The 46,381-nt window shown below is 37.8% G+C and carries 34 protein-coding genes and 4 riboswitches; of the genes, 29 read left to right on the top strand and 5 right to left on the bottom strand.

Translation table 11 applies throughout. The features are described 5' to 3' along the window. Window positions 1-670 precede the first annotated feature (670 nt). Window positions 671-1,603: an AEC family transporter gene (locus OWO01_RS13550; protein ID WP_336284272.1), complete on the top strand. Its 933-nt coding sequence runs from the start codon at window positions 671-673 to the stop codon at window positions 1,601-1,603. A 120-nt stretch (window positions 1,604-1,723) separates the two neighbouring features. Here OWO01_RS13550 and pduL read toward each other — a convergent pair whose 3' ends face one another. Further along, window positions 1,724-2,311 carry a phosphate propanoyltransferase gene (gene pduL / locus OWO01_RS13545; RefSeq protein WP_268781000.1) on the bottom strand — a complete coding sequence of 196 codons (588 nt, stop codon included), beginning with the start codon at window positions 2,309-2,311 and terminating at the stop codon, window positions 1,724-1,726. A 230-nt stretch (window positions 2,312-2,541) separates the two neighbouring features. On the opposite strand from pduL, the gene OWO01_RS13540 reads away from it, so the two are divergent. Together OWO01_RS13540 and OWO01_RS13535 are read left to right on the top strand one after the other, a co-directional pair. Beyond that, window positions 2,542-3,738, top strand: coding sequence for a class I SAM-dependent rRNA methyltransferase (locus OWO01_RS13540; RefSeq protein ID WP_268780999.1), 1,197 nt, complete (start codon window positions 2,542-2,544; stop codon window positions 3,736-3,738). 265 nt (window positions 3,739-4,003) lie between these two features. Then, a complete protein-coding gene (locus OWO01_RS13535) occupies window positions 4,004-5,491 on the top strand; it encodes an amidase (RefSeq protein ID WP_268780998.1) in 1,488 nt (495 codons plus the stop codon). A 1,015-nt stretch (window positions 5,492-6,506) separates the two neighbouring features. On the opposite strand, the gene OWO01_RS13530 is transcribed toward OWO01_RS13535, so the two are convergent. Next, window positions 6,507-7,217, bottom strand: coding sequence for a hypothetical protein (locus OWO01_RS13530; RefSeq protein ID WP_268780997.1), 711 nt, complete (start codon window positions 7,215-7,217; stop codon window positions 6,507-6,509). 464 nt (window positions 7,218-7,681) lie between these two features. Here OWO01_RS13530 and OWO01_RS13525 point away from each other — a divergent pair, with 464 nt between their 5' ends. The 22 genes from OWO01_RS13525 (at window position 7,682) to OWO01_RS13425 (ending at window position 38,013) form a co-directional block, all read left to right on the top strand. Beyond that, on the top strand, window positions 7,682-9,370 hold the full coding sequence (locus OWO01_RS13525; protein ID WP_268780996.1) for a PucR family transcriptional regulator: 1,689 nt from the start codon (window positions 7,682-7,684) through the stop codon (window positions 9,368-9,370). 365 nt (window positions 9,371-9,735) lie between these two features. Further along, window positions 9,736-10,746, top strand: a complete 1,011-nt coding sequence (locus tag OWO01_RS13520; RefSeq protein ID WP_268780995.1) for a serine hydrolase domain-containing protein — start codon at window positions 9,736-9,738, stop codon at window positions 10,744-10,746. Between the two features lie 336 nt (window positions 10,747-11,082). Then, entirely contained in the window at window positions 11,083-12,291 is a 1,209-nt protein-coding gene (locus OWO01_RS13515; protein WP_268780994.1) for a M24 family metallopeptidase, read from the top strand. Window positions 12,292-12,322: 31 nt separating this feature from the next. Then, a complete protein-coding gene (locus OWO01_RS13510; RefSeq protein WP_268780993.1) occupies window positions 12,323-13,522 on the top strand; it encodes a cystathionine gamma-synthase family protein in 1,200 nt (399 codons plus the stop codon). Window positions 13,523-13,540: 18 nt separating this feature from the next. Next, entirely contained in the window at window positions 13,541-14,749 is a 1,209-nt protein-coding gene (locus OWO01_RS13505) for a M20 metallopeptidase family protein (protein WP_268780992.1), read from the top strand. 652 nt (window positions 14,750-15,401) lie between these two features. Next, window positions 15,402-15,815: a hypothetical protein gene (locus OWO01_RS13500; RefSeq protein WP_268780991.1), complete on the top strand. Its 414-nt coding sequence runs from the start codon at window positions 15,402-15,404 to the stop codon at window positions 15,813-15,815. 11 nt (window positions 15,816-15,826) lie between these two features. Further along, the gene (locus OWO01_RS13495; protein WP_268780990.1) at window positions 15,827-16,435 is read left to right on the top strand and encodes a S8 family peptidase; all 609 of its coding nucleotides are present in this window, start codon (window positions 15,827-15,829) and stop codon (window positions 16,433-16,435) included. Further along, window positions 16,423-16,620, top strand: a complete 198-nt coding sequence (locus OWO01_RS13490; protein ID WP_268780989.1) for a DUF2129 domain-containing protein — start codon at window positions 16,423-16,425, stop codon at window positions 16,618-16,620. The genes OWO01_RS13495 and OWO01_RS13490 overlap by 13 nt, the downstream gene beginning before the upstream one ends. Window positions 16,621-16,913: 293 nt before the next feature. Beyond that, entirely contained in the window at window positions 16,914-17,177 is a 264-nt protein-coding gene (locus OWO01_RS13485; RefSeq protein WP_268780988.1) for a transcriptional regulator SplA domain-containing protein, read from the top strand. Next, entirely contained in the window at window positions 17,170-18,198 is a 1,029-nt protein-coding gene (gene splB / locus OWO01_RS13480) for a spore photoproduct lyase (RefSeq protein WP_268780987.1), read from the top strand. The genes OWO01_RS13485 and splB overlap by 8 nt, the downstream gene beginning before the upstream one ends. 282 nt (window positions 18,199-18,480) lie before the next feature. Further along, a riboswitch (SAM riboswitch) is annotated at window positions 18,481-18,585 on the top strand. 130 nt (window positions 18,586-18,715) lie between these two features. After that, window positions 18,716-18,819, top strand: a riboswitch (SAM riboswitch). An 83-nt stretch (window positions 18,820-18,902) separates the two neighbouring features. Continuing rightward, window positions 18,903-19,005, top strand: a riboswitch (SAM riboswitch). Between the two features lie 69 nt (window positions 19,006-19,074). Next, entirely contained in the window at window positions 19,075-20,871 is a 1,797-nt protein-coding gene (locus OWO01_RS13475) for a PLP-dependent aspartate aminotransferase family protein (protein ID WP_268780986.1), read from the top strand. 45 nt (window positions 20,872-20,916) lie between these two features. Continuing rightward, the gene (locus OWO01_RS13470) at window positions 20,917-21,915 is read left to right on the top strand and encodes an aliphatic sulfonate ABC transporter substrate-binding protein (protein WP_268780985.1); all 999 of its coding nucleotides are present in this window, start codon (window positions 20,917-20,919) and stop codon (window positions 21,913-21,915) included. Window positions 21,916-21,931: 16 nt separating this feature from the next. After that, on the top strand, window positions 21,932-22,777 hold the full coding sequence (locus OWO01_RS13465; protein ID WP_268780984.1) for an ABC transporter permease: 846 nt from the start codon (window positions 21,932-21,934) through the stop codon (window positions 22,775-22,777). A gap of 15 nt (window positions 22,778-22,792) precedes the next feature. Beyond that, entirely contained in the window at window positions 22,793-23,533 is a 741-nt protein-coding gene (locus tag OWO01_RS13460) for an ABC transporter ATP-binding protein (RefSeq protein WP_268780983.1), read from the top strand. A 13-nt stretch (window positions 23,534-23,546) separates the two neighbouring features. Further along, the gene (acsA, locus tag OWO01_RS13455; RefSeq protein ID WP_268780982.1) at window positions 23,547-25,211 is read left to right on the top strand and encodes an acetate--CoA ligase; all 1,665 of its coding nucleotides are present in this window, start codon (window positions 23,547-23,549) and stop codon (window positions 25,209-25,211) included. Window positions 25,212-25,446: 235 nt separating this feature from the next. Continuing rightward, the gene (locus OWO01_RS16170) at window positions 25,447-25,761 is read left to right on the top strand and encodes a TIGR04104 family putative zinc finger protein (protein ID WP_418936224.1); all 315 of its coding nucleotides are present in this window, start codon (window positions 25,447-25,449) and stop codon (window positions 25,759-25,761) included. A gap of 276 nt (window positions 25,762-26,037) precedes the next feature. After that, window positions 26,038-28,416, top strand: coding sequence for an ABC transporter ATP-binding protein/permease (locus OWO01_RS13450; RefSeq protein WP_268780981.1), 2,379 nt, complete (start codon window positions 26,038-26,040; stop codon window positions 28,414-28,416). A 171-nt stretch (window positions 28,417-28,587) separates the two neighbouring features. Then, window positions 28,588-29,271, top strand: a complete 684-nt coding sequence (locus tag OWO01_RS13445; RefSeq protein WP_268780980.1) for a TraR/DksA C4-type zinc finger protein — start codon at window positions 28,588-28,590, stop codon at window positions 29,269-29,271. 974 nt (window positions 29,272-30,245) lie between these two features. Beyond that, window positions 30,246-30,563, top strand: coding sequence for an antibiotic biosynthesis monooxygenase (locus tag OWO01_RS13440; RefSeq protein WP_268780979.1), 318 nt, complete (start codon window positions 30,246-30,248; stop codon window positions 30,561-30,563). Between the two features lie 142 nt (window positions 30,564-30,705). Beyond that, window positions 30,706-31,917, top strand: a complete 1,212-nt coding sequence (locus OWO01_RS16070; protein ID WP_268780978.1) for a murein hydrolase activator EnvC family protein — start codon at window positions 30,706-30,708, stop codon at window positions 31,915-31,917. Window positions 31,918-32,110: 193 nt separating this feature from the next. Beyond that, window positions 32,111-35,722 (top strand): MMPL family transporter, encoded by a 3,612-nt coding sequence (locus OWO01_RS13430; protein WP_268780977.1) that lies wholly within the window; start codon window positions 32,111-32,113, stop codon window positions 35,720-35,722. 230 nt (window positions 35,723-35,952) lie between these two features. Next, entirely contained in the window at window positions 35,953-38,013 is a 2,061-nt protein-coding gene (locus tag OWO01_RS13425) for a methyl-accepting chemotaxis protein (protein WP_268780976.1), read from the top strand. A 127-nt stretch (window positions 38,014-38,140) separates the two neighbouring features. Here OWO01_RS13425 and OWO01_RS13420 read toward each other — a convergent pair whose 3' ends face one another. After that, window positions 38,141-38,308 carry a hypothetical protein gene (locus OWO01_RS13420; RefSeq protein WP_268780975.1) on the bottom strand — a complete coding sequence of 56 codons (168 nt, stop codon included), beginning with the start codon at window positions 38,306-38,308 and terminating at the stop codon, window positions 38,141-38,143. A gap of 139 nt (window positions 38,309-38,447) precedes the next feature. Between OWO01_RS13420 and OWO01_RS13415 the strand changes: the two genes are divergently transcribed. The 4 genes from OWO01_RS13415 to guaA all read left to right on the top strand — a co-directional run bounded on the left by OWO01_RS13415 (window position 38,448) and on the right by guaA (window position 44,658). Beyond that, window positions 38,448-39,413 carry an AAA family ATPase gene (locus OWO01_RS13415; RefSeq protein ID WP_268780974.1) on the top strand — a complete coding sequence of 322 codons (966 nt, stop codon included), beginning with the start codon at window positions 38,448-38,450 and terminating at the stop codon, window positions 39,411-39,413. Beyond that, window positions 39,410-40,672: a DUF58 domain-containing protein gene (locus tag OWO01_RS13410; protein ID WP_268780973.1), complete on the top strand. Its 1,263-nt coding sequence runs from the start codon at window positions 39,410-39,412 to the stop codon at window positions 40,670-40,672. Before OWO01_RS13415 ends, OWO01_RS13410 begins: the two co-directional genes overlap by 4 nt. Then, window positions 40,669-42,882, top strand: coding sequence for a DUF4129 domain-containing transglutaminase family protein (locus OWO01_RS13405; RefSeq protein ID WP_268780972.1), 2,214 nt, complete (start codon window positions 40,669-40,671; stop codon window positions 42,880-42,882). Before OWO01_RS13410 ends, OWO01_RS13405 begins: the two co-directional genes overlap by 4 nt. A gap of 35 nt (window positions 42,883-42,917) precedes the next feature. After that, window positions 42,918-43,019, top strand: a riboswitch (purine riboswitch). Window positions 43,020-43,119: 100 nt separating this feature from the next. After that, on the top strand, window positions 43,120-44,658 hold the full coding sequence (gene guaA / locus OWO01_RS13400) for a glutamine-hydrolyzing GMP synthase (RefSeq protein WP_268780971.1): 1,539 nt from the start codon (window positions 43,120-43,122) through the stop codon (window positions 44,656-44,658). A gap of 102 nt (window positions 44,659-44,760) precedes the next feature. On the opposite strand, the gene OWO01_RS13395 is transcribed toward guaA, so the two are convergent. Continuing rightward, on the bottom strand, window positions 44,761-45,108 hold the full coding sequence (locus OWO01_RS13395; protein WP_268780970.1) for a hypothetical protein: 348 nt from the start codon (window positions 45,106-45,108) through the stop codon (window positions 44,761-44,763). A 5-nt stretch (window positions 45,109-45,113) separates the two neighbouring features. Next, window positions 45,114-46,337, bottom strand: coding sequence for a tyrosine-type recombinase/integrase (locus OWO01_RS13390; protein ID WP_268780969.1), 1,224 nt, complete (start codon window positions 46,335-46,337; stop codon window positions 45,114-45,116). Window positions 46,338-46,381 lie beyond the last annotated feature (44 nt).

Here is a 46,381-nt window from a genome sequence, read left to right as displayed (position 1 = left end):
ATTAACAGCACCTATTAGCAAGGCAAGTGTTAAAATTAATAACACTATTATTTTTTTTCTAATCATTTAACCACCTCCTTAATATTAACAGTATAATCCTTTTTTTTGAAAAAGCAATAAAAATATTTCCTTTTTTTAGTGGGGATAAGTAGATTGATTAAACATACATTTGAAGAGTGTATTATTAAACCTTGGAGTTAAGGGGCACCTGATTTCGGACACTTATCTGTAGGAGGAGTGGACTCATTTTCAAGAGTAGGTAAAAAGAGCTTTTAACGGTATTTACAGGAAGAATTTAAAGATAAGAAATAGTTTTTATCCCGGAGCAACCGTCCGTAAGACTCCCACTTCAAAACAACGAGAATATCAAGTTGTTTAAGTAGGAGTAACGGACGCTAGCACCCCGAATGGTTCAAGGGCCTTTAGGTCATCCTTTAGGGCTAACAATCAGTGGGGGAATACCTAAAAATCCCCACTGATTGAAGTTTCACTTTATCTGAATAAAGATGCATTATAGAATTTATTTTGTGATGATCTTGTCATCGATTTTTTTCTGAAGATGGGGAAGGGAAGCACTGAGAAAATAATCCTTTTGTTACTATGAATTAATCTTTTGTTCACGTTGAACAGTTCACCTATTGTGAAATTTGTATTAAACTGTATAGGAGGGGTGAGCAGTTTGTCGGAGCTTTTTGTTATATTAACAGATATTATTTTACCGATTTTCGTTTTAATTGCGATTGGTTATACCATGCAGAAGAAATTCAGAATGGATTTAACTACATTGGCTAGATTGAATATTTATTTTATCGTACCAGGATTCATGTTCGTTACACTTTATACAACAGAGTTTTCAGGCATGTTGTTTGCAAGGGTGGTATTTTTCTTTATTGTGTTTGTGTTCATCTTATATTTTATTTCCTTATTCATAGCGAGATTCTTGAAGATGGATAAAGACAAGCGAACAATATTTTCTAACAGTGTCATGTTTTTTAACTCCGGTAATTATGGTGTACCTGTTAACGAGCTAGTCTTTCACGGTGATCCATATGCGATGTCGATTCAAGTAATTGTGATGGCATTTCAAAATATTTTCTTATTTTCTTATGGTGTTTTTTCGTTAAGATCAGCGAAAAGCGGAAGAATGGTAGCAGCATTAAGCTACTTTAGAATGCCAGTTTTGTATGCATTACTTGGAGGGGTAATTCTAAATGCGTTTCAAGTTCCATTACCGGAATTTATCTGGGTGCCAGCAAATTATATTAGGGACTCAATGATATCTATCGCACTATTAACCTTAGGTGCGCAAGTTGCCCAGATCAAAATCATTTCTGGTTTATCGTCGATTTATTATAGTTTATTGATTCGATTGATTGGCGGGCCGTTAGTGGCATTGGGAATGATTTATGTATTGGGGTTGGATGGTATTACCGCGAAAGCATTATTTGTCGCATCTTCCATGCCAACTTCAGTAAACAGTGCGGTAATTGCACAAGAGTATAGTGATTATCCACATTATGCTGCGCAAATTGTGTTATTTTCAACGTTAACTAGTGCAATTACGGTTACGTTTGTTATTTTTCTTGCAAGAGTATTATTTTAATCGTACTGAAAAAGATCACACCATACTTGGCGTGATCTTTTTTGGGGGTTTCAGACCTAATGGGTTTCGTACTCCCTGTGTATCGCTTACATTTAACGTAATGAAAATAATTTTTCTCCATTAATCTTTCAAAATATAACCGATATCCTCTTTTCCTGTTAATAGAAAAGCATTTGCATCGTCTACATCCAGGTGCATTTCTTTTTTATAAGAATCTTTGATTTTGCAGTGAACGTTGTATAAGATACCGCCCTTTTCTCCTGGAATCTCAACCTTTACGATGTCTTCATTGATTAGATGTAATTCTTCCGCTTCTTTTGGAGAAAGGTGGATATGGCGATTTGCCAAGATACAACCTTGTTCTAATTCGACGGTTCCGGCTGGACCTACTAGTGTTATTGGTGCGGATCCATCTAAATCACCGGAATTTCTTACCGGTGGTGCTATCTTTAATCCCCTGGAATCTGTTTTTGAAATTTCCACTTGTGTTTCTGGTCGGTATGGTCCAAGAACACGAACGTTATCAATCTTTCCATGCGCTGTCTGAATAGTAACTTTCTCTGCACATGCGTATTCTCCTGGTTGATACAAATCTTTGAAGTTTGTCAGTAGATAGTTTTCTTGACCGAAAAGTATGTCAGCATGTTCTTGTTTTAGATGAACATGACGAGCGGATATTCCAATTCTAACTGTTGTAGTAGCATGCATAGCAAATATCTCCCTTGAAAAATTGTGTATTCTTTCTTTATTATATCGTTTATTGGCAAAAAATATAGTCTATGGTAAGAATTTGTTGAGTTTTTCCCCGGATTTTTCGGATGAATTATACTATAAAAAAATCCAAAGATCAATCTGACCATGTGTGAAGTGGTTTTTTTGTCTGGAATAGATAAAGTAGGCTATAATGAAGGGAGACTCTGATAGTAAGGATGAATAAGATGCAGAAGGAAATCCAAGTGAAAATTAAAAATAAATTCAAGAAAAAATACCAAGCAGGTTATCCGCATTTATTTCAAGAAGCACTTGTCAACAGTAAACAATTAACTAGAGAAGGTGCTTTGTTGAACCTAACGGATGAGCAAGGTCACTTTCTTGGTCGTGGTTATTATGGGAAGCAAAATAAAGGGTTAGGTTGGGTGTTAACCCGTGATGAAAACGAAAAGATTGATCAGGATTTTTTTGATCAAAAAATACGTGATGCGATAAATCACCGTCATTCTTTGTATCAAAATAAGGAGACAACTGCTTTTCGCGTTTTTAATGGAGAAGGAGATGGAATCGGCGGGTTAACGATTGATGTTTATGCTGGTTATTACTTGATAACATGGTATAGCTTAGGGATCTATCAATTTAAAGATCTCATTCTTCAAGCACTCAAGCACGCTGTCGATTTTGAGGGTGTTTATGAGAAAAAAAGATTCGACACCGGTGGAAAATATGTCGAGGATGATGATTTTGTAGCTGGAGAGCGGGCGGAATTTCCATTGATAATAAAAGAGAATGGCGTAAATTTTGCTGTGTATTTAAATGATGGACCAATGACAGGGATTTTTCTTGATCAGCGTGAAGTAAGAAAAACGATCAGAGATCTCTATGCAAAAGGGAAAACAGTTCTGAATACTTTCTCTTATACCGGAGCTTTTTCTGTTTATGCAGCTTTGGGTGGTGCGAGCAAAACGACGAGTGTCGATTTAGCTAATCGGAGCTTACCAAAGACGGTCGAACAGTTTCAAGTGAATGATTTAGATGATAAAGCTCATGAGATTAGAGTAATGGATGTATTTAATTACTTTAACTACGCAGTGAAGAAAAATTTGACGTTTGATATGGTCATTTTAGACCCTCCTAGTTTTGCAAGATCAAAGAAGCATACGTTTAGTGCGGCAAAAGATTATGTCGGATTGTTGAAAGACGCGATTTCGATTACCTCAAAAGACGGGGTTATTGTCGCATCGACAAACTTTAGTGGATTTGGGATGGATAAATTCAAACGGTTTATTGACAAAGCTTTTGAAGAAAGTGGCTCCACATACAGCGTGGTAGAAACCTTTTCTTTACCAGAAGATTTTAAAACGAATAGGCAGTACAAAGAAAGTGATTATCTAAAGGTAGTCTTTATTAACAAAAACCAATAAATTCCAGATAGACCTTTCGTACAGTTAATGACTGGATGAAGGGTCTTTTGGCAATTTAGCAGATAGAGGTATTTGACGAAAGCGATTTTTTGTTAACAAGTTATGCGGGATAAAGAAAAAAGTTGATAAATAAGTCGAAATATTTCCCAGGCAATAAAATTTCGACAGTTCCTTCCAATTTCGCTTAGCGAAAAGCATCTGTTTTTCTGTTAGAGAGAATTTTGGTTATACTTAGAGATATAACGATAGTTAGGGGGATGATGAAATGGACAAGCAAACCTATCTAAATTATGATGCGATTGGCTTGGCTAATTTGGTGAGATCAAAACAAGTTTCACCAACAGAATTGTTAGATACTGCATTTGATCGACTTGAAGAAGTGAATCCAGAAATACATGCGGTCATAAGAACACGAAAAGACAAAGTATATCAAGAAGTCAAAGAGCGGATCGGAAGTGCGCTACCTTTTTATGGTGTACCGATATTGCTAAAGGATATTTCACAAGCGGTAAAAGGGGATGTGCTTAGTTCAGGCTCCAAGCTATTGCAAAAAAATATTGCAAAAGTGGATTCGAATTTTGTGGCGAAATTACGCGAAGCGGGGTTTCTTTTTCTTGGGCATACCAATACACCAGAGTTTGGATTGAAGAATATAACGGAACCAGAGGGTTATGGAGCAACAAGAAATCCATGGAATCTTTCACATTCTCCTGGTGGTTCGAGTGGTGGGTCAGCAGCAGCGGTTGCTGCGGGGATTGTACCAGTTGCTGGAGCAAGTGATGGCGGAGGTTCCATTCGAATTCCCGCGTCTTTTACCGGTTTATTTGGTTTAAAACCCACTCGAGGGAGAACGCCGGTTGGACCAGGTGTAGGGAGGCAGTGGCAAGGGGCTGCGATTGATTTTGTACTGAGTCGATCGGTTCGTGATAGTGCTGCTTTGCTTGATGTGCTACAGACCGTGCAACCGGAAGCGGCTTTTCAGACTCCAATGTATGATGGAAGCTATTTAGATCTTTGTGGGAAAAGCAATAAGAAAAAATATCGAGTCGGATTTTCTACAGCATCCCCTGTGGGAACGCCGGTTAGTGAGGATGCAAAAGCAGCTGTTCATCAAGTGGTGCATTGGTTAGAAGAGCAAGGGCACATGGTTGAAGAAGTGGAAAACCCTGTTGATGGGGTTGATTTAATGAAGCAGTATTATTTAATGAACAGTGGAGAAATGAATGCTGTCATGCTTAATTTAGAGAAAATGTTAGCAAGGAGCATAACGCGAAAGGATATCGAGATTTTCACATGGGCATTACATAAAGCAGGAGAGAAAATATCGGCAGCAGCGTATAGCCAGAGTCTGGCGAGTTGGGATGTTGCAGCGGAACGAATGGTCAAATTTCATCAGCAGTATGATTTTTATGTAACACCAGCGAACGCTCATCCTGCACCAAAGATTGGCGAGTTGCTGCCTAGTCTAGAGGAAGTAGAGAAATTAACGCAGATCGAGCGATTTTCCGCATCCGATCAACAAGATGCAATCTATGACATGTTTTTGCCTAGCTTGACTTATACCCCGCATACGCAATTAGCGAATCTCACAGGCCAGCCTGCGATGAGTGTACCTACTTATGTCACAAAGCAAGGGTTGCCGATGGGCGTTCAATTTGTTGCACCAAAAGGAAGAGAAGATCAGTTAATCTGTTTAGCAAGTGAATTGGAACGATCGGATTTGTGGATACAAAGAGAGTTTATCCCGGAGTAGACATGCGTAAGACTCCCACTTCTAAACAACAGTTGTTTAAGTGGGAGTGACGGACGCTGCACAAGATAATTAATTGGCGGTGAAACAAAATGTAGTGCAAAAATCTCCTTGCATAATTAATTATGATTGCGCTTTCGATATTTTTTATATAACTTATCAATTAAAGTAATAATCAAATATACAATAATTATGTCTAGAAATAGCGCTGCAATATTTAAATTGAAAAACGTCGAAAAATCATTGCTCCAATTCCTTATATAAATCGTTAAAAATGGAAGGGGAAATCCTACTGTAGCACTACCATCTTCAAGAAAATTAAAAGGAATAATGTAAGAAATAATAATAACAAGCCAAGCTGAAAGATTCATTTGAAACCAGTTAATTCGCTTAGATAAACTTTTCATTTCCTCACCCTTTCTTTATTATTTTACAATAGCTTTCAGAAAATATTTTATTCCATAACGGAATGAAAAAGAAAATTATATGTCAGACTAAAGGATCAGTAACCAGAAAGCTATATAATTTAATAAATACGATAAAATTCTTAGAGGAAAACAAATAAACCTCTACTCAACCACAAAATAATAACGCTGTCTATACTAGATAATTTAAACGAATTTGTGTAAACGAGATTGTTTTTAGTGTGGTAATAGAAAAAGGAAGCTCTTTTTGTAGATTAGAGTTACCAAACGACATTCACAGAAAAGAGTCTTCCTACAAACAATCATACGTCTTACTGAAGAATTAGTTAAAGTTCTGGTCTAAAACAAGATATTCAAGAAGTATTTCAAGAAACAATTTAGAAAAAGCAAGAAATCAGTTGCTTCGAAATAGTTAACTTGTTTTCTAGATTATAAATTCTATAATACTAAGATATTTGCATGCAGTAAATAAGGAACGATTCTTTCATAATTGCTCAACATGCTACTTTTAAACAGTAAATAGTGATCTCGTATTGTATAGGTTTCTGAATGGCTTGGAAATATATAAGCGGATTATCAAAAAATAATGAGAATTAATCTGGCCAGTCTGTATAGCTAGCACGTATGAAGCTACCTCCGTCAGCTTTCATAGTGGACAACCATGTTCCTGTAAGATTAAGATATGAACTTTCAACAACGTAATTTATTGTGCCTTTCATATGAATTTGAACATATCTGTTGTTTCTAGAGATATTGTACCAAGAACGGATAGGTGTCCAATGAGAGAGACCAAAACCAGATGAAAAATATGAATCACCTAGCAAGTTAACACTATTGACATAACCATATCCTACATTAGACTCAAAATCTTGTTGTATATATCCCGTTCTTAAAGCAGGAACAATAGCTTCTACTCTTGCAGTCCAATAGCCATCACCTTTCTTGACACTATTCGTAGAAAGAAATCCTTTTTTTTCCTCTACGTCTCCTTTAATATTTACTTCTTTTAAATCATCTTTAATCATGTTTACTAGATTATTTACTTCTTGATCTAATTGTGCTTCAGTTTGAATCTTCTGTGTATTAATTTCATAATTTGCATCCTCAAATGAGACAGGAATTTCATTTTCTAATGCAAAGTCATTTAATTCATTTTTAATTTCTCTATTAATGCTTTCTAATTTTTTTTCAATGATAATAAATTCATTTAGACTTGTGTCGTTAGCAAGAACTAAGGATCCTCCCGTGGCAAAAAAACTGCTTAATAGGAACATACAGCACACAGTAACGAAATATTTTTTCAAATTGCTCATCCTTTCTAAGTATAGTGTTATAAATTTGCTACAAAATAACAGTATCATAAAAAAAGGTAATGTAAACCCTTATAATGAAATAAATCCCATTTAAGTGATCTATCTTTATTTTATTGAACGGTATTCACTTTAAAAGAAGACAGCAAGATATTATTAAGAGAAAATAGGTGAGATTTAGTTAGAGATGAAAAACAAAATGCCAATAATCTCGTTTAAATTAGAACTGTTAAAACCAACACAGGGAAAAGCTAAAAGTGTACACGAAAATGACGAATATAGATACAAAACATATAAATTCGTTGCTTATCAGATAATGTGAGTAGTTAAAAATTTTCGCTAACGTATATAAAAATATCAGAATAGTATTACTACTTAAATATTATATGTATAATAAAGAAAACAAGAACAAAAGGAATAGAATCTGTTCGACAAAAACCGGGGGGTGACAGGCACCGATGGGTTTAGTTGTGAGAGAGGTATTGGAGTTGCCGATTTTTAATACTTCGACGGTGAAGGCGGGAGAAGTGTGTGTTGATGAGAGTAAGATAGAATGGGTTTCGGTAATGGAGGCACCGGTTGAGAATTTCGTTCGAAAAAATGAATTTGTCTTAACGACCGGAATTGGATGCAAAAATGATCCAGAAGCATTAACAACGTTTGTTCAGGATGTGGTTCAATCTGGTGCATCTGTTCTGGCATTTGCTACTGGACGGTATATTTATGATTTACCAGAATCAATTCTTACTATAGCAAGTGAAGCAAAATTAATTATCCTTGATATTCCTTGGGAAGTGCGCTTTGGTGATATTGTAGCAATGATCATGGGGAAAATTACTGCAGATAAGCAAGATGAACGGGAACAGGCAGAGATTGTTCGGCAACAATTGGTCAATTGTGTACTTAGTGATAAAGGGCTTCAGGACATTGCACAAGTACTGTATAAACATGTTCAACTTTCCGTTTGTCTCACGGATCAATATTTATTCATTCGTGGTAGTCAATTTTTCTCTGAGCAATGGCTTGAACCGTTTCAATCAGGTTTAGAAGGTCAAAGAATCATTGATCAAGATGATCAATTAGTTGTTGCTCATCCTGTTTATTATTTGTTAGAAGCGTATCACATAGAAAATCAAATCATCTATCGATTGCCGATCATTAATAATCATAAAACACAAGGCTATCTATTTGTTCACGCAACGACGACTAGTCAATTATCTTGGTTTGTGATGAACGTGCTAGAACATGCATTGACTGCATGTGCATTGTATTTTGTCAAAGAAAATGCGATTGAATTAACCGAGGTTCGTTTAAAGGATAATTTTATTCTGCAATTAGCGAAACAAAAGAAGACGTTAGACAGCAAGTTAATTGCAAAAGCAGATCTACTAGGCTATGATTTGATGCGCGATTATGTTTGTCTTGTTGGAGATATTCATTATCAAGGTTCGATCAAACAATACGAGAATGATCGACCAGAGAATTCATCGTTACAAAGTCAAAATTATGCGATTCAAAAAGAAATCACGTATGCGGGAAAACTGTTTGAAGTGAAGACCATGACGACGTTTGATGATGGAAATGTGATTACCTTTTTAGAAGCGCCAGCAGATCATTACATGGAGATAGCAAACCAATTTTTAGATAAAGTGGAGCGTCGCTTAAGTGCATTATTAAAAGGGATTGTAATGTCTTGGGGGATCGCTGCGCCTAGCCAGGAAAAAACGCCATTTTATTCGTCTTATCAAAAAGCCAAGATTGCGCTTGATATTGGGATTGAACGTGAGGGGCATGGAACACGAACATTATATGAAGATACCAAGGTGGATCGTCTGTTGATGACGTTCGCACAACAACCCGATGTGTATCGAGTTGTCCAACAAACATTAAATGATTTATTGGTCTATGATCAAAAAAGACAAACGGATCTTGTGCATACGTTTGAAGTGTATAGTCAATTTAAAGGGAATGTTAGTCAAACTGCTCGAGCACTTAACTTACATCGCCAGTCTTTGTTGCACCGATTAAAAAATATTGAAACGTTAACCAATCTATCCTTAGACAATGCAGACGATTCCTTTTTGTTAGAATTAAGTGTGCGACTGTGGAAGCTAAAGCAATTAAATACGAGAGAAAGAGATCAATGATGCTGCACTGTAATCGTGCGGCATTTTTTAATCCCTGAGCAACCGTTCGTAAGTCGCCGACGTCATAAGAACGAATCAGAGGAGTAAGTGGGGATAACGGAAATTAGCCTTCCCCGAAGGTTCAATCGTCATTAGATCATCTTTTTGGGCTAACAATTAGTGACGAGTATCTAAAAAACCTCCACTGATTGAAGTTTCACTGTATCTGATCATTAAATTTTGATTTACACCAAGTCGCATTCCTGAAAATGTGTTATTATTTGAAATATAAGGGAGGGTAATGCCATGTATTCTATACTTAAAATCTGAACTTGGTAATATCTAAATGTTTTTATCGAATCTAAAAAACATTTAGGAGGATTACAATGATAAGGGAAGCGCAGTTAGAAGCAATCGAAAAAGTCCAACAAGATATTGATTTTTCAGGTACTTGCTATGTAAAAACACGAGCGGGTATATGGACGAATAGTTATGGTTTTGCCAATCGTGCAGAAAAAATAAAAAATAAAAGAAACACTCGTTACGGTATTGCATCTGGAAGTAAATTTTTCACTTCCATTGCTATTTGTCAGTTGGTAGAGCAAGGAAAACTGTCTTTTGATACAAAGTTGATCGATTGTTTAGACGTAGAATTTCCTAATTTTGATGATCAGATTACGGTTCATCATTTGCTAACACATACTTCGGGTATTGCAGATTATTTTGATGAAGACGAAATGGATGATTACGAGGAAATTTGGGTAGATCAACCAATGTATCATATGAGAAGATTACACAATTTCTTACCTCTTTTTCAACAGAAGAAAAGGAAAGCTCAAGCAGGTGTTTCCTTCCACTATAATAATGCTGGCTACATTGTTTTAGGGCTCATTGTCGAAAAGGTAAGCGGGCTTATGTTTAGTAATTATGTGGAAAGAAATATTTTTGCTAAAACAGGGATGGAAGACTCCGGTTACTTTGAAATGGACGCACTTCCAGAAAGAACTGCACTCGGTTATATTGAAACAGCGGATGGTGGATATCGAACAAATATCTTTTCCGTACCAGTTAGAGGTGGATCAGACGGAGGAGTATATATAACGGTTGATGATATGGCCAACTTATTCGATGCCATGCATGATCAGCTTGTTAGAAAAGAAACATTGCTCAAGCCACAAGTGAAGGTTGAGGATGATATCTATTATGGTTACGGTGGTTATATGCAAATCAGTGAGTCTGGTAAGGTAATGAAACATATCTTAATGGGATATGACCCAGGTGTGAATTTTAGAGCGGTTCACTATCCTGATCAATTGATAACCATTGTCGTCTGTTCAAATCAATCAGCAGGAGCATACGAGATGATTCAAGAGATTGAAGATAATATGATCAAATAGTAAATAGCCGATACCGATTTGGTATCGGCTATTTACATTGTTGTTGAGGATTTATGGTTCGATTCAGGTTCACTGAAGATAATTATTACTTTTAGGTTGTAGTGTTAAAGTGCTGGACAGAAAAAGAACTAGGTAGCTTATCATGTCATACATTGAATCCTTGTTTCCACTCTTAACTAAGCTCTTGTGCATTTCCCTATTCAATCTGTAAGAAAGAAAAATCAAGACTTCATACAATTTGAACATTACATAAAAGGAGCGAAGTCTTTACAATAGTAAGAAATATATAAATATTCAAATAATTTAATCTTGAAAAATAAAGAAGGGAGAATGCACATGCTAGCCTTTGATCGGATTGAGTACCAAAATCGAATGAAAAAAACAAAAGAAAAGATGGCTGAACGTGGAATCGAGGTATTGTTAGTTACCGATCCAGCGAATATGTACTATTTAACGGGTTATGATGCATGGTCCTTTTATGTGCATCAAATGTTAATTATCATTATTGATCAGGATCAACCAATCTGGATTGGGCGTTATATGGATGCGAATGGTGTGAAGGCAACGACTTGGTTGCATGATCAGAATGTGATTGCATATCCCGATCATTATGTTCAAACGGATCAGTGTCATCCAATGGATTTTATTGCAGAGTTTTTAACAGAGATTAAGCAAGGGAGCCGACATATTGGTGTGGAGATGGACCATTATTATTTTTCCGCAAAAGCCTATCAATGTTTGGTTCGTGGTTTACCTAATGCAACCTTAAAAGATGGGGACTTACTTGTAAATACTGTACGAATGATCAAATCCAATCAGGAAATTGATTATATGAAACGCGCAGCAAAAATAGCAGAACAGGCCATGTTTCGAGGAACAGAAATGATTCGTACTGGTGTTAGAGAATGTGATGCAGCGGCTACGATGTACTATAACATGATCAGTGGAACAAAAGAACATGGCGGTGATTATCCGTCGATTGTACCGTTAATGCCGTCTGGTGAGAACACTGGAAACCCTCATTTAACATGGTCAGAGCGCAAATACAAAGAGGGAGAAGCGGTAATCGTAGAATTGGCAGGTTGTTATAAACGGTATCATGCACCATTAGCAAGAACCGTTTCGATAGGGAAGCCATCTCGTCAGTTACAAGATTTAGAGCCGATCGTACTGGAAGGGATGGGTCGTGTGCTAGGAACGATGAAGCCTGGAATGACTTGTGGGGAAGTCGAAGAAGTATGGCGCAAATCCATTGCAAAATATGGTTTTCATAAAGAAGCTCGAATTGGATATTCGGTTGGTTTGAATTATCCACCAGATTGGGGCGAACATACAGCTAGCCTAAGAAAAGGAGATCAAACGATTTTACAACCCAACATGACGTTTCATTTTATTCCAGCATTGTGGTTTGACCAGCACGGCATTGAGATAAGTGAGTCAGTTCGAGTAACTGAAGATGGTTGTGAAACGTTAGCAAATTATCCGAGAGAATTGATTGTTCAAGATCCATTTCCGAGAACACAAAAAACCGGGATTACTAGTTAATTGAAAAAAACATTTTTGAGGAGGAATTATTATGAAAGAAGCGAAGATCGGAACACGTGCAATATGGGCAGGAGAGCAAGATCAACTAGCGTTTGGTGCGACACAAGTACCAGTTGTACACAGTGTTTCCTTTGGTTATGACGATATGGACGAATGGTATGATGTGGCGATTGGTAAAAAAGCGGGCCATATTTATGGGCGGAATACGAACCCAACGGTGCAAGCATTTGAAGCAAAGATCAAAGATTTAGAAGTTGCCGAAGCGGCGACTAGTTTCTCCACTGGGATGGCAGCCATTAGTAATACACTCGGTACGTTCCTAGTCCCAGGTGATCGGATCGTATCGATTAAAGACACGTATGGAGGAACGAATAAAATTTTCACTGAATTTTTGCCTAGACAACAGATCGATGTTGTCCTATGTGACACGGGCGATCATGCCACAATTGAAAAAGAAGTTGCCAAAGGTTGTAAAGTACTATATCTAGAGACCCCGACCAATCCAACGGTAAAAATTACGGATATCAAGCGGATGGCACATGCAGGTAAGGAGGCAGGTGCGCTTGTCATTGTCGACAACACATTTGCCACCCCAATTAATCAAAATCCGTTAGCATTAGGAGCAGATCTTGTTATTCATAGCGCGACAAAATATTTAGGTGGTCATGCCGACGCATTAGGTGGAGCGGTCTGTGGGTCAGCAGAATTAGTTGAAGAGATCTATCATTATCGGGAAATTAATGGAGCGACAATGGATCCGATGGCAGCGTACTTGTTGCTGCGCGGAATGAAAACCTTGAAATTACGAGTAGATAAACAATGTGAAAATGCGATGGCCATCGCAAAGTATTTGCAAACCGTCGATGTCGTAGATTCAGTCTATTATCCGGGCTTAGAAGATCACCCAGGGAATGAGATCGCTGCTGAACAGATGAAGCAATATGGAGGAATGTTAAGTTTTGCGGTGAAAGGCGGGGTAGATACCGTTCGACACCTCTTGCCAAAATTAAACTATGCGAATCGGGCAGCAAATTTAGGATCTGTGGAAACAATTGTTGGTCCATCACGAACGACAAGTCATGTCGAATGTACGCCTGAAGAACGAGCGGCAATGGGTATTCCAGAAGGTTTGATACGTTATTCTGCAGGAATTGAGGATATTGAAGATTTAGTAGAAGACTTAGAACAGGCCTTTCAATCATTGCCAACCAGTCAATTTGTAACGGCATAAAGAGTAGTAAGAGAGGAAGTGATCAGAATCGAAACATTAGTGGAAAAATCACCACGATTATTAATTGACGAACAGGTAGTGAACTGGAGACGTCATTTTCATCAACATCCAGAACTTAGTTTTCAAGAAGAACAAACAAGTGCATACATTGTGGAAGTGTTGGAATCGTTTGAGGTATTTACGATTGAGACGGGAATCGCCAAACATGGAGTAATTGCTACACTTGCAGCCGGGAGTGGTCCTGCAATAGGTGTTCGTGCAGATATGGATGCATTACCAATCATAGAACAGAATGATTTTTCTTATACTTCAAAAAATCCAGGAGTGATGCATTCTTGTGGTCATGATGCACACATGGCGATTTTATTAGGTGTAGCAGCTATTCTGGCTGACCACTATCAGCGCGGTGATTTTACTGGAACGGTAAAACTAATTTTTCAACCAGCCGAAGAAGATACAGATGAATATGGTAAAACGGGGGCTCCTTACTTTATTGAAGCTGGGGTTGCAGATGAATTGGATTCGATTCTTGCATTGCACATGTGTCCGTGGCTTGAAACGGGAGCGATTCAGCTGCATCAAGGACCGAGTATGGCAAACATTGATAACTTTCATTTAATAATCATCGGAAAAGGAGGGCATGGTGGATATCCACATGAAAGTAAAGATCCTATTTGGATGTTAAGTTTTATTTTGCAAGGATTGTATGGGCTGATTAGTAGAAAAATGAATCCATTAGAAGTAGGAACAATTAGTATAGGGAAAGTGACTGGTGGTGAAACGCCTAATGTGATCCCAGATGAGGTGCAGATTACAGGAACGATTCGTTCATACACCGGTGCGGTTCGACAGCAACTTATCAAGGAGATTGAACAAGTGGCGAAACTCGTCCATTCTTTTGATGGCAACTATCAATTAGAAATAGAAAGAGGGGAACCAGCTTTAGATAATGATCCAGCCTTAATTGAACAGATCAAAACAACGGCCAAAAGACAAGATCCAAGTATGAAAATAGTGGAAGAACCTTACGGGATGGGGGGAGAAGACTTCAGTCATTTTACGAAAAAACTTCCTGGGGCGATGTTTTTCCTCGGTTGTGCGAAACCTGGTGAAATACAAAAGGCCCTACACGCATCTGATTTCACAATCGACGAAAAAGCACTGCCAATAGGAGTTGATATTTTAGTGGGAACGATATTGGATTTGCTTCGGAGCAACCGTCCGTAAGAATCCTGCTTCACAACAAGATAATCAACATTTTTTAAGTGGGAGAAACGGACGCTAGCACCCGAATGGTTCAAGGTCCTTTAGGTCATCCATTAGGGATAACAATCATTGGGGAAATCCCTCATTAATTCAACTTTATTAGAAACAGAAGAGCATTCGTGTCCATGAAGGCTCTGTCTTGTGAAATATTCGCTGATAGCCTTTAGTGTGTGTGGGTATTTAAGTAATGTGATAAAGAAATGAAAATACCTATTTCATTATAAAGAAGGCCGTATTAAGAGTATTATGCGTGAATTTTAGGAATAAAAAAGGTTACAAACAAAAAGAAGGAAGAAAGTACACGTTTATCACTAACGTAAAAATTTTCCAAAAAATGCACAAAGGATGATCCAAAGCCATAAAAAACAGCAAAAGAAATACCCAAACCTATTAGAATGGATTCGAACATCGCTACTACAGATGAGAATATAAAAGACTAGGCAAAACCAATACAAATTAGTTTATCTAGATAAATGAAACGTAGGAAAAGTGAATTTACTCTTCAGAGCTGGATTTTTTATCTATCTATTGCAGGATATTGTTTTTTTGTGTAGAATATAATACTTACATCAAGAATTACTTCTATTTTAAAATACAAACTAGGAGAATTTTTATGATAAAGTATAATGTTCGGTTAATTGAGCAATATAATGATGATATAGAATATATTTTAAAAAGTAAAGATATTAGAATAAGACATATAGACAAAGTGTTAAGTGATTTTATTATTGTGGAAGTAAATGATAAATATACATTATCACAATTAAAATTTATTAAGTCTATAAAAGAAACAAGGACAGGAAGGTTATTAGACGTTCCTAGGAATAAGCAGCCATATAAAATGAAAGCAACTACAGCACCTGATATTGATTTAGATTTATTAAAAAATATAGGTCTTTATGGAATAGGTAGTAAGATAGCAGTTATAGATTCTGGCCATGATATTGAAAAGTGTGGAGAAGTTGAAAAGGCAATGAACTTTACACAACATCCAAACTATTATGATACCTGTGGTCACGTTTCTTAGTAATTACACTTTTGAGAAATATAGTACCGGCAGCTACTATTTATTCTGCAAAAGTATGTATCGATGATGATATTGATGAGGAAGATGTATTTAGAGCATTAGATTGGGTAATTACATTGCCTGAAGTAAAATGTATAAATTTATCGCTTGGAATAGATGCTAAATGTCTAGGAGATTGTGATTTGGCCAATAAAATTAATGCCATGACTAAAATGGGTTATATTATAGTTGCTGCAATGGGGAACCAAGACAGCTTAACACACTGTCCTGCATGTGCAGAAGGTGCAATATCAGTTGGGTCACTTGATGAAAAAGGAAAAAAAGTAGCATCATTTAGTTCCCAGGGACATATTAATTCTAATAAACCAGATTTAGTTGCTCCAGGTAATGGAACACAATTAATTTTAGGTATCCCTTCACCATTTCACGGTACCTCGTTTGCTGCACCCATAGTAACAGGAGTATTGGGTGCTACATATAATATGTTTGAACAAGGTAAAAATGTGAAAGAATATATAGTAAGTAGTTGTGAGCCGCTTTTAGATGTACCGAGAACCAAACAGGGTTATGGAAAATTAAACCTGAAAAAATACTTGGAGGAGATAACATGCAGAAGGTAAAGATAAAAGTAGATGATCCAGGTAAGGTGTACCTATTAGAAGAGTATGGACAAATTACTTATATAGATAAAATGATTAACCTAGTTTTTATGACCATAAGTGATAAAGATATCGATAAGATAAAACAGTTAACATTTGTAACTAAAGTTAGTGGAAGTAGAAAAGGAACATTACAAGTGGTATAATTACCCTCCCTTGATTTTAAAGGGAAGGTTTTTTTATTTCTCTGTAAGATTCAAATAAAGTCCACACTGGTCATGAGGGCCTTCAGTAACAGTTAATCACAAAGTAACAAAGATAGAAAAGAAAGATGAGAAATAAATAAATCAATAGTTGACCAGTTCCACAGTTTTCCATCCGAACAGGGTTGCACCTTTACTAAGCATGAATATATCCCCGCCAAATATATAGCGCAATGATAAATAATTTCCCCGCGTTTAACTCACACTAACTGCAAACAGTAAAGAGGTGAGAAAAGATGGAAATGAATGATTTGATCTATCAACCTGGGGATATAGTTTATGTTATTATTCGCAATCCTCACGTGCAAGGAGCAGCGAATGTTCAAGAAGCAGCAGTGGTGCAGAACCCAGATCGTCCTGGTGAGCTGGCACTGTTTATTTATGAAACGTATTATCCATTGACGGATGAAGTGGCTGTTTACACATCTGAATCTGAAGCAGAAATGGCGTTTGAACAAGCATTTGGAACAGCCGAGGATGGAGAAACGTATTATGGTTAAACCATTTGTACCTCAACTTGTTTATTTTGAGCCAAAAGCGATGGGTTATCCATTAGGAAAAACGTTATATGATAAGTTCTCAAAAATGGATGTAGAAATTAGGGAGACAACGTCACACAATCAAGTCCGCAATTTACCAGGCGACAATGACTTCCAAAAATATCGTGTGGCCAAGTCAACTTTGGTAGTGGGATTAAGAAAAACCTTGAAATTTGATACATCAAAACCTTCTGCTGAATATGCGATTCCATTTGCGACTGGTTGTATGGGGCATTGTCATTATTGTTATTTACAAACTACGATGGGAAGTAAGCCGTATATCCGTACATATGTGAATACGGAAGAAATTTTTGATGCAGCAGAAGCATACATGGCGGAACGCGCGCCTGAAATCACACGTTTTGAAGCCTCATGTACCTCTGATATTGTAGGGATTGATCATCTTACGCATACGTTAAAAGATGCCATTGAATATTTTGGTCGATCGGAACACGGATTGCTACGTTTCGTTACAAAATTCGCGCACATTGATCATCTTCTTGATGCTGATCACCAAGGCAGGACTAGGTTTCGCTTTAGCATTAACGCGGATTACGTGATTAAATATTTTGAACCAGGAACCTCACGTCTTAAAGAACGATTGGAAGCTGCAGCGAAAATTGCAGAAGCGGATTACCCGCTCGGTTTTATTATTGCGCCAATTTATCTGCACGAAGGTTGGCGAGAGGGCTATCTCACGATGTTAGAACACGTAGCTCAGGTGTTGCCACCCAAGGCAAAAGAAAATCTAACTTTTGAACTGATTCAACATCGGTTTACCAAACCAGCAAAAAAGGTTATTCAAAAAAATTATCCGATGTCCAAATTAGAGTTAGATGAATCGAAGCGAAAAACAAAGTGGGGACGCTATGGCATATGGAAATATGTTTACACAGATCAAGAACAAGAGGAAATGAAGGAACTTTTTTTAACGACAATTCCTAAGTTATTTCCGAAAGCCGAAGTGGAATACTTCACTTAAGAAGAAGGTTACTAAAGCCCGCTTGCCTGTTTCTAGATCATCACTCAAGAAAAAAATGAATTATGAAAAAATTCAAAAAAATTGCTAGACAGGAAAACAATCTGTTGCTATAATCAACACAATAAAAAAATATTTATCCTGGAGCAACCGTCCGTAAGACTCCCACTTCAAACTATTGAGAAAATCAAAGTTCTATAAGTGGGAGTAACGGACGCTAGCACCCCGAATGGTTCAACTAACAATCAGTGGGGAATACCCAAAATCCCCACTGATTGAAGTTTTACTTTATAAAGAGTGGACGAAAGAACTGGCTTAACGACTCCACGGCAACCTACACTAAGTAAGGTGCCCCTACCAGCAAAGCATATTTGCTTTGAATGATGAATGAATACCGGTTAATTAACCCTTCTTTCATCTTTCGATGGAAGAAGGGTTTTTCAAATGAAATGAATTTTGAAAAAAATAAAAAACATACTAGACAGATAGGAATAATGTGTTATAATCAGTACAACAATTAAATTTATAAAGAGTGGACGAAAGAACTGGCTTAATGACTCCACGGCAACCTACAACAAGTAAGGTGCCCCTACCAGCAAAGCTAATCGCTTTGAATGATGAATGAATACCGGTTAATTCAACCCCTTCTTTCATCTTCAGGTGAAGGAGGGGTTTTTGTTTTCAGCTAATCACTAAAAACTAAATATTTCTTATCAAGAGAGGTAGAGGGACTGGCCCGATGATACCCAGCAACCTTAAGTTTTACTTAAAAGGTGCTAATTCCAGCAGATTTATTCTGAAAGATAAGAAGAGAAGTTATACATAACATCCTCTTCTTAAACGAAGAGGATTTTTTTCACTAAAAAGGAGGAATTTATAATGAGTAACGAACGAAACACAACCTATGATATCGAAACAGTGGCACTACACGGTGGGCAATCACCAGATCCAACAACAGGTTCACGGGCAGTACCAATCTATCAAACAACTTCTTACGTATTTCACGATACAGAACATGCAGAGCGATTATTTGCTTTAGATGAACCAGGTAATATTTATTCAAGAATTGGCAATCCAACGGTAGATGTTTTTGAAAAAAGAATTGCTTTACTTGAAGACGGTGTTGCTGCTGTTGCGACATCATCAGGGATGTCTGCGATTACCTTATCTATTCTAAATGTGGCTAGTGCAGGCGATGAAATAGTTGCAGGGATTAATCTTTACGGTGGGACATATAACTTGTTCGCGACAACATTACCACGGTATGGAATTAACGTAAAATTTGTTGATCCAACAGACCCAGAAAATTTCAAAGAAGCAATCACGGAGAAAACGAAAGCCGTTTTTGGAGAAATTATCGGAAATCCTAATTTACACGTTTTTGATGTAGAGCGTGTGTCAGATATTGCGCATCAAGCTGGTGTTCCTTTAATCATCGATAATACGTTTGCTACACCATATGTTTGTAAACCAATTGAGCTAGGTGCTGACATTGTCGTGCATTCTGCTACAAAGTGGATTGGTGGTCATGGGACAACGATTGGTGGTGTGATTGTTGATGGTGGAAGATTTAATTGGAATTCTGAGAAGTTCCCAACCTTCACTACACCAGATCCAAGTTACAACGGCATTCGTTATGCGTTAGATTTTGGAACGTTAGCATTTAGTACGAAGGTTCGCGTGCAACTATTGCGAGACTTCGGTGCTGCGTTAAGTCCATATAACGCCTTTCAATTAATTCAAGGGCTGGAGACATTGCATTTACGTGTCCAGCGTCATAATGAAAATGCTGTAAAACTAGCAAACTATCTCGAGAATCATCCGGCAGTTGAATGGGTGGATTATCCTGGATTGGAAAGTCACTCGTCTCACCAATTGGCAAAGAAAGTATTGAAGAATGGCTTTGGTTCCATCATTGTTTTTGGAATTAAAGGTGGTCGTGATGCTGGACGTAAGTTGATTGATAATGTCTCGTTATGGTCACATGTTGCGAATGTTGGGGATGCGAAATCGTTAATTATTCACCCAGCTTCCACAACACACCAACAATTATCGAAAGAAAAATTGGAAGAAACAGGCGTGAAGGAAGAATTGGTTCGACTATCTGTTGGCGTTGAGTCACTTGATGACATTATCCAAGATTTGAACCAGGCGCTCGTTAAAGCAACAAACATTGGTAGTGACGAGAAAAAAGAAATCGTGATTAATGATGAAGGGGTTATTAAGTGGTCCTTAAATTCACCGTATGAGCGAATTACTGTAGATGGAAAAGAACAAACGCGCCAGAAAAATATCGCCGTGGTTGGTTTAAGTGGTAAAGAAGCTAGACCTAGTTATCGTCTAGCAAGAAAAATGCAACGACTTGGTTATAAAATAATTCCGGTAAACCCAAGGGAAACAGAGATTTTAGGGGAAAAGGTTTATCCGGATTTAGCGAGCATACCAGAACCAATTGATATCGTTCAAGTATTCAGAACGCCAGAAGCTGCGATTGGTGTGGCTAAAGAAGCGATTGAAGTGAATGCAAAAGTATTTTGGCTTCAAGAAGGGGTCGTTTCACCAGAGGCTGCGTCGATTGCTAGTGAAGCAGGTTTAGAGGTTATTCATAATCGTTGTACGTATAAAGAAGCACAACGTTTGCGAGGAAGCATTGTAACGTATGCATGTGAGATTTAATTTAGGGGATCGTTAGACAAAAAATATGGGATGGGGGAAAGAAAAATGAAAAAAATACCGTTGATTGATGTGAGAAGTTTACTTTTATTATCTGTAATCGCGTTGTTGGTGGTTGTTGCGGGATGTGCATCTGCTACAGGTGGAGAGTCACAACCAGATGAAATCCGGTTAGATTATGCGTATTATTCACCGACAAGTCTTGTTTTACGAAAATTTGGTTGGGCGGAAGAAGTGTTTGAGGAAGAAGGAATCGAGATTGAATGGGTACTAAGTCAAGGGAGTAATCGAGCTTTAGAGTTCTTAAATAGTAACAGTGTTGATTTTGGTTCGACCGCTGGTGCAGCAGCGCTTATTTCAAAATCAAACGGATCACCGATTCAAAATGTTTATATTTATTCCCAACCAGAATGGACAGCGCTTGTCACGAACCATGATTCAGGGATAGAAACACTGGAAGATCTAAAAGGAAAACGTGTTGCAGCAACAATTGGTACGGATCCATATATCTTCTTACTACGCTCCTTAGCTGCGGAAGGTATTGATGCGAGTGAAGTGGAAATCATCAATTTGCAACATGGAGATGGTGCTTCCGCATTGACTTCTAATCAAGTAGATGCATGGGCTGGGCTTGATCCGCACATGGCACGAGTGGAATTAGAAGCGGGCGGAGAATTATTCTACCGAAATATTGATTTTAATACGTATGGATTTCTGAATGTAAGAGAAGCATTTGCCGACAAATATCCTGAATACGTGAATCGTGTCATTGAAGTATATGAAAAAGCAAGAAAATGGATCTTAGATAATCCAGAGGAAGCTGCTGAATTATTAGCAGAAGAAGCTGGAATTGATGTGGAAGTTGCAAAAATTCAATTACAACGAAATGATTTTTCGCAACCAATACCAGGAGATGTACATCGTGAAGCAATTATTGAATCAGGCAAAATCCTTCAAGAGGGTGATGTAATTGATGCAGATGCCAATATCGAAGAACTAGTTGATGATTTAATAAATGGCTCATTTGCTGAAGAAACGATTGATTAAGTAGGGAGGGAAGAACATGGCGAAAAGTACTGGAGAATTAACAGGTGTATATATTCGAGAACATACAAAAAAGAAAGAGCGAAACAAAAAGAAGAAAAAACAAACAGAGGTTGTTTTGTTGGGAAGCATTTTACCTGTTCTATTGTTTATTCTTTGGGAATTTCTTAGCCGCCAAGGTGTTTTCCCTGCTTACCAACTTCCTGCTCCGAGTGCAGTTTTTTCCGCGATCCTTGATATGGCGGCAACTGGTGCACTATGGGAGCATATAAGTATTACCGTTTATCGTGTATTTGCTGGCTTTTTATTCGGTACTATCGCTGCTGTTTTATTGGGCTCATTGGTAGGGTTTTATCAAAAAGCAGAACACATCTTTGATCCGATTATTCAAGCATTTCGTTCGATTCCATCCTTGGCATGGGTTCCCTTGTTTATTTTGTGGATGGGGATTGGTGAATCATCGAAAATTACCATGATTGCTGTTGGGGTATTTTTCCCAGTCTATTTAAATTTAGTTAGCGGGATCTTGGGTGTTGATCGTAAATTAATCGAGGTAGGAAAAATGTATAAGCTAACACCTCTTCAACAAGTAAGACGGATTATTCTTCCTGCTTCGTTGCCATCGTTTTTCGTTGGTGTGCGAAGCGGGTTAGGGCTTGGTTGGATGTTCGTTGTGGCGGCAGAATTAATGGGCGCTAGTCAAGGTCTTGGATACTTGCTTGTTTTAGGTCAAAATACGTTATCACCAGAAACGATCATTGCTAGCATTATCCTGTTTGCTTTTATTGGAAAATCAACCGATTGGCTACTAAAAATACTTGAAGCGCGTTCCTTGTATTGGCAAGATCGATTTGCGAAAACGTAATGGGAGGAAAATAGAATGAGTTTAACTTTACGAAATGTTAGTCGAACCTTCGCTGGCGCTTCAGCTGTCAGAAATATCAGCCTCTCTGTTCAACCAGGAGAAATTGTCGGCTTGCTAGGAACAAGTGGTTGTGGAAAAAGTACTATCTTACGAGCTATTTCTGGACTCGATGATGGGTATGAAGGTGAGATTGAGATAAATGGAAATACTGCCAAGGAAGTTCACGATACGACAGGGTTTATTTTTCAAGAACCAAGGCTCTTACCTTGGCTTACGGTCCTTGATAATGTCATTTTTGGCTTAAAAGGAGAGCATGCGGATAAACAAAAGCGAGCAAAAGAATATATCGCTGATGTAGGGCTGGAAGGAAAAGAAAAACTATATCCTCGTCAGCTTTCTGGAGGGATGGCACAACGGGTTGCAATTGCCCGAGCGCTTGTCACGTCCCCGGAAATTCTTTTGCTAGATGAGCCTTTTAGTGCCTTGGATGCATTTACAAAAATGCAATTACAAGATTTGCTCTTGGATGTTTGGAAAACGTATCAATCAACGGTTGTGCTAGTCACACATGATATAGATGAAGCGACGTATTTGTGTGATCGGATTGTCATTTTGCGGGGACAGCCAGGGGAGATTGATCGTGAAATAACACTTACAGAACAAAGGCCTCGAAAACGGGGAAGTGAAGAGCTGGCGAGATATAAAGCAGATATTCTCGAAAGCTTAAATCTAGATCGAGCGCGTTCGATTACTTAAGGGGGATTGGTTCATGTCTGTTAAACTATCACCAGTAGGTGGAGCATATAATTTATCCAGTTATTCAGAGACAAAAGCAACGTTTACTTGGGATGATGTTGCTCAGCACTTACATTTTGGAAAAACAAACAAGATGAACGCGGCTTATGAAGCAATTGATCGACATGTTGCCGAGGGGTATGGAGAAAAAACAGCACTACATTATATAAATGGAGAGGAAAGATACTCTCTAACTTTTCAACAAGTGAAAGAGAAAACCGATCATTATGCACAAATTTTAAAAGGAATTGGGATAAAAAAAGGAGATCGCGTCTTTATTTTTTTACCAAAAAATCCAGAGTGCTATAGTGCGATCTTAGCAGTAATCAAAATAGGGGCGATTGCAGGGCCGCTATTTGAAGGCTTTATGGATGAAGCGATTACTGATCGAATCAATGACTGCGAAGGGAAGTTATTAATTACCGATAACACGCTTGGTCAGCGCGTAAATCGACGAGCTATTCCTACATTAGAGAGGATATTATATGTCGAGGATATGGAAGCAAGACCTTATGAGAATTTTCAAGAAACGTTGGTAGAATGGGTTGATCCGGAAGATGGTTTGTTAATTCATTATACGAGTGGTTCTACGGGAAAACCAAAAGGCGTCCTTCACGCGCATCGCTCGATCATTCACCATTTTCAGACAGGAAAATGGGTACTGGACATTCAAGAAAACGATGTCTATTGGTGTACCTCTCATCCAGGTTGGGTAACCGGAAGTGTTTATGGATTATTCGCCCCATGGGTTAACCGTGCAACGATCGTTATTCAAGGTGGACGTTTTCGTGCAGAGGAGTGGTATCAATTAATTGAATCGCTTCAAGTAACGACCTGGTATAGTGCACCAACAGCATTTCGGATGCTGATGTCAGAAGGAGATCTTCACAAAGAGTATGATCTATCTTCATTAAGACATGTGTTAAGTGTTGGGGAACCACTCAATCCAGAAGTGATCCATTGGGCTTGGGATCATCTAGGTGTTCGAATTCACGATACGTGGTGGATGACAGAAACGGGAGGTCACTTGATTGTTAATCTGCCTTCCGAACCCATTAAACCAGGTTCAATGGGTAGAGCTTTTCCTGGCATTGAAGTTGGAATATTAGATGAAGAAGGAAATCTTTTGCCACCAATGTCGGTAGGCCAATTAGCAATCAAAACGAGTTGGCCGGGATTGATGAAAGAAATTTGGGGCAATAAAGGGAAATATAATAGTTACTTCAAATACGAGGGCTGGTACATTTCTGGTGATTTGGCTTATCAGGATACGGTTGGGTATGTATTTTTTCAAGGAAGAAATGATGATATGATCAATTCCTCTGGGGAAAGAATTGGTCCGTTTGAAGTGGAAAGCACCTTGATCGAGCACCCTGCAGTAGCAGAAGCGGGGGTAATCGGGAAACCCGATCCAATCCGCGGAGAATTAGTGAAAGCATTTATTACATTGCGAGTCGGGATAAAACAATCGGATGCTTTATTGGAAGAAATTCGTTTATTTGTTCGTGGGAAACTAGCTGCCCATGCAGCACCACGAGAAATTGAAGTCATTGAAGAACTACCGAAAACAAAAATAAGTGGAAAAATCTTGCGTAGAGAGTTGAAACGAAAAGAAATTGAGAAAGATTTGGCAATATGACCCTAATAATCAATGATTTGAATCGAATCTATTGTAATAGGAAGGCTAATTCGTTATTGAATTAGTCTTTTTTGGCTGAAGAAATCATTCCATTTAGAAAAAAAGAAAAAAGGAAATATAATATAATACAATAGGATTAAAGTGTATGCTATACTTAATGAAATAAAAATATACAACCGACTATTATTTTAATGAATAGGGAACGAATACATTTTGATCATTAGGAGGTAATAGGATGGCAACTTGCCAAAGTTGTAAAAAAGACTGGAGTTGGTTTCAGGTCTTTAAAAAAAGTTTTACTGTAAATCCCGCTGTGACATGTCCACATTGTCTTCAGAGGCAATACCCAACTAGAAAAACGATAAAGAGGAACCAATTTTTACTTTGTATTATTTTTTCGCCGTTTCTTTTAGGGATTTTAAACATAATCTCTGCAGCTACTGTCTTTACTGCGATCATTGTTCTAGGTATAATTGGTATACTCTTTAGCCCCTTTTATATGGAAATCACGAATGAACCACTACTAAAGGAAAAGGATTTATTAAAGTAAATATAATTAACTAGACTTCCATTATATTGGAGGTCTTATTTCATATAGAGGATTAGAAATATATATGATGAAAATATTGACACGTATCTAAACAGTTTTCATTTTTTGTTTTTTACTTAACTTTGATACAATGTAATGAAATAAAAAATCTAGTTAGATCATTGTCGACGTTGAGTTAAGGTAATGAAAATGATCAGTGTTTTCACCTAGCTTTGCATGATATTGTATGATAAACATAAAAAGCCGATTCACCTCCTAAGTCAGGAAGGTGCCAACTTGGCTGAAGGGATAGATTTTTTGGCAAAATTAAAATTAGTAAATATCAGTAAGTCATACCGAACAGGGAATGCTTATTTAAATGTGTTAAAAGGTATTTCACTTGAATTTAGAAAAAATGAATTTGTGTCTATTTTAGGTCAATCTGGATCAGGGAAGACAACGTTATTGAACATTATTGGTGGCTTGGATCAATATGATTCAGGTGACTTACTTATTAATGATCAATCAACAAAATATTTCAAACATGCGGATTGGGATGCGTATCGAAATCGGTCGATTGGTTTCGTTTTTCAAAATTACAACTTAATTGGGCATCAGTCCGTCCTTCAAAATGTTGAGATCGCAATGACATTATCCGGAGTATCGAGTTCGGAAAGAAAAGAACGAGCGAAGCAAGCGCTGACTGAAGTTGGATTGGAAGATCACATAAAGAAGAAGCCAAGTCAGTTATCTGGAGGGCAAATGCAGCGAGTTGCCATTGCTCGAGCGTTGGTAAATAATCCAGATATTATTTTAGCAGATGAGCCAACGGGTGCGTTAGATTCGCAGACAAGCCTACAGGTTATGGATATATTGAAAAAAATTGCAGAAACTCGACTGGTAATTATGGTTACACATAATGAAGACTTAGCGGATACGTACAGTAATCGGGTGATTCGGTTCCTTGATGGTGAGATCCAAGAGGACAGTAACCCGATTGAAGAAGTGACAAACGAACAACCAATCCCTAAGAAAAAGAAAAAACGTAACAAAACATCAATGGCATTATCGACTGCAACCTTGTTATCTTTCAAGAATTTATTAACCAAAAAAGGTCGAACCATTTTAACTGCTTTTGCAGGTAGTATTGGTATCATCGGGGTAGCACTCGTGTTAGCCTTATCAAACGGACTGTCTAATCAGTTGGAAGAAATGCAAACAGATACTTTAGCCAATTTCCCACTAATGATTGACACGAGTGAACAAGTCGTTGACTATACGGAAACTGGACCACCGAATGAAAATGATGAACAATTGGAAGAATATCCAGATGATACTGTAATTTATCGTCATGTCCGAAATGAAAATATGACCATGCATACGAACACATTCACAGATGAATTTCTCGATTATGTGAATCAATTGGAAGAGGAGTTACCCAATGCGGTTAGTAACATCGCATATTCAAGAGGAGTCGAGGTAAATCTATTAGCTGAAGGAGAAGATCATGTCGTAAAGTTCAATACTTCAGCTAGATCTGGTATGCCAGGAATGTCTAACGGCAATGATGATTGGCAAGAGATGCCGGACGATCAAGATTTCATTCTCGACTTGTATGATCTGATCGGTGAAGACAGTAGGCTACCTGAAAATGAAAATGAAGTGGCGATTGTAGTCGATTCTTATCATCGTATCAGTGATCGTTTTTTTGAAAAGCTCGGTATTGATTCAGAGGAAACAACCTATGATGTAACAGATTTCATTGGAGAAACAATGTTAAAAGTTATCCCGAACGATGCTTATTACGTACAAGATGATAGCGGTTTTTTTACACCTGCAAATCCAACTGATTATCGAGAGCTATACGAAGGAGATGATGCTGTACCTTTAACTATCACAGGTATACTGCGTGAAAAAGATGATGCGGCTACCAGCTACTTTTCCCAAGGATTTATTCATCCTTCGAGTTTAACAGAAATGATTGTGGAAAATGCGCAAGATTCGGCAATTGCAGTTGCACAGGAAGAAGCAGACGTAGATGTATTAACAAGTGCACCATTTTCTGATGACCAGGCAAAAGAAGCTGCTTTGATGCGGTTAGGTGCAATTACCACTCCTACAGGCATTGACATTTATCCGGTTAACTTTGCTGCAAAAGATGAGATTAAAGAATATTTGGATGCATACAACGAAGGGCTTGATGAGGAAAATCAGATCGTTTATACTGATTTAGCAGAAATGATCAGTGGAATTATGAACAATATGATTAATACCGTAACCTACGTGCTTGTTGGTTTTGCGGCGATATCCCTTATTGTTTCAACGATCATGATTGGAATTATTACCTACGTGTCCGTAATTGAGCGAACAAAAGAAATTGGTATTTTACGTAGTGTAGGTGCTCGAAAAAAAGATATTTCACGTGTATTTAATGCCGAGACGCTACTTGTTGGATTTGTTGCAGGTTTCATCGGTGTGAGTTTGTCTTACTTATTGATTATCCCAATCAATTCATTCATTTATGCACTCACAGATATATCAAATGTTGCAAGCTTGCCCGTAGTTCCAGCTGTTTTGCTTATTGCAGGTAGTATGTTATTAACGCTAATTGCCGGTGTCATTCCAGCGCGTATGGCCGCGAAAAAAGATCCAGTTATTGCATTACGTACCGAATAAAACGAGAGACAATTCCTATCACAATTGGGTGGGGAATTGTCTTTTTACTATGTACATGACAAGCACCAATTATACAGAATGCAATTGGTAATTAATAAATCGGGTGGACTGTTCGGAAGTGGTTATAATAAAAATGCCTCAAAAAAAAGATTATAGGAGGCAGACAAACCAATGTTAAATAAAAAACAGCTGTCTACATGTAAATCGTTACTATTGGAGCGAAAGAGTGAATTACGTGCACATCTAGAAGGTCACTTCGGTATGGAAGTTGCTCATGCTCGAGAATCCGTTGGGGAGTTGTCGAACTATGATAACCACCCAGGAGATACAGCAACGGAGTTATATGAGCGTGAAAAGGATATTGCACTGAATGAACACGCAGAAGAAGAGTTGAAAAATATAAATAAAGCACTTGAGGCGATTAACGATCAAAAGTACGGGACTTGCGAAGTTTGTGGAAACGAGATTTCTTATGATCGTCTAGAAGCGGTTCCTGCAACACTGCGCTGCGTAGAGCATGCAGAGAAAAATATTGACAAAACCCGTCCGGTGGAAGAAGATGTGATCGGCGCAGACATTACCCAAACGAATAATGATAATTCAACGATTTTTGATACCGAAGATGCATGGCAGGCAGTAAGTCAATATGGATCATCTGAAACACCATCTGATTTTATGGATACAGAAAAATCGTATCAAGATATGTATTATGATTCAGGAGAGTTGTCAAACGGCCCGGAAGCGATTGACGGATTTTTATTAACAGATAGTGAAGGTAATTATATTGGTGTGAATGAAAAGCACGAACAATATGAGAGTTATTTAGATGAAAACCGAGCGGATTCAATTACCTGATCATATATCAACACCTAAACCTTTCTTTGCTTTTAATGAAAGAAAGAGTTTAGGTGTTTTTTGCTTGCTATTGGTAGTAGACACAAATAGTGAGGTAAATGATTTTTCTTCTCACTTTAATGATGTTTACGTGAGGGTGGGCATCAAAAAATACTGTAACTTCTTTAAGGCGGGTTTTTCCCCTAGGTTCAGGGCAGGAGATAACGCTAACCTCGTCAAGATTGCTAATCTTGCTTAGGTTGAGGGCATAAAATGGCACCATCCTCGTCGAAACACCCACTTTCACTTAGGTTAAACCGTAAAAAGGGCTGCAACCTCGTCGAAACGGCCACATTCGCCTAGGTTAAACCCTAAAAAGGGCTGCAACCTCGTCGAAACGGCCTCTTTCGCCTAGGTTAAACCATAAAAAAGAGCTGCAACCTCGTCGAAACGACCTCTTTCGCCTAGGTTAAACCATAAAAAGAGCTGCAACCTCGTCGAAAAGCCCACTTTCACCTAGGCTAAACCCTAAAAAGGGCTGCAACCTCGTCGAAGCGCCCACATTCGCCTAGGCTAAACCCTAAAAAGGGCTGCAACCTCGTCGAAACGGCCACATTCGCCTAGGTTAAACCCTAAAAAGAACTACAACCTCGTCGAAACGGCCATATTTGCCTAGGTTAAACCCTAAAAAGGGCTGCAACCTCGTCGAAACACCCACTTTCACCTAGGTTAAACCCTAAAAAGAACTACAACCTCGTCGAAACGCCTACTTTCGCCTAGGTTAAACCCTAAAAAGGGCTGCAACCTTGCTGAAACGCCTACTTAAACCTAGATTCACACCCCACATTTTATAGAAACTCTCTCATATATAACTCATACAGTGCATGAAAGTGATATGGATATTTAATTTTTTAGACAACAATAATTGACAATGATTATCATTATCGATTATAGTTTAGCTAAATGAAAAAATCGAATGCTGAGGTGGAGATTTGATGTTTATTCAAACAAGAACAATTGAAGTGACAAAAGGAAATAGTGATAAAGTTATCGAGCGTTTCTCAAAAGAGAGCCCTATTGATCAATTTGAGGGCCTTATTGACCGAACAGTAATGGTGAATAAGCGTGCAAAGAATCATGAAGAAGTTGTTATGATGATTCGTTGGCGTTCACAAGAAGATTGGAAAAATTGGGAGAAAAGCGACGTCCACCTTCAAGGCCATCGTAATCATAAAGGTAAAGAAAAGCCTGAATACATTATTGGAATGAACGTGAACATGTATGAAGTTCATTATATAAAAGAAGGTAATTAGTTTGTTAGCTAACTAAATCCAGCAATAGTAAAGCAATAAAGTTGTAATCGTATTGTTATGAATTATGCACAAAATCTTCATACTTCTCAAATAATCTTTGATATAGAAAAGGAAAGGGTTAGTTTTAGAGGAGGATGAAATAGTGAATAAAGCATTGCGATACCGTTTGATACTTATTTTAATCTTGATTGTTTTGATCATCGTAATACTTCCCAATGAAATGAAAGGAGAAGTGAAGGCAAGTGTTGCAGATAAAATTGAAGAAAACCAAGGAGAAATAGCAGAACTTAATCGTGAAACAGAACGTATTTCAGAAGAATTGCTGCAGAAGAATGCTCAATTACTTGAAAAAGATAAAGAACTTGGTCAAATTCAACAAGGTATAGAAAAAGCAGAACGAGAAATAACCGAAACTGAAGAAGAATTAGCTCAATTAAATGAAGATAGGAGTGAATTGGAAGAGCGCATCGGAAAACGAGAGGAAATAATGAGTAATCGACTTCGTTCGATGCAACGAAATGATATCAATTGGGGTTACTTTGAGGTGTTGCTGAACGCTGAAAATTTCTTGGATTTCATTTCGAATTTAACTGCAGTTACAACGATTATGGAGCAAGATCAAAATATTCAACAAGCACAGAAGGTAGATTTGAAAGAGCAAATTTATCTAAAAGAAAAAATAACGGCGCAACAAACGCAATTAGAAAAGCAATTAATCGATTTAGAAAGAGAAAATGTTAAGTTAGCAAAACAAATTGACGAAATAGAGCAAGTGGAAAAAGTGCTGGAGAATGAATTGGAAGCTAATCAAATTACGTTGGATCAGTTACAAGCAGAACAAGAAAAACTGGAACAGGAGAAAATCGAGGAAGAAGAAATAGCTCAATTTTCTCAAGAGAGGACCAATTATGATGGGCCGGAACATGGTAATGCTTCTCAAAGAAATGCAACGCGACCATCAAATGCCCCTGCTCAAAATAGAGACAGTAACTTTATCTGGCCTACAATTGGCGGTGTTATTACATCATATCAGGGTCCGCGTTGGGGGAGCTTTCACAAAGGTATAGACATAGCTAGACCAGATGATTATTCCATCCTGGCAGCGGATGGTGGTATTGTCAGTTTTTCAGGGTGGATAAATGGCTACGGAAATACCATAGAGATTGATCATCAAAATGGCTACACAACACAATATGCACACTTGGAGAGTATACATGTAACTGTTGGTCAACAGGTAAATCAAGGTGACATTATAGGGATAATGGGTACAACAGGAAGATCGACTGGTATTCACCTGGATTTCGAAGTGTATTATCGTGGCGAATTACGAGACCCAATGGATGTTTTGCCGTAAGGTTTAGAATTTCAACTTCGCTCACATATTTTTGGTAGGCAGAAATAAGTATTTATCCTCTGAAAATAAATAAAATAGTAATTATTAGAGAAAACAATAGAAGACTTTACTGGTTTCATTTCGATGAAAAACGGTTAAAGTCTTTTTATATTGCTATTTTTAGGAACTCAATCATTCCGTGTAGGAGGAAAATATGGCTAAAAATGAAAAGCGTCAATCAAAAGGAATCAAAGGTTTACATATAAACCCTGTCATTTGGATCGTTCTTGTTACGATGCTATATATCTTTTCTCCTGACATTAGTGAGTTTGTTCGGGAAGAGGGAACACCAAGTGCTCCAGATGGGTATCCCTCCCAAGTAGTCGATGAGTTAATTGCTGATGATGGTGGTTTTACGGGCAATGAAATTATCATCGTATATCATCAGGAAGAAAATCGTTCTTTTACTGAAGATCAAAAAGAGGCGATAGAGGATCGACTCGAAGAACTCAAAGAAAAGGATGAGCTGGAAATTCATGATGTGATTACTCCTTTTGATAGTGAGGAAACAGAGGAGCGCCTATTAAGTGAGGACGAAGATTTAATCGTAGCAGTTATTCAGCTTGAGATTGAATCCCACGAGTATCCAGAGTTAAGAAGCACGATTCAAGATGCGACTGCTGTAGATGAGGTGCCTCATTATCAAACGGGTGAGATTGTGATAAATGAAGATGTGCTTATTTCTACGGAAGAAGGCTTAAATCGTTCAACAATAATTACGGTTATTTTAGTGTTTTTGGTATTGGCAATTGTATTTCGATCACCTGTTGCCCCGTTTATTCCATTAGTTATGTTAGGGACGGTCTATGTATTGTCTGTCTCTTTTGTAGCAATTTTAATTGATCGATTTGGTTTTCCGGTTTCTCAATTCACGGAAGTGTTTATCTTGGTGGTTGTCTTTGGAGTTGGGACTGATTATTGCATTCTAATCATGCAACGATTTCAAGAAGAAGCAGGTAATACTTCGGATGGCTATCAAGCAATGAAACAAACGATGAAAGGTGCAAGGAATTCCATTTTGTATAGTGCCATGACGGGCTTTATCGGCTTTGCTGCAATCGGGTTAGCGAATTTTGAGTTATATCAATCCGCGGCTGGGGTAGCATTTAGTGTTTTGTTTGTGATTGTAGCCATGTGGATGCTGTATCCATTTCTGTTTTTTGTGTTTGGTAATAGAATTTTTTGGCCGATGCAATCAAGAGAGAAAAAGCCAAACAATTGGTTATGGGGAAAATTGGGCTATTTTGCATTGTATAAAACAAAATATGCACTCTTTATCATTCTCGTAGCAACGATTCCTTTGTTATTAACATACAACAATGAACGTTCGTTTGATAATTTAGAGGAAATTGATCAGTCTTATGATTCTGTAAAAGCGTATCAGTTAATTGACGATGCCTTTGGGGAAGGGAATTTATTTTTTTCTACCTTAGTTATCGAAAGTGAAAATGAAACGTGGCAAGATGTGCGAGCTATTCCCTATTTAGAATATGTCAGTATGAATTTAGCAAAGATTGATCGGGTAGACGATGTTCGAACGGTTAGTCGCCCAACTGGTTCAGTAGTAGAAGAAGCAAAGGTACCTTCCCTGGCAGAAGAACTACAATCTGGTCTTCGGGAAGCGATTGATGGTTTGGAAGAATTATCAGAGGGTCAACAAGAAATGATTAATGAGCTTGAGGAAGGCGAGAGTGAATTCGATGATGTAGAAGAGGCCATGCTTGAGCTAATTGATGGTGTGGAGCAATTAAGAGATGGTGTTGACGAAGGAGTTGCGGGTTTAGAAGAAATACAAGACGGGCTTTCTGAAGGGCAAGATGGACTTGAAGAAATCGCGGTTGGTCAACAGGAAATTATATCGGAGTTAGAAGGTTATCATGATGAACTGGATCAAGCGGAGCAAGGAATAATGGAATTGTTTGATCAACTGGAAGAAATGAATGACGGACTAACTACAATGATTGATGGCTTAGAAGAATTTCAAGCGATTGTAGATGCTGTAGATTCAGTTGATTTGTTAGATAGTGAGGTATTTGACCAAGAGATGATCGATTTCTTTTTACAAAATGAAGAAGAAATTGATGAGTCGCTTGCACAGATTCAAGAAGTCGTCGAAGATATATCCGTTTTCAGCGATCCAATAAATGAGCTGGCAACGAGCATGTTAGAAGTGACAAACACGTTGACAGAATTTGAATCTGTGTTGCGAACCCTTGCAAATGATCCATCCGAAATGCTTGATACGGATGAATCTATTTTGGCGGAACTCTTGGAACAGCTTCCTGAAAATTGGTTTGAGGAAATTTTACCAGATGCAAATACAACTGGTGATGCCTTGCTAGGTTTGGCTAATTTTATTGCATCATTAAACGAACAATTAGAGGCAAGTGCTGAAACTATCATTGACTTGCAAGACGAATTGGGTAATTTTCAAACCAACATTTTAGAGGAACTAGAGCAGTTAAGGTCCATGTTCGACCGTTTTACTGACATCACTGAATTGTTTGCTGATCTTGAAGGAGAGATAGAACCGACAGAAATTCCAGTCCAGCTAGAGGAAATGATAGTCGGGTTAACAACACTTCAAGAAGGTTTGTCAGAATTTTTAGCTGAAGATGCTGCTATTCAGGAGCAAATCAGTCAATTTAGTGAGGCATATGAGCAATTATTGGCTGGATTATCGGAAATGAACGAAGGAACAGAGGAAATTTATGAGGGAATTGGTGAAGCGATTAGCGGTTTAGATGAAGCAGTATTAGGATTTTCAGAAGTAGGATCTGGTTTATCGGACATCCAAACGGGTCTAGAAGAGTTCACGCAAAACACGGATATGATGCGTGAGATGCTTTACTTGTTGATTGATGGTTTAACGGAGATGGAAGAAGGAACAGAGGAAATAGCTTCTGGCTTAATAGAGGCTGTAGATTTATTAGGGGAGATGGTCGATCAATCTGATCATCCATTAGTTGGGGTGTTATTTTTAGAGGAAATTATTGAATCAGAAGAATTTGAGCAAGTGTGGGAACAATACACTACCCCTGAAGAAAAACGTGTGGCCTATTTAGAAGTTGAACTCGATGTGAATCCCTACAGTGATGAGGCATTTGACCTTCTCGATGAAATAGAAGAAGTTACTGCCTTTACGCTACGAGATACTTTCTTAGAGGATGCGCCATTTGCTATTGATGGTTTATCGAGCAATAACCGGGATTTACGCGATGTTTCTAATGAAGATTTTCTGTTTACTGCAACGGTTATGTTGATCGGGATATTTCTCGCTTTAGTTATCTTGTTTAAATCATTGATCATTCCTGTTTATGTATTGATTTCTCTTGTCCTTACGTATTATAGCGCGATGGCGATTACAGAGATTATCTTTGTTGATTGGCTTGGTTATGCTGGAGTGATGTGGGCAACACCATTTTTTGGTTTTGTCCTGTTAATGGCTCTAGGTGTCGATTATTCTATTTTCTTACTCGGCAGATTAACAGACGAATTAAAAGAACACCAAGAGCAACAAGAGGAAGGAAACTATTCAGAAATTATTCTTGATGTAATGAAAAAAGTGGGGAATACTGTCTTATCTGCGGGGGTCATTTTAGGAGGGACATTTGCTTCCTTATATCCGGCAGGAGTACTAAGTTTAATGCAAATCAGTACAATCGCAATTGCAGGCATTGTATTTTATACATTAATACTGTTGCCATTATTTGTACCTATTATGTTCAAATGGATTGGAAAATACAATTGGTGGCCATTTAAATGAGTAAAAATCCCTAAGACTTATGATGAGTTTTAGGTTTTTTTTTATGACGAAAAAAATTGTTATCGTTACCAATCTGATTATAGATAGGTTTTTAAAAAAACAAGAAAAATTCTTTTAAAGCAATGACAATTAAGGCAAAAAGTACTTATTAAACAGCGTCGAACTATGTCGATATACAACTTATACTCACAAAAAGATAATGTGAAGTTGTTTACTAAGAGGGGGATTATATGAAACTGAGAACGTTAAAAATGAAAATGATTATTTTATTTACACTACTTGTTCTTTTTGTGTCAGTAGGTTTAGGTGCACTTTCGATGCTTGGAGCTGGTGGTGCGATCAATAGTTTTGCAGAAGAGACATTTAAAAACATTGCAGACGAGGGTGCTAAATTTGTCGAATCACAATTAAACAATGAAAAGCACTACATGGAAACTTTAGCCGGATTAGATATCGTAACAGATGATTCGGACTGGGAAGAGAAAGTAACCTATTTTGAAGGGCAGGCAGAGCGAACAGATCATTTTGCTTTTGGTTTTGCTGATTTGAATGGAAATGGAATCATGTTTGATCAAAGTAGGAGTGAAATGAATATCGCACTCGATGATTTCTTTCAGACAGCAGTTAATGGGGAATCAGCTGTGTCAAACGTATTTGTATTTGAGGAGTATGAAGAACCATTTATTATTGTAGCTACTCCTGTTTATGAAGGCAACACAGTAACAGGTATACTTTATGGTTTAAAAGAAGCACTACCTTTTAGTGATGTTGTAAATTCAATTACTTTTGGCGAAACAGGGAGATCTGCAGTTATCGATCATGAGGGTACTTTCCAGGCGCATTCTGAGCCGATTCTAATCCCGATGCAATTTAACCTATTTGCTACCTATGAAGAGTATGGCGAAATGGAAGGTGAAGAGGGAGAAATGCAGGACACTAGTGTAGATGAACTATTAATATTGTTTGAAACAGAAATGGTTCATGGTCACATAGGTGTTGGGGAGCATACATTTGATGGGGAACGTACATATGTAGGTTATGCTCCAATTGAAGGTACGGAATGGATTTTTATGATTGAAGTAGATCGAGCAGAGGTTTTCGAAGATTTACATGTATTAAATTATTTTATTATCTTTGTAACAGTTATCGCTATTATTCTAGCAGTTATCGTGACTTATCTGATTAGTAATTCTATTGCTAAACCGATTAACCTGGTGACAACAGAGTTAAATCGAATCGCTAATTATGATTTGACAAATACGAAAGATAATAATAAATTCATGAAGATCATGAACAAGAAAGACGAGGTGGGCGAAATTGCTCGTGCAAGTGAAGCGATGCGGGTTAACTTAATGAATCTTATTCAGAAGAATGGTGAAGTGGCAGAACAAATATCTGCAGCTTCTGAGGAGTTGACCGCAACGAGTGAGCAATCTGCTAATACGGCTATCGAAGTGTCAAAAGTTATTGAAGATATTTCAAACGGTGCGAGTGAACAAGCGAATGACACAGAAAAAGGTGTCGAGTATATGCAAGATTTGAGCACGAAGATTGAAGACGAGCAAGCACAAGTTGAGAAAATGAAACAGTCAACAGAAGCAGTTACAACGTTGAAGGATCAAGGTCTTGTTCAGATGGATCAATTGAATAAAAAATCGGAGCAATCTGTTGCGTCTTCGAATGAAGTGAAAAGTATTATTCATTTAACAAATGAAAGTGTAGATAAGATTGCAAAAGCTAGTCAGATGATTGGCGATATCGCAGAGCAAACAAATTTACTTGCACTTAATGCGGCAATTGAGGCCGCACGTGCGGGAGAAGCTGGACAAGGTTTTGCTGTTGTAGCGGATGAAGTACGTAAACTAGCAGAACAATCGAATCGTTTTACGAATGAAATTGTTTCGGTGATTAATGAATTAGCAAGTAAAAGTAAAGAAGCTGTTGGAGCAATTGATATTGTGGATGAAAATATGAATGATCAGATGGTGATTGTACAAGAAACGAGCAATCAATTTACAGGTATTGCAGTTAAAATTGAAGAAATGAAAGAAATTGTGAAAGGACTTACCGAATCTGGTTCGATCATGAAAGAAACCAGCCAGAATATTGTAGAGGTTCTCCATAACTTATCTGCTATTTCGGAGGAAAATGCAGCAAGTACAGAACAAGCATCAGCTTCTGTAACAGAGCAAACCAATTCCATGCATGAAATCGCAGAATCTAGCTCATCATTATCGGAATTAGCGGAGATGATGCAAGAGAATATTGAGAAATTTAAATACGATAAATAATAAGAAAGCTCAATTCGTCTAAATGATGAATTGAGTTTTTTGTTGTATAGGAAATAATGGAATCCATTTAGCTGTGGCTAACTTTTCGGGAACAGAATAACCCACGCCCAGCTTTGAGCGCCAAAAACTAGGTAACTTCACGAATCAATCTACGATAAGTCAGATTCTTTGCATCGGTAAGTGCGCCAACTAATGCAGGATTTGATATTACTGGTAATTCGCTGAAATCATTAAAGTAATGATCGAAATCATGCAAAGCAAAAATGCTGTCGACCACTATGATGAAAGAACACATATCGATATTTTTCAACCTTTCAAAAAAAGATAAATTGTTACTGTTATTTTTCTGGAATTGTTTCTTTTTTACAAGAAAAAATATAGTATAATAGATAGAATAAACTATTAAACTTCTAGATAACAGGAAGGTGACAGTCATGATAAATCAAACCATTAATTATCAACCAATGATTGCTCGGGTAATGGAAAACATAAACCGTGTAATCGTTGGGAAAGAAGATGTAACAAAATTGAGTTTAGTAGCGTTACTTGCTAAAGGTCACGTCTTATTAGAGGATGTTCCAGGAGTGGGAAAGACGATGCTAGTTCGAGCGTTAGCAAAATCCTTGCACTGTTCATTTCATCGTATTCAGTTTACCCCAGATTTACTCCCCTCTGATGTAACTGGTGTATCCATTTATCATCCGCATACCCAACAATTTGAATTTAGAAAAGGACCAATCATTGGAGATATTGTGCTAGCTGATGAGGTGAATCGAACCTCACCGAAAACACAATCCGCGCTATTAGAAGCAATGGAGGAAAACAGTGTAACGGTTGATGGAGAGACTGTTCAGATTGATCAACCATTCTTTGTGATGGCAACACAGAATCCTATTGAATATGAAGGAACGTATCCGCTGCCTGAAGCGCAACTTGATCGATTTCTACTAAAATTACGAATGGGTTATCCGACCGAAGCTGAAGAAGCGCAAATGCTAATGCAAATGGAAGGAACTCATCCGATTGAAGATTTAGAAGCTGTTTTAGAACGAGAGGATCTAATCGCACTACAGAAACAAGTGAATGATGTGTTTATTGATCCGATTGTTCAACAATACATCGTCCAATTGGTTCGCCAAACGCGGAAGACTTCGGATGTTTACCTAGGGGTAAGCCCTCGTGGAGCAATCGCACTAATGAAAGCGGCAAAAGCTTATGCGTTGATTCATAATCGTGACTATGTTGTTCCAGACGATATCAAGTACTTAGCTCCCTTTGTACTTGCCCACCGAATAATATTGACGCCGGAAGCAAAATTTGCGGATAAAAATAGCGAACAATTAATAGCAAATATATTGAAGGATATACCAGTACCAACACGTAAGGAATATGCAGAATGATTCGGTACGTGAAAACGGCTAACAAGCTAATCCAGCTCGTTATCATTTTTGCTATTCTCTTTGCTTACGCGATGTTTCAGGGTGGATTTGTTAGTTGGTTTTTGTTATATGCATTTATTCCGGTTCTTGTATACTTGTTACTCTTATTGTTCTACCCAATTTCTGATTGGCAAATCGAGCGCGTATTATCTGATACCACGAACAAAGCAGGTGGGTCAGTAACGGTAACCATCTATTTAAAACGAAAAATACCGGTTCCATTACCATATCTGATTGTTGAAGATAACTTTTCGGAATCATTCCATTATCGGTTTGTGGACAAACAAATTGTCAGCTATCTTTTAACACCTAATTTTTTGAAAATGAAACGTGTGAAAAAGCAGGTGCAGTATCCCATTTTTAGGCGCGAACTAGTTTATCAATATCAGTTGAATGATCTACCAAGAGGAATTCATACGTTTCGTTCAGTTACAATTGAAACGGGAGATATGTTTGGGTTTGTGACAAAGAAATTTACTCATTTTGCGGAATCTACTTTGTCTGTTGCTCCATTTGTGAAAGAGATTACGATGTTGAAATCAAATAATAGACATGCAGAAGGAAAACAGTCCTCTTCTATGCTGGATACAGAGCGAGCAAATGTTGTAACAAGTGTTCGTGAATATTTGCCTGGTGATCGATTTTCTTGGATTGATTGGAAAACAACCGCTAGATCAGAAAAATTAATGACGAAAGAATTTGATAAAGAGCAGTTAGCAGAAGTGTTAGTCATTTTGGATGCGAGTGCTCAAGCAACAGCGAATCTTGCTGCATTTGAAATCAATGTATCGCTGGTAACCGGTCTGATCGAACGTTTACAAAAACAAGGAATAAAAGTAGGAGTGTTCGGACTAAGTGGGAAAGTAAAATACTTTCCGGCGCAAACCGGAAGTCACAATCAAATGCGAACAGCATATTTCACCAACATTCAACCAGATGCTTCTTGTTTGTTTGAACCGACCTTACAAGCGAATCTAGGGAAAATATCACCCGATACGCTCGTGTTAATGTGTGTATCCGACCTAACGGAAGCTTCGATAAAAGTATACAAACAATTGCAAGAAAGAAGTAAAAAACTACTTTTATTTTTGACCAAGCCTGCTCGATCGATCACGACGGAAAATGAGCAGGTTGCCCACCAACTCACACAGTATGGCATTCAAGTAGTCGTGCTAAATGAGCATTTATTAAAGCAAGAGAGATTGGCGGTGAAATTATGAGGAGGAAACGAAAGCAAAGGGAAAGGCAAAAAGATCGAAATGAGATCTTGTTAGGATTGTTTCTTTACGTTGGAAGTTTCTTTTTATTTTTAGAATGGATTCGACCACTTGCTTTTATTGCTGATTCATATGATCTTGAGTTATACCTTGTGTATGCTGGGCTTTGTTTTCTCATTACCATGATGCAAAGGCCAATCATTTCATTTCCTGTCAAATTGATTGGATTAATTCTAGTACTTGACCGTACTTATGTTACAGCAACAATTGGAACATCAGAATGGTTTCAAACGGTCTGGAGTGAGCTATCGTTTAATGGTTCCATGCTCATGGGACAAAATTGGCAACAACTCACGCCATTTTTTCGAACATTGATGTTATTGGTTTTAATTTGGCTAATTAGTTATTTGCTGTATTTTTGGTTCTATATCATGAAGCGTGTTTTTCTATTTATTGTAGCCACTTTTGTTTTTGTAACCGTAATGGATACATTCACGGTATATGAAGCCAATCATGCCATTATTCGCATGTTCGTGATTTCGCTGTTACTGTTTTCTATTGCGAGTTATGTGAAACGGTTGGAAAAAGCTGAATTGTTACCAAGCGTTCACAAGTGGTTTGAAGGAATATTTTTGCCAAGTGTTATTATGCTTGCGCTCTTTGTTTTTCTAGGATATCATGCGCCAAAAGCAGATCCGGTCTGGCCAGATCCTGTTCCCTTTTTGACAAGTGCAGCTGAGCAAATTAGGGAAGGTAGTCAAGAAGGTGAACGAAAAGTTGGCTATGGAGAAGATGACTCGATTCTGGGAGGTTCTTTTGCACAAGATGATACGCCTGTTTTTCAAGCAGAAGCATCGAAACGGCATTATTGGCGTATTGAAACAAAGAACTTCTATACCGGTAAAGGTTGGACCCGCACGACCAACGATCAATATCATACACAGGTAGATGGATGGTTGGATTTAGACTTGTTTATCTGGGATGATGTTACAACGCTTGATGCAACAGTCGAGTATCAATCTGATGTGAGTTTTGATCGACTGGTCTATCCGTATGGCACTTTCTTTGTAGATCATCCAGAAGCTTATTATTATTCTTATGATATAGACAGTGGAATTGTTGAACCAGAGTTTAGATCGGAAAATAGTCTTTATGAAGCTTTCGAAATCAGTTATGATTATCCAGATTTCTCTCCGGATCAATTGCGTAATGCAACAGGTGATGATCCAGAGATGGTACAATTTTATTATTTACAGCTACCTGACACACTTCCAGAACGAGTGAATGATTTAGCGGAACAAATTACTGCAGGAGAAGAAACCCGTTATGATCAGGTCTATGCGATCGAGAATTATTTTTCGGAAAATAACTTTACTTATGAAACGACGAATGTTCCGATTCCTGGTGAACATCAAGACTATGTTGATCAATTTCTATTTGATACACAAGCGGGCTATTGTGATAACTTCTCTACCTCGATGATCGTTTTATTACGGTCCTTAGATATTCCGGCGCGATGGGTAAAAGGTTTTACTGGAGGAGAAGTGATCGAGAACTTATCAACAGATTCGGAGTATCGTTATCTTTATGAAATAACAAACAATAATGCGCACTCTTGGGTAGAAGTATATTTTCCTGGAATTGGTTGGGTTCCGTTTGAGCCGACGATTGGTTTTGCTGGAGAAGATGTTATTGGAGAAAACAATGATGATCAAGAGACGGACGACTCTGAGGAACCACCAGTGTTAGAAGAAGAGGAGCAAGAAGAACAGGAAGAACGAGAGGATCAAGAAGAAGAAGAAGCGGAAGAGGAAACAGGGGAAGTAATGATAGGAGGAAATGGATCATTCAACTCATCAGTAATTTGGATGATTGTCACTATTCTTGCTGTTGGATTGCTTGTTGTTGGTTATCTCACCCGTTATCGGTTGTTAAAACGTTTGTTAATCTGGAAGTTTCCAACCTTTAAAAATCCAAAGCAATTAGAACGTGCTTATCATTATTTGTTGCGTTTCTTAGCAGTAAAGGGAATGAAACGTCAACGTGATCAGACGTTACAGAATTTTGCGCTTCAAGTGGATAAGCAGTTAGATTCAAGAGATATGCATGAATTAACCATGCTTTATCAACGTGTTTTATATCGAAATGATTTAGCTGTTGTACAAGATCAAACGCTTTATGATTTATGGAAAAAGATAATATACCAGGTATGATCTTGACCAGGTGTAAAGCCACTGATAGAATAAGATAAATATGAATGAATAACCTCTATATATTCTTGATAATATGGTTCGAGAGTTTCTAGCGAGACACCACAAATGTTTCGACTATGGAGGCAGAATAAAAAGTGATCATGAAATTCTGCCTTTGTATCATAATAAAGGTAGAATTTCATTTTTTTAATTACTAAGAGAGATCCAAGGCACACAGAGATAAGGGGAGTTGACCACATGCAAGTAGACAATGAAATGATTCTCGTATTAGATTATGGTAGTCAGTACAATCAATTAATCACAAGACGAATTCGTGAGTTTGGTGTATATAGCGAGCTACATTCACACCGAATTTCTATCGAGGAAATCAAAAAAATAAATCCTAAAGGAATTATTCTTTCTGGAGGTCCACACAGTGTTTATGGGGAAAATAGTTTCCGAGTGAATGAAGCGATCTTTGATTTAGGTATTCCGATTTTAGGGATTTGTTATGGGATGCAATTAATTACCCAACATTTTGGCGGGAAAGTTGAGCGCTCGAGTCAACGTGAATATGGAAAAGCGGATATCAAGGTGACAGAAGGTGCGCGTTTGTTTACCGGTACACCTCATGAACAAACCGTTTGGATGAGTCATAGCGATAAAGTAATAGAAGCACCAGCAGATTTTGTTGTCGAAGCTACCAATCCATCTACGCCAATCGCTGCGATGAGTAATAAAGAAAAGGGAATTTATGCCGTACAGTTCCACCCAGAAGTACGCAATACGATTTATGGGAATGATTTGCTGAAGCAATTTGTTTTTGATATTAGCGAGTGTACTGGTGATTGGACGATGGCTAATTTTGTTGATCAAGAAGTGGAGAAGATCCGTGAATTAGTTGGTGATCGTAAAGTGTTATGCGCGTTAAGTGGAGGGGTTGATTCTTCCGTAGTAGCAGCATTGATTCATAAAGCAATTGGCGATCAATTAACTTGTATTTTTGTTGATCATGGTTTGTTGCGTAAATATGAAGGTGATATGGTTATGGAGACATTCCGTGATGGCTTCAAAATGAATATCATTCGTGTCGATGCGAAAGAACGATTCATGAGCAAACTCAAAGGCGTTAGTGATCCAGAACAAAAGCGTAAAATCATTGGGAATGAATTTATTTATGTTTTTGATGACGAGGCGGAGAAATTGAAGGAAATGGATTTTCTTGCTCAAGGAACGCTATACACCGATATTGTGGAAAGTGGAACAGAGACAGCACAAACGATTAAATCTCACCACAATGTGGGTGGATTACCGGAAGATATGCAGTTCGAATTGTTAGAGCCGTTAAATACGTTATTTAAAGACGAAGTACGAGCACTCGGTTTAGAATTAGGTGTGCCAGAAGCAGTTGTTTGGCGTCAACCATTCCCAGGACCTGGTTTAGGAATTCGAGTACTTGGTGAAGTAACAGAAGAAAAAGTAGAAATCGTTCGCGAATCTGATGCGATTTTGCGTGAAGAAATTCAATTAGCAGGACTAGATCGTGATATATGGCAATACTTCACCGTGTTACCTGACATTCGTAGTGTTGGTGTAATGGGCGATGCACGTACGTATGATCACACGATCGGTATCCGAGCAGTAACATCGATTGATGGAATGACTTCCGATTGGGCAAGAATCCCATGGGATGTACTAGAGAAGATCTCAACCCGTATTGTCAATGAAGTCGACCACGTTAACCGCGTCGTGTATGATGTGACGAGCAAGCCACCGGCGACGATTGAGTGGGAATAGTATAAAACGAGAGCCTAGACATTGGTATATCAGTGTCTTAGGCTTTGTTTTTTGTTTTTGGTACCCTTTTTGGTAACCATCTAAATTTAAACGCTCATTTTGTTAACGCTCACTTCTGATATTATCCTTTATGAATTTATAAGAAGGTAAAGATAACGATTCAGCGAAGATAATATTTTCAATGAGTTTGAAGTTAAAGAAAAGGATATATTCTCCTTCACAATCAACTTTTAAATCCCCTAGATAGAACGCTTTTTCAAGGCAAGGAATTGTTTTTCGAGGGTCTGGAATGATTAATATATCATTTAGGTAATAGTAATCAAAACCAGATTCTATCCTTGAAAAAATCGCATGTTTTTCTTGTACTCTTTGCAACCACAACAATTCCATAGTATCGATATTTAATAATCCAACAGAAGGTTTATGCGAGAAAACAACAATAGGATTCATAGTAACTACTCACCTTTATTCTTATTTTTTGGTGGTTTCACATGTTGATTACCATTCCAATTCGTTAAAGTTATATCAGATGTTTGAATTTTAACCTGCCCATTTAATTGATCAGCAACCTCTCTATCAACAGTAGGATACAGGTGAGAATATACTCCAAGTGTTATTTGAATATCAGAGTGACCTAATCGCTTTTGAACAACTAAAGGATTAACACCAGAATTAATAAGCAGACTAGCATGTGAGTGGCGTAATCCCTTAGGACTGATTGGTGTAACTCCTGCAAGTTTTCCGTGACGTTTAATTATTCTGCCGATAGTCGATTTACCTAATGGCTCTCCTGTGTAAGAAATAACAAAATCATAGTTGCCTATTTCTTTTTGTCTACTTTGCCAATCTTTAAGTATTTTAACAGTGTCATCATCAATAGAGATAATTCTGCGACCAGCTTCTGTTTTCATTTTAGTCTTTCTGTTCCAATCTTTCCCGCTTTTAAAATCTAGATTATGCCACACCCTAATTTGTTTGTTTTCAAAGTCTACATTTTCCGACCAGTATAATGCGGTAGCCTCATTGACTCGCATTCCAGTCATATAATATAAAAATATCATTACAAAGGACATGTGTTCATAAAAATCTTTTAAATTAAAAGTTTGAATTACTTTTTCTAATTCTTCTTTCGTCCAATAGGTGACTTCAGTTTTTTTCTTAGGAATACCGTTAACAATTTCTACTAAGTTTTCTTTAATCAAACCGTGCTTTTTCGCATGTTTTAATGTTCGAGAGAACATCCCAAATATTAAACGAGCATAGTTCTGAGAGAAGGTCTCTAACAATTCATTTTTAAAATCTAATATATCAAGAGTAGATATATCACGTGGCTTTTTATTACCAAACCTCTCTTTTAATTTTTGCAGTATCCTTTCTCTAGACCTCCACGTAGAAGATTCTACACTATTTCTATATTCCGGGATATAATACCTTTCCATAAACATATCATAGGTCATATTAGTATTAGACAAAGCTCCTAAATCTTGTTTCTTCTTTAAAGCTGTTGTGCGAGCTTCATTTGCTTCACTAGCTGTTCTAAAACCTCTACGGTGTTCATGAATAGATTTCCCCGTTGAACGATCAGTTCCTAGCTTTACTCTGTAACCATACTTTTTAGTCTGTAAGTCTTGATAAACCCCTACGTATTTTGTTTTTTTAGTGCTGTACTTCTTAACCAATTTTAGCACCAATTATTTCTTCGACTTTCTCTTTAGGCACAACT

The sequence above is a fragment of the Natronobacillus azotifigens genome, assembly GCF_026805325.1.
Taxonomy (GTDB): domain Bacteria; phylum Bacillota; class Bacilli; order Bacillales; family Amphibacillaceae; genus Natronobacillus; species Natronobacillus azotifigens.
The sequence above is the reverse complement of the archived record's forward strand: the minus strand, read 5'-3'. Positions and strand labels throughout refer to the sequence as shown.

Excerpts from the sequence above, each read along its gene's own strand:
- OWO01_RS13395 (WP_268780970.1), bottom strand. The coding sequence starts at position 45,108 with ATGAATCCTATTGTTGTTTTCTCGCATAAACCTTCTGTTGGATTATTA.
- OWO01_RS13485 (WP_268780988.1), top strand. The coding sequence starts at position 16,914 with ATGGAAATGAATGATTTGATCTATCAACCTGGGGATATAGTTTATGTT.
- OWO01_RS13430 (WP_268780977.1), top strand. The coding sequence starts at position 32,111 with ATGGCTAAAAATGAAAAGCGTCAATCAAAAGGAATCAAAGGTTTACAT.
- OWO01_RS13405 (WP_268780972.1), top strand. The coding sequence starts at position 40,669 with ATGAGGAGGAAACGAAAGCAAAGGGAAAGGCAAAAAGATCGAAATGAG.
- OWO01_RS13410 (WP_268780973.1), top strand. The coding sequence starts at position 39,410 with ATGATTCGGTACGTGAAAACGGCTAACAAGCTAATCCAGCTCGTTATC.
- OWO01_RS13510 (WP_268780993.1), top strand. The coding sequence starts at position 12,323 with ATGAAAGAAGCGAAGATCGGAACACGTGCAATATGGGCAGGAGAGCAA.
- OWO01_RS13535 (WP_268780998.1), top strand. The coding sequence starts at position 4,004 with ATGGACAAGCAAACCTATCTAAATTATGATGCGATTGGCTTGGCTAAT.
- OWO01_RS13500 (WP_268780991.1), top strand. The coding sequence starts at position 15,402 with ATGATAAAGTATAATGTTCGGTTAATTGAGCAATATAATGATGATATA.
- guaA (WP_268780971.1), top strand. The coding sequence starts at position 43,120 with ATGCAAGTAGACAATGAAATGATTCTCGTATTAGATTATGGTAGTCAG.
- OWO01_RS13490 (WP_268780989.1), top strand. The coding sequence starts at position 16,423 with ATGCAGAAGGTAAAGATAAAAGTAGATGATCCAGGTAAGGTGTACCTA.
- OWO01_RS13470 (WP_268780985.1), top strand. The coding sequence starts at position 20,917 with ATGAAAAAAATACCGTTGATTGATGTGAGAAGTTTACTTTTATTATCT.
- OWO01_RS13445 (WP_268780980.1), top strand. The coding sequence starts at position 28,588 with ATGTTAAATAAAAAACAGCTGTCTACATGTAAATCGTTACTATTGGAG.
- OWO01_RS13420 (WP_268780975.1), bottom strand. The coding sequence starts at position 38,308 with ATGTGTTCTTTCATCATAGTGGTCGACAGCATTTTTGCTTTGCATGAT.
- OWO01_RS13525 (WP_268780996.1), top strand. The coding sequence starts at position 7,682 with ATGGGTTTAGTTGTGAGAGAGGTATTGGAGTTGCCGATTTTTAATACT.
- pduL (WP_268781000.1), bottom strand. The coding sequence starts at position 2,311 with ATGCATGCTACTACAACAGTTAGAATTGGAATATCCGCTCGTCATGTT.
- OWO01_RS13460 (WP_268780983.1), top strand. The coding sequence starts at position 22,793 with ATGAGTTTAACTTTACGAAATGTTAGTCGAACCTTCGCTGGCGCTTCA.
- OWO01_RS13465 (WP_268780984.1), top strand. The coding sequence starts at position 21,932 with ATGGCGAAAAGTACTGGAGAATTAACAGGTGTATATATTCGAGAACAT.
- OWO01_RS13415 (WP_268780974.1), top strand. The coding sequence starts at position 38,448 with ATGATAAATCAAACCATTAATTATCAACCAATGATTGCTCGGGTAATG.
- OWO01_RS13515 (WP_268780994.1), top strand. The coding sequence starts at position 11,083 with ATGCTAGCCTTTGATCGGATTGAGTACCAAAATCGAATGAAAAAAACA.
- acsA (WP_268780982.1), top strand. The coding sequence starts at position 23,547 with ATGTCTGTTAAACTATCACCAGTAGGTGGAGCATATAATTTATCCAGT.
- OWO01_RS13425 (WP_268780976.1), top strand. The coding sequence starts at position 35,953 with ATGAAACTGAGAACGTTAAAAATGAAAATGATTATTTTATTTACACTA.
- OWO01_RS16170 (WP_418936224.1), top strand. The coding sequence starts at position 25,447 with ATGGCAACTTGCCAAAGTTGTAAAAAAGACTGGAGTTGGTTTCAGGTC.
- OWO01_RS13440 (WP_268780979.1), top strand. The coding sequence starts at position 30,246 with ATGTTTATTCAAACAAGAACAATTGAAGTGACAAAAGGAAATAGTGAT.
- OWO01_RS13540 (WP_268780999.1), top strand. The coding sequence starts at position 2,542 with ATGCAGAAGGAAATCCAAGTGAAAATTAAAAATAAATTCAAGAAAAAA.
- OWO01_RS13520 (WP_268780995.1), top strand. The coding sequence starts at position 9,736 with ATGATAAGGGAAGCGCAGTTAGAAGCAATCGAAAAAGTCCAACAAGAT.
- splB (WP_268780987.1), top strand. The coding sequence starts at position 17,170 with ATGGTTAAACCATTTGTACCTCAACTTGTTTATTTTGAGCCAAAAGCG.
- OWO01_RS13475 (WP_268780986.1), top strand. The coding sequence starts at position 19,075 with ATGAGTAACGAACGAAACACAACCTATGATATCGAAACAGTGGCACTA.